Below are 57,671 nucleotides of genomic sequence, written 5' to 3' on the forward strand. Positions count from 1 at the left end.
ACGGGCAAATTCGCTCGCCAGTTCACGGGCGGTATCCAGTGGTGCCTTCCGGGCGTTGAGTAAGCTGACAGTCACAGCGGGTCACCTCTTCCTTGTGTTGGTTTGAATTCGGAGCGATGGCGCTCCTCGGCGTTTCTGACGCACACATCTCTGTGGGCGCGAATGAATTCGCTGCCACAGGTCCATGGCAACCCTGGAGCAGGCTATTTCGCCGTGATCACCGACAACTTGGTAATGCCCGCCTTCTCGATCGAAGCCATGGCCCGTGCTACCTCGCCGTAATTCACGCCGTTGTCTGCCTGCAACTGCACGCGCACATCGGCGTTCTTTTCCCTGGCCGAACGCAGGTTGGTTTCCAGCAGGTCCGGCTGGATCTCGTCCTTGTTGATGAACAGCTTGCCCTTGTCATCGATGCTTACCACCAGCGGGTCTTTCTGTTCCACCGGCGCGACCGCTTCGGTTTTCGGCAGGTTGATCGGGATCGAGTTGGTCAGCAGCGGCGCAGTGACGATGAACACCACCAACAACACCAGCATCACGTCCACCAGTGGCGTGACGTTGATTTCGCTCAGCACTTCGTCGCTGTCTTGTGTGGAAAAAGCCATCTCAGGACGCCTCCTTCACTTTCTGTCCAGCGACCGTAGCGCCGGATTTGTTCAGCACCGGATGCAGCAACACACGGAACGAATGCTTCTGCGCCAGGCTGTAGAAGTCATGGGCAAAATCATCGAGGTCCGCTGCGGTGAGCTTCAGGCGCCGCAGGTAGTAGTTGTAAACCAGCACCGCGGGCACCGCGACGGCAATACCGACCCCGGTGGCGACCAGTGCTGCACCAATGGGACCTGCCACCGTTTCCAGGCTGGCCGAACCCGCGGCGCTGATGCCCTTGAGCGCCGACATGATCCCCCACACGGTCCCGAACAACCCGATGAAGGGCGAGGTGCTGCCGATACTGGCCAGAATCGCCAGGCCGGTTTCCAGCGAGCGGCGCTCACGGACGATCTGCTGACGCAGGGCTCGCTCCAGGCGATCCTGGTGGTTGATCGCCTGGCTCAGGTCAGCGGCCTGACCGCCCTCCGGGACCTGGATTGCGGCATAACCTGCCAGTGCCACGCGGGCAGCAGCGCCCGGTTGGGTCTGCGCCAGTTCAGCGGCAGAGTCCAGGCTCGACGCGGCCCAGAATTGCTTGTGGAATTTCTTGTCCTGACCCTTGAGCCGGGCGAACTGCACACCCTTGAGCAGGGCCAGGCCCCAGGTGGCGACGGAAAAGACGATCAGCAGCCAGATGACGGCGCCTTCAATGGACGCGAATGGGGATGCGATGACGTTCATGTGGTTCTCCAAAAGGCCGGAAATCGTTGCAGCGACGCGCCTTTTGTCAGGTGGCCCGCAGTGTCACGAATAGGTTGAGTGAGTGGTTTTGAAAATTATCGGATCTTGAAATCGATGGGCACGCTGACCCAGCCGTCGACCGGGTCGTTGCCCTGCTTGGCCGGCACGAAGCTCCAGCGCTTGACGGCGGCTTGTGCCGCTTCGTCCAGCTGTTCGTGGCCGCTGCTTTTCTGGATCTGAATCTCGCTCGGCTTGCCGGTGCCCAGCACGTGTACACGCAGCAATACCGTGCCTTCCCAGTTGCGCCGCATGGCCAGCGCCGGGTATTCCGGGGCGGGGTTATGCAGGTAACCGGCATTGGCCGAGGCCGGGGTAATCGGTGCTGGCGCGGGCGGTGCAGGTGGTGCCGGGGCTGCCACCGGTTGCGGTGGCGCAGGCGGCGCGGGTGGTTGTTCCACCGGTTTGGCGACCGGTTTGGGCACTGGTTTCACGACCGGCTTGGGCTTGGGAATCGGCTTGGGCGGTGGCGGTTTCACGGCCAGTTCGTCTTCCACGGGCGGCGGTGGCTCGACCACGGGCTGCGCAATCGGCTCGGGCGGCGGTGGCGGAGTTTGGACCACGGGCGGCGCAGGCTGGGAAAACTCGATGGTCATCGGCGGGATTTCCGGCTGCACCACGGGCAAGGCCGGCGTTGGCGAGCTGTTGACCCAGTAGATCACCGCGCCGTGCAGCACCAGGGCGACGACGCCGAGCAGTACGGCTTCGCGGCGACTGAGGATGCGCCGGGGCATGGTCTGCAGGCGTGACAGCGCCAAAGGGCCGCGATAGGCCCGGCCCAGGTCGAGCAGTTCGGCGCCCGGTGCCTGACGCCAGAGCACATCCCGTGCATTGGCGGTTTGGGCATTGGCCATTGATTTACTCCTGGCTATTAGACAAAACGGAACTCAAGACAAAACGCGAATTGACGTGCCGTGTGCATCGCTCATGCAACAGACTTCACTGGGCCGCGTACATGAGACGTACATTGCCAGAGCAAGAGCCATACCAATTGCCGATTGCCTGCAAAACAAGCTGTTTAATAGGTGAATAACAGTGCGCAGTTGTAGGCTGCGAATTTTTTTGTCAATCCGCTGTTGCCCCGCGAACAGTGAGTGTTATGAGCGCATGTGATTTAGTTATATGAAAGGGTTCTGATTCATCCCCTTGAATCATTCCTCGTTTGAAAACATGCGCGAGCAGGGGCGAGCAAATTCTTTTTCAACTAACGCCTGATGAGCACCTTGGAAAGAAATAGGATGCCTCATCGGTTAATGGCTTGCACAGTCAAAATTTTTCTATCGCGACCCACTGTTGGCAAAACGACAGCGTCACAACAAAGTGTCGGTGAGCAAATCCCGATTTTGGTCTTTATTCCGCTAAAACGGGTGAAAACCACGTGGCACGAACCCTGCTAAGTGGGTCTGGAGCGCGACTATACGAATAGATGCTCCAACTGATGTTCAACTTTCAGGAGCAGGGATTTGATACGGCAACGGTTTGATAGGCGCGCTCGGCGCCTCGACGCATTGGCCACGGCATCGAGCCTGGGCATCTTGTTGATGTTGGTCCACGCTGCTTCCTTTGCCGCGCAGGCGTCCACCGAACAGAGTGCTCAAGACCCGAAACTGGCGACGGTCACCGTGAATGGCACGGCGGCCAGCGAAGCGCAAAAAGCCGAAAAGCAACTGGCCAAAGTACCCGGCAAGACGGCGGTTATCGATAACCACGAAGTCGAAAAAGGTCGAGCCTCCAATGCCGAGGACGTGCTGGCTTTACAGCCGGGTGTGTTCGCCCAGGCCACCAGCGGTTCGGCGGCCAACAAAATCTCGATCCGTGGCTCGGGCCTGAACACCTTCTATCAAGGTTACGTGTTGGGCATCAAGTTTCTATTCGACGGCCTGCCGCTGACAGGCCCCGGCGGCACTCAGGAAGATATGCTCGACATGGCCGGTGTCGACCACACGGAAGTGCTGTACGGCGCCAATGCCTTTAATTATTCGGCTTTATCGTTGGGTGGGGCTATTAACTTCGTCAGCAAGACCGGTCGTACCGATCCCGGTAATTACGCGCGCTTCGAAGCGGGCAGCTACGGCTATCGCAAACAGGTACTGAGTACCGGTGGCATTGAGGGCAACGCTGACTACTATGTCAGTCTGCAACACAATGAACGCGATGGTTATCAAGACAATACCGCTAATAAAGGTCAGGGGATCGTTGCCAACTTTGGCTATGTATTCAACCTGAAACTGGAGACGCGTTTCTTTCTGCGGTATCGCGAAGAAACTCTGAGCCAGGGCAACACGCTGACCAAATACCAGATCAAGCATGACCCAACCAGCAATCTTGTACCCTTCGGGCGCAAGAAAGACGGTACAACGCTGCTGGGCAGTAAAACCACCTACACCTTTGATGACAACGCCAAACTGGAAGTCGGTCTGGGCTACAACGATTACCCCCTGTACAACGGCTGGCGTTACTCGGCCACGCCCCAAAACTGGCGCTCCAAGGACGTCAACCTGACCCTGCGTTATCTGCGCACCGGCGATTCCTTTCTCGGTTTCAATAGCGACAGTACCGCGACCTTCAGCACCACCCGCGCTTACCTGGCCGACGTGAAATCCCATAGCAGGGCGACCAGGGTCAAGCAACAGGAAGCCAACTTCACCGGCTCCCGCGACACCGTGTTCTCCTTGGGCAATGAGCTGCAACTGACCGACAACCTGTGGCTGTCCACCGGCCTTTCATTCATCGACATCAAGCGCAAGGCTGACATCGAATACACCACCGCCGTCAACACCACTGCGTTTCCCAACGGTGTGGAGTATGAGGAGCACGACACCGCCCCACGCATCGGCCTGCGCTACCAGCTCACGCCGGAATTCGAACTGTTCGGCAATGTCAGTCGCTCCATTGACCCGCCTGTCACCTGGCAACTGGGCAGCACCGGTACGCCTTATATCCGCGACGTTCGCCCGCAAAAGGCCAATACGGTGGAGTTCGGTATCCGCGGCGGCCACGGCATCTTCGATGGCAGCCTGACGGTGTATCGTTCGTGGGTTCAGAAGGAGCTGCTGTCGGTGGTGGTGCGTCAGGCCACGGCCACTCAGGATCAACTGGTCGCGACGTCCAATGGCAGCCCGACCCTCCACCAAGGCATCGAGGCAGGGCTGAACGCGCAGGTGTGGCAAGGGCAGGGCGGCGATACGGTCACCCTGCGTCAGGCCTACACCTACAACGACTTTCACTATCGCCATGACGCCACCTTCGGTGACAACCAGTTGCCCGGCCTGCCACGTCAGGTCTATCAGGCCGAGCTTGAGTATCGGCAGCCGAGCGGCTTCTACGCGCAGTTGAATGCGCGCGTTGCGTCCAGCTATTACGTGGACTTCGCCAACTCCCTCGGTGCGCCGTCCTACACACTGTGGGGGGCGAAAGTCGGGTATGAAGCGCCGAACAGGAAGTGGGAAGTGTTCGTCGATGCGCGCAACCTGACCAATCAGCGCTATGCGACGGCGTCCAACACTGCCTACGATGCAAAAGGCGAGGACTCTGCCAACTTCTATCCGGGCGATCCGATCAACGTGACTACCGGTGTTTCTTACCGGTTCTGATCTGATTGGGTGGGTGGCTCTGACGGCAGACTGAGCTCCGCAGACCTTATTGTCAGGAGACACCTCATGCGTTTGTACGTCGTACGTCACGGCCAGACTCAGGCCAACGCCGAGCACCGCTATCTGGGGTCGCTTGACCCCGAGTTGACAGAAACAGGACGCGAGCAAGCTGTCGCCCTGAGCCTTGAACTGCCCGACTCAATCGACAGCATCGTCGTCTCGCCCTTGCTGCGTGCCAGGCAGACGGCCGAGATCTTGAACTACAGCTTCAACCTGCCGGTCCAGGTGCTCGACGGCTTTCGGGAAAGGAGTGTCGGTGTCTACGAAGGGCTGACTCAGGCCGAGGCACAACAATTTCTCCCCGCCCTGTGGCAGCGGAACATTACCCGTCAGTGGGCCGTTGGCCCACCGGAAGGGGAGTCGATTGTTGAGGTGGTGCAGCGCTAGCCCGCGCATTGGTCAGGCAGGATTTCTCGGACTTTTTTGACTGGCAATTGGCAATTGGCAATTGGGAAATGGGCACTGGCTGATGCTGGAAAATGTTGAACGGATTCAGCAGTACGAATTACCGGTGCAGAATCCTTTGCCAAGAGCGCCGGGGCTCGCTGGTGCTTTGGGTTTTGCGCAACTTTCTTGAGGCTTCCATGCAGCGTGTGATGATCATTGGCCAGCCTGGGTCAGGAAAAAGTACCTTGGCTCGGGAGATGGGCAAGCGCACCGGGCTGCCAGTGATCCACATCGACATGATCCATTGGCAGCCCGGATGGATCGAGCGAAGTGCCGATGAAAAGACACGCCTTTGTCTTGAGGTCGAGGCGCGTGATCGGTGGATCTTCGAAGGCGGGCATTCGGCGACCTGGGACAGCCGTATTGCCCGGGCCGATCTGCTGGTATGGATTGATCGCTCGTCGGCGCTGAGGTTCTGGCGTGTGCTTCTTAGAACCTCGCTTCGGCGAGGTCGCTCACGTCCGGATCTTCCAGAGGGCTGCCCCGAGCAGTTAGGGAATCTCCCGGAGTTTTTCCGCTTCATGTGGGTCACCCGTAAATCGTCGCGGACCAGGATGAGGCATCTGGTAGCAGCGGCACCGTCGGCCTGTAGAGTCGTCCACCTGCGCAGTAACCGACAGACCCGGCTATTTTTCTCGAGTATCGGGGAGGCGGCGTTTATGGCGTCGCCGCAACCACAGCAGCAACCGACTAGCTCGGAACGCGGTTAGGCCATGGTAGGCGAGTGATCACAGGTTGATCGTTTCCACGCTCTGCGTGCGCGATCTTATATAGCTGAGCCGCGCTTGGTGGCTCTGCCTGGCGGCAGAGCTGTTTCGCCTTCGGCGAGTTACTTGGAAAAGCCCCAAGTAACCAAGGGCGTTTGCTCCCGGTTGGGCCCGACTGCGCCGGGTTCCCTCACGCAGGCGACGCTCCGTGGGCCCGCCGCCATCGGCCATTCATGGCCGGGGGCGGCTCTCGCGGCATCCATGCCGCTCGGCCCACTGCGCATCGCCTGCGTTCGGCCTGCACCCAAGTTGCGATGTGCGGTGTCTGCGCTGGCGTGGACAAAGAGCAAAATCAAAAGCGTCGCAAAATCAGCGCGGGTCGCTGTCACCGATTTCCGCCAGCCGAGGTAGCAGTAGGTTTGCCACGTGGTTGGCTTCATCGATCAGTGGCCAGCCGGAAAGGATCAAGGCCGACAAACCGCTGCGCTGATGATAAAGCTCCACATTTCGGGCGATGCCGTCCGGGCTTCCCACCAGATACGCAGCGGACGAGCCGGTGCCGAAAATATCCAGCGACGACCAAGCTGTCATACCCGCATATAGATTGTGCTCCAGGCGCAGCGAGTCGAGAGGCGGTAAGCGATTCTGTCGCAAGTGGTTCACCCACTCCAGGCGCTGCGGGTCGGCAGGGGTATAGGTTGCCAGCGTGTGCTCGCCTTTGGTCCGGCGGGTGATCACTGCTTCCAGCTTGGCCTTGATCAGCTCAACGCCGGTGTGTTCGAAGATCCGGTAAAAATGCTTAAGCGCCTCAGCTTCAGTAGGACGGACAGTGACGCTTGCCAGCGCGCCGAGATCGTCGAAGCGTCTTCCCTGGGTGCTGGCTGAAGCCACGGCCTGACTGAACTTCTCGCTCATGGCGTTAACCTCGCGCAGCATCAGCAGATAGACATCCACCACTTTGCCGGCATGCTCGACGCCTGCGGCGGATTCGCCTGTGCCCCACAGCGGCACGCCACGTGGTTGTTGCGGCTCGAGGGAGAAGCGTGTGTTAGGGAACAGCGACGGATTGCCCGCCAGGTACGCGGCCTGGAACTCACGCCAGTATTCCTCGCCTAGCTGATAACGATCATCGGCGCCGGTAGTGATCGCATAGGTCCGGGCACGCTCGTCGCGACCGTTGATGTGGTTAAACATCAGGCGGTCGCCAAAATACGCCTCGAAGGTCAGCGCCTGCTCCGCCAGCAACTTGGGCGGCGTCATGGCCGCATACTCTGCCACCAGGAATTTCATGCGTTGTGTTGCACCGGCAACGGCGGTTGCCGACACCAGCGGATCGTTGGGCCAGGTAGCTACCAGCGCGCCGTAGAAACCGCCCTGGTCGATGGTTTGCGCCAGTTGCCGGTAGCGCTGAAGATCGACGCCGAAGAAACCGTCCGCCATCCAGGGGTAGTTTCCATCGGCCATGCTCAGGTACCAAAGGGCCTTGATCGCCATGTGTTGTTACTCCTCAGAAAACGAAAACAAAACATAAAGGGTCTGCTTCAGGACGCCACTGTGACCAATGGCAGCGCAGGGTCGGCGCTCCATTCAACCAGCGAGCCGTCATAAATCGCTACATCCTGTCTGCCTGCCACGCTCAGTGCCAAAGCGCTTCCGGCGGCGGTGATCCCACTGCCGCAGTAGACGATGATCGGGCTGCGTGCATTCAGGCGTGCGAAACGCGAGCGCAGGGTCTCAGCCGGAAGCAGGCGCGCACTTTCAGGCGCCAGCAGCGTGCCGTATGGCACATGCTGACTGCCCGGAATGTGGCCAGGGCGCTGATAGCGCAGCTCTTCGCCTGTGAACACCGGTCGGCGCAATACGTTGAGCAGTTGTCCGGTACGTGACCCTTCGACGATGGCCTGCACGTCTTGGCGATCAACGAAATAACCTGCTCGTTCCGGACCGGCAGTGAAGTTTCCAAACCGGGCAGGGGCAGCCCCTTGTTCTAACGGCAACCCTGCAGCGCGCCATGCTTTAAGGCCGCCATCGAGTACTTGCACCGAATCATGACCATACGCACGAAACAGCCACCACAAGCGGGCCGCCCAGATACCCTCGCCACGGTCGTAGATCAGCAGGCGGCAAGCCGTGTCGACGCCGGCTTTCCGGGCCGCTTGCGTAAAGCGTTCAGCGCCGGGTCGTTGATAGGGCCAGGGGGAGGCGGGGTCGGAGAAATCGCCGGCGAGGTCGGCGAACACCGCTCCAGGAATATGGCCCTGGGCATACACGTGCCGCTGCAGTGCGACCTCACGTTCCTGGCCATCGACCTTCCTGGCGCCTGCTTCAAGGATCAGATACTGCTCACGAGCCTTTGCCAGGCCTGTTACGGATACCAGTGGGTCAGCGGGGCGCGACATGATTCAGCTTTCCAGTTCGATGCTATCAATCCGTGCGTGCTGCGCGATCTGTTCTGCGTCCACAGCATCGAGCGCGTCGACAAATGCCGGCATGAAACTCCCGGGACCTTTGGCCACGGTTTGTGCCTGTTCCGCCGCCAGGGCGAAATGCACATGAGCGGTGATCAGCGCAAGCACGGGGCTGGCAGCGACGGCGGTGTACGCCGCCACCAGCGCCCCGAGCGAGCAACCGGTGGCAGTCACTCGAGGCAGTAATGCGCTGCCCCCGGCGATGCGGAACAGCCGAATCTGCCCCTCATGCGTACCTACCACGTGGTCAACAGGGCCTGACGCCGACACTGCAGCACTGTGAGCGAGCAGTTCACGTGCAGCCGCCACTGCGTCGGCCGGGTCGTTGGAACTGTCGAAACCACGGCTGGAGCTCCCGAGTCCTGCGAGCCCGATGATCTCCGAGGCGTTGCCGCGGATCACGGTGGGTCTATAAGCCAGAAGCTCGGCCGCCACTGCGCCACGCCAGGACAACCCCCCGGCGCCGATCGGGTCAAGCACCCATGGCCGGCCGACACTGTGGGCGGCTTTGACGGCCAGTCGCATCGCCTCCACCTGGGCGGCGGTCGGCGTGCCCAGGTTGACCAGAACAGCGCTGGCGACCTGAACGAAGGCTGCCGCTTCTTCCGGGTTATCCACCATCGCGGGTGCAGCACCCGCCGCCAGCAGAACGTTGGCCATGAAGTTGCTGGACACGGCATTGGTCAAGCATTGCACCAGCGGCTTTTGAGTACGCAGCGCAGCATGGGTAGCGATAACTGCATCGATCAGTTGTTTAACGGGCTCATTCATTGCGCAAGTCCTCAAGGGGGGGCGGGCTATTCGAGGTGGACAGTAGTCGGCTGACATCGGGGCGAACGCCGCACCGGTATGGCATGGCCTAGCCATTTTCTGTGTCCTCGCTGACAAGTACGAGTGCCAGTGAATCAGCGGTTTCAGCAGGCTGCGCGAGGAAGCGTAACGATCAAGGGCTTATATCCGAAATACCGTTAAGGCATAGCTAAATATGCGTAATCGACAACTGCTTATATTCATCTCGCAGGTAATTATTCTGTGCAGATATAAGCGCTTTAAATTTCCCGTCAGTTATTTCATTGCTTCAAAGGCACCGGGCGGTGCGGGTATGCTCACACTCTCTCTTGTTTTGTATTTGTAACGCCGATGAAAGTGCTTTGGTACCTGAGTTTCGCCGATGGGAACTATCCGTGGTGTGCGGATGGTTTGCTGCCCATCGACAGTGAACGTTATCTGCATCTGGCACAGGCCATTGAGGATGCCGGGTTCTATGGGGCCATGATTGCAACCTGGCCTAATGACCCGCTGGTCAGTGCCGCTTACGTTGCCAGTCATACCCGGCGCATTAAGTTGCTGGTGGCTTGCTATGCACGCATGACTCCGCCAAAGCTGCTGGCACAGCAGATGCTGACGTTTGACAAACTCAGTAGCGGGCGCCTGTTAGTCAACTTGATCAACGGTCGCGACAACATCATGCGCGCTTACGGGATCACCACGGCCCACGCCGAACGCTACTCGCTGGGTATCGATTACTGGCGCAAGTTCTGCTTCTCCTACAAACAAGGCGCACAGTCCTGGTTTCCCAACACGCCCTTGGTACTCGAGCCGGTATCTCCGGGCGGCGTGCAGTTATGGGGCACCGGTGATTCTCCCGCGGGCCTCGCCCACACCGCGGAGTTGGCCGATGTGTACCTCACGATGATGCGCGAAGCCAAAGTGATAGGCCCCAAATTCGCACTCGCCAGCGCTGCGGCCGCCGCCCACGGTCGCCAGTTCACGGACCTGGGTGTTCTGGCGAGTGTGCTGGTCAGAGAAACCCAGGCCCAGGCACTGGATGCCTTCTATGCCATGTTCGAAATCACGGGTGCCCAAGACCTCGCCGCGAAGGTGAATGAAACCATCGTCCGGCGCACGGCGGGACGACAGGATTTAAGCACTTTCGAGGCGCCAGATGCGCAGCGGCACGGCTGGCTGGACCGGTTACGCCACGGCCAGTTGCCAAGCCTTGAGTCATTGCGTCTTGAGGGCCATCTCTTTGCAGGCATCACCGCCTGGTCGACGCTGGACGTCTTCGGTACCGGCTCTTCTGCCGCTTACTTTGTGGGTGATGGATCGCAGATCGCGGAGCAGATTCGAGGCTATCAGAGCGCTTTCAACTTGAGTGCACTGGTGCTGTCAGCGTGGCCATTGATAGAAGAGGCAAAGAATACCGCGCGTTGGTTGTTGCCCTACCTGGGTGCGGCCAACGAGTGACTGGCCGGGATGCTACTGTGGTTGCCTGAGTATCGAGCGAGCTACAGCAAATCATCAGTTGCGTCGATTTTCAGCTGCCATTGTCGGCTCAATACCGTACTCGGCAGCTTGCACGGGCGGACGTACATGTCGGCATGGATGCTGCATCATCTGGGATCCACCTGTTGATCGGTGCCGCCTCAGCGCACGATTCGCGTAACCCCGGAAATCAGCTCCCATGACGGAAACCTCTCACATCTCATCCTTGGCTTTCAGGCCTGTCGATCTGGATGCCCATCTCGATGTCTGTCAGCGCTTCAGAATCGACGCCTTGATCTGCACCTTCGGCTCGGCAGAACTTTTTTACCAAAGCGACGGTGGACCGCAGGGTTACGAAGTCTGGCTGTGCGAGCGTGTAGCGAAGTTGCCAGGCTGCCAGTGCAGACGCTGGTGGATGCCCGGGTTTCAGGGCGGCATGGCGTGTGCGACACCGTGGTTTATCAGCGGGAGGCCAGATGACGCGTGCCCTTAAATTCAGGGCAGTTGCCGGGCGCTTTGCCCTCGACTGTTCTACACCGGCCGATGCACAAGGCCAGCTCCGCTCAATGCATGCCAGGCGCTAACTTAATGCCGATCATCGACAGCCGTTTGCACATTCCCGGTGAGTTCGTCATCCATGAGACAGAGCACTGGGTCATCAATCACCACTTGGTCAATGCGCTACCCGGGTATCTGATTCTGGGTTCCAGAGCACCTGCGGATTCCCTTGCCGATCTGCCCACCGCTGCACTTCACGAGTTTGGTGAGCTGCTGGCCCGTGCGCAGTCGATCCTGCAAAACACCATGACCCCCGAACGTCTTTACGTGAGCCGCTATGGTCATTCTTCGGGCTATCCGATTCACTTCCACCTGATTCCGGTCTACGCCTGGGTCGAGCGGTTGTTCTGGGAAGACCCTCGCTATCGCCTGCTTGAGACATTTGCCAATCCGCAGAAAGTCGAAACGCGTACCGATGGGGCGGAGCTGACGCTGTTCATCTGGCGCGAGTTCGGGGAAAGCGCCCAGCCGCCGATGGTGGAAGGCCCGTCAATTGCGGAAGTCATAGAAACACTTCGCGCGGCTTTTGCAGGCTCTTCATCCCGCTGAACAGCAGTGGGGCAGAAGTCGAAAAAGCGAGTTCGTCATTTCTATCGCACGATCAATAACCGCGGCGCCCAGAGTCGGGGTATTCGCTACGACGGGCAACCGCTGGATCGGCTCAATGGCAGAGCCTTGCGCCCCTTGGCGCCGCAAGATGCAGGTGGTATTTCAGGATCCTTATGGCAGCCTGAGCCCACGTATGAGCGTGCAGCAGATTCTGGAAGAGGGTTTGCACGTCCACACCGGTCTCGATGCCGGGCAACGAGAGGCCGAAGTCATCGCGGCGCTGCACGAAGTGGGCCTGGACCCGCAAACCCGGCACCGTTACCCGCACGAATTCTCGGGCGGCCAGCGACAGCGGATCGCTATCGCCAGGGCATTGGTGCTCAAGCCCGAACTGATTCTGCTCGATGAACCGACGTCAGCGCTGGACAGGACTGTGCAAAAACAGGTGGTCAGCCTGTTGCGACGTTTGCAGGACGAGCATGGCTTCACCTACCTGTTCATCAGCCACGATCTGGCAGTGGTCCGCGCACTGGCCCACGACCTGATGGTGATCAAGGATGGCATCGTCGTGGAAACGGGCGCTACCGAGCAACTGTTCGCATCGCCGCAGCATCCATATACCCGGGATCTGCTGGTGGCATCGTTCGTTGAGTCCCCTGCGCCCAAGGCAGGCGGCATAGGCTGATGAGGTAGGTTGGCCGGCGGCGCATACGCTACATACGCATGGCCTGCTGTCTGCAGCGCAGCGATCGCTATATAGTCCTCATCACAGCGCGAGGCGAATGAAACGCTCGTGGCTGGCTCACAGATCACTTTCAGGACAGACGATGAATCAATCTCCAACATCTGCGGTGCTGCTGTTTTCCTACGGCACCTTGCAGGACAAAAACGTGCAGTTGGCTCAATTTGGCAGGGAACTGGCCGGTGACGCTGACCGGATGACAGGCTACAAACAATCCTGGGTGGAAATTACCGACCCTGAAGTACTCAGCGTCAGCGGCAAGACGCATCACCCGATTGTCAGTCCCAGTGCCGACGCGGCGGACAGCGTGGCAGGCACGGTCTTTCAGATCACCGAGCAGCAATTGGCGGCAGCGGATGCCTACGAGGTATCGGATTACAAGCGGATCAGCGTCGCACTGGCCTCAGGTCTGAATGCCTGGGTTTACGTAAAGTCTTAAGACCCATGTTGGCGTGAAGCGGACGCCGAGCGCGGCCCGGCATCCCTTCAGGGTTAAGGACGCTTGCCGAATTCCTCTGTCGCCACAGTCCAGGCCAGTGCCTGCTCGCTCAGGGTGAAACCCAGGCCTGGCCGGTTCGGTACCTGCATGCGTCCGTTCTTCAGGACCAGGCGTTCATTGAACATCGGTTCCAGCCACTCGAAATGCTCAAGCCAGGGTTCCTGCGGGAACGCAGCGGCCAGATGCAGGTGGATTTCCATTGCAAAGTGCGGCGCCAGATTGACGCCCTGGAAGCTGGCCTGCTGCATGATCTGCAAAAAAGGTGTGATGCCGCCTACCCGCGGCGCATCAGGCTGGATGAAGTCGCAGGACTTATTGTTCAGCAACTGAGCGTGCTCACCGAAACTGGTGAGCATTTCACCGGTGGCGATGGCCGTGTCCAGCGAAGCAGCGAGTGCCGCGTGCCCTTCGATGTCATAGGCGTCGAGGGGTTCTTCGATCCAGGTCAGGTCGAACTGCTCCAGCGAGCGACCGAAGCGCTGTGCCGTGATGCGATCCCACTGCTGGTTGGCATCGACCATCAGCGGAAATCCTTCTCCAAGCCGTTCGCGCACTGCCTTGACCCGCTTGAAGTCAATGCCGGTGTCGGGCTGGCCGACCTTGATCTTGATCCCGCCGATGCCGTTTTCGCGTGAGCTATCGACGTTCTCCAGCACATGCTCCAAGGGCGTCGATAAGTAACCGCCGGAGGTGTTGTAGCACTGCACTGAGTCGCGATGCGCGCCCAGCAGCTTGGCCAGCGGCAGCCGGGCACGCTTGGCTTTGAGGTCCCACAAGGCGATGTCGAAGGGTGCGATAGCCTGGGTGGTCATGCCACTGCGGCCCATGGAGGCTCCCGCCCACAGCAGCTTGTTGAAGATTTTCGCGATATCGTTGGGATCTTCCCCCAGCAGCACCGGTGCAATTTCCTTGGCATGGGCATACATGCCAGGACCGCCAGCCCGTTTCGAGTAGCCGAAACCGATGCCTTCGTGGCCTTCGCGGGTGCGGATTTCGGCAAAGATAAAGGCGATTTCGGTCAGCGGTTTTTGGCGTCCGGTGAGCACTTTGGCGTCACTGATGGGCGCGGCCAGCGGCAGAATCGTCAGTGAAACCTTTACCCATTCGATGGCGTCAGTGGTCGCTTCGCCGGCTTGCATCGAGGCGATTTTCGGGTCGATGTACAGGTTGCTTTCAATCATCGTAATCTCCAGCTTAACGGGCAGTAGAGGGCTTGATCAGGTCGCAAAGGTGCAGGCGTTGAATCTTTCCGACGATGAAGAGGTAGGAAAACGCAGCAAGCAGACCGTGAGCACCGACGTAGATCAGCGCGCTGTTGAATGAGCCGCTCGAATGCAGCAGGTAACCGATGACCACCGGCGTGACGATCCCGGCGATGTTGCCCATGGCATTGAACACTCCGCCGGTCATGCCGACCATTTCCCGGGGCGCGGTATCGGCCACCACGCTGAATCCCAGATTGCCGAAACCCTTGCCGAAAAACGCAAGACTCATGACCGCGATGACCAGTACCTGGGAGTCGACGTAGTTGCACAGAATCATTGTCGAGCTGAGCAGCACGCCAGCGATGATCGGAGTCTTGCGGGCGATGCTCAGCGACTGCGTGCGCCGCACCAGATAATCGGAGAAAAACCCCGACGATACCGCGCCGATCAATCCGCACAACGCCGGGATCGAGGCGACGAGGCCCGCCTGCAGGATGTCGAAACCACGTTCCTTGACCAGATAAATCGGGAACCAGGTCACGTAGAACCAGGTGATTGCGCTGACGCAATATTGACTGAGGAACATGCCCGCGAGCATCCGGCTTTTGAACAGCAGGGCCACTTCGGCCAGTGACGACAGACCGCTCCCGGTGGCGACAGGATCGGTCTTGCGACCTTCCAGGTCCACCAGTCCTTCGCCTGCGCGAATGTACTCAAGCTCGGCAGCGTTCATCTTCGGGTGCTTGACCGGAAGGTAGTAGACCTTCCACCAGATGCCGGCGATGCACAGGCCGATCAGGCCCATGATGATGAACACGTACTCCCAGCCGAAGCGATAACACAGCCAGCCCATCAGCGGCGTGAAGAAGGCCAGGGATATGTACTGCGCACTGTTGAAGATCGCCCCGGCCATGCCACGTTCCGATGATGGAAACCACGACGCGATGACGCGGGTGCAGCCGGGACCGACGGGGGATTCGGCGATACCCAGCAAGAAACGCAGACCCAGCAGCAACGGCACGACCATGCCGATAAAGTGCACCATGCCCATACCAATGGTGAGCACCGACCAGATGGCAATGGCCGCCGTCAGGGTCTTTTTTGAACCCAGGCGGTCAGTCAGCCATCCAGAGGGAATCAAGAAGACGACATAGGCCCAACTGAACGCAGAAAACAGATAACCCATTTCCACCGAGCTGATCCCCAGCTCCTTGCCCATGTCCGAGCCGGCAACCGAAATCGCCGCACGATCGCCACTGCTCAGGGCCAGGACAATGGTGATCATGGCCAGAATGAGGAAGCGATAGCGGCTCCTTCTTAAGGTTGCGACGGTCGCACGGGATCTGACCGAATGAGCCGAGGAGGGCGCAGGGACAGGCGCGGAACCCTCCAGCGCATAACGCTCGTGGTTGTTCATGTGTGCCTCGTCTCATTATTGTTGTGGAGTGCCGAAGCAATGGCGGTCATTCACCGCCCATGCCTCTACTTGCATCAAATGGTCTGTGTATCGGCCTCCGTATAATCGACGGCTGCCCACTCGAAGTATTTTTTCAGCTCGGTGATGAGTGCGACATGCGCCGGGTGAGGCAGGTAGCGATTGACCGCCTCGGCATCATCGAAGCTGGTTTCCAGCACGTAGTCCCAGCAGATCGGACGATCCAGTTCATTGGCCGAGAGCTTCCAGCTACGCGCGAAGTCGATGTCCTGATGCAGGTTTTTCATCCACTGAACCAGGTGGTTTTCCAACTCCACATCCTTGGGCAGCGAAGGCAGGCGGCGAAACATCACGATATGTTTCATCATGGTTGGCATTCTCCTTTGCCCTGTTCCGAGTGAGGCGTTTGCTTGCCAGTGCCCGATTGCTCATTGGCCTTTGTAATAATGCTCGCGATGGCAGGACGTCCCGAAGCGACCCAGGCGTGGTAATCGGAAATGGCGGCCGGACTCGGTGGGTATACGCCCCACAGTGCCTCACCTGCTGCGATGCGCATCGCCAGGTAACCTTCCAGGTCGTCCTGAACCAGACAGTAGTCCGCCAACGCTTCGGCCACATGCGCCGGAACCACCGTCAGGCCATCGCCGTCCCCCACGATCACGTCACCGGGATAAACGGCAACGCCCGCGCAGCCAATCGGCACTTGCAGATCAGCGACGTGGTGATAGGAGATGCGGGTGGTGGCGGTCACTTCGCGAGCGTAAGCAGGAAGCGGCAGCGCGGCGATTTCACTGCCGTCACGCAAGGCGCCGTCGGTGACGATCGCATGGGCGCCCCGGGCCAGCAGGCGTGTGACCAGAATATTGCCCGCTGACGCGGCGCGGGGATCGTTCTGACTGTCGATCACCAGCACGTCCCCCGGCTGAATCCGCTCCACGCCTTGCCATTGCAGATTGTCCTGGTTGGGTTGGGTGGTCATGGTGCCGTAGGTGTCGATGTCTTCCCGCGCCGGGATAAAGCGCATGGTGAAGGCGCGACCGGCAAAGGGCTTGATGTCTTTGTTCAATGCGCGTAACCCGACCAGCGCCGGCTGACGAAAGCCCAGCTTGAACAGTTGGGTGGTCAGCGATCCGCTGCTGCAACGCGACAGGCGCTCCAGCACCTCGTCACTGACGGTGATATGACGTTCGGGAGCTCCGGTCAGGGTGTCTGCGTATTGATGGATCTGCGTCATTCTTGTTCTCCAGGCTGATGAGCGTTGCCAGTGCTTCGTTCCCGTCCTGTGGGAGAAGTTTTGCCGGGGGCCACTGGATCTTTTTCGATCCTAGAGAATTGTCGGCAGGCGCAATACCGCTGTTGTGACTGCGAGCTGTCGAAGTTCCAGTCCGTGGGATTATGCATCGAGCCTGTCGATAGCGCAGGCGGGCTTGGAAAATGCTTGAACCTACCTGATTGGGCGGGATGGCTCAGGCAGTCAGGCAGCGCGTGGTCACTGCCTGGAAGCGGTTATGTGGGCTCAGCGGCAAAGGAGGGGGTAGCGTGTGACCTCAGGTGTCCGCTACCTGACGTCTGCCCGCTCGATCTCGCTGCATGAAGTCCGGGGTAACGGCTGCCTCCTGTTCGAGCGGGCATGATTCGTAAGGGGCGGCTCAGTCGAGCAGCCAGTGCGGTGCATCCTGCAGCGCAACCGGGCGAAGAAAGCGCTGAAGCGCGGCAAAGCCCACCGAGGTGCTTTCAGGTCGTGTCGAGGCCGGCCAAGGGCCGCCGTGCTCCTGCGCGTGGCACACCGCAACCCCGGTTGGCACTCCGGCGAACAGTACGTGACCCGCTATCTGGCGAGCGGCGCGAATCAGCGTGCGGTTGTCCTCGCTGTCCTCATTCATGCCCCAGAGGGTCGCGGTCAGGCTGCCACCAATGGCGTCGAATACTTGCACCGCCTGCGCCACCGAATGCACCTTGAGTACCACTGCGGCCGGTCCGAATATCGCCCCGGCCCCAACGGTTGCTGCACCCGGCTCATGGCAGGGCGGCCTGCGGGTGGGGCGCCCGCCACCGCTGGGTCGTCGATACGCAGATAGGGCGCGCCAGTACGCACTTCGGTGGCAAAACCGCGCAGCTGGAACGCCGTACGGGCGATCTCGCCGGTCAGGCGAGCGCTGCCCAGATGGGTCTCCAGATCGGCCAGGGCGATCAGGTCCGACTGATTATGTTCCAGCGCATTGGCCAGCGCGTCGAGCAAGCCTGCGCGAACCGTCGCGTCGGACTCTGCCCATTGACGCGATACGGTATGCGCCGTGGCGACGGCCTGATCGATGGCCAGGATGTCCGGTGCGCTCATGACTGGCGCTCCGTCGCGGGTTCGAGATGGTAGCCGCGGCCGCTATAGTCGAAAGCCACCAGTTCATTGATGGCCACGCCCTTGTCCGCAGGGGAGGCGTAATAAGCGCGAATTTCCTTGATCAGCCCGCTCTTCTCATCGAACACATACCATTCATCCCCCCGCAGCGCCGTCCCGGGGATGCTCTTCCAGTGCGTCCACTCGATGACTGCCTCATGACTGTCGTGGCTGACGAGGATCTTTTCGATGGTCCACTGCGAACCCAGGTTCTCGACGCACCAGACCCATTTGTCAGCAATGGTCTGCGCGGTACGCCAGGGAATGTCCGGCAGGCCCGCGGGAAAGTAATGCACCGCATCGGGGGTGAAGCAGGCCAGCAGTCCGGCATGGTCGGCGCCATTGCAGGCGGCAAAATAGCGGCGGATCAGTGCAGCGTATTTGGCCTGGTCGATATCAGCCATCAGAGGTCTCCCTTGTGCATGTTGTTTTCCTTCATCGGGGGAAGGCAGCCATCATTGGAGGCGCTGCCGGAGGTAGGCCCGATCCTACGGACGGGGTATGCCGATGGGAACACGCGTTTCGGTGAGGGGCGCTGTGCGTTCCAGATAGTGAGAAAACCGGGGGTGATGGGGCGATTTCAAACAGCGCCGACCCGGTCGAGGACGTCCCTGGCATTTCCGTCAGCCGGCGTCGATACCCGCCTTGATCGTCACGGCCGAATCTCACCATGTGGAACAAATGCCGGCGTTCGCAGCAAACCCGGTAACCGTCGCTTTTTTCTCTACGTCTGATCTGCAATATTCAGCGCCAGATACGTTCTGAGGCACGAAGTCACGTTGCCCCCGATAGAACGTCGTTCCCACAAAAACAAAACGGTCGAAGTCCCTTCGACCCACGTTCCACTTTTCGCGCACCGTTCGGCTTCAGGCTTGCGGGGCGCAGAGGAGATAGCCTTGCCTACCTATATTGCGCAGAACGCTGGCTTGACCATCGCCCGGCAGTTCATACGTCTGGACGCGGATGACAATCTGGTCATCGCCCGGGTTGATATCGTTGCAGGCACCCCGCTGCAAACCGAGCCCATCATGACCCGGGAGGCCATCGCCGCTGGGCAAAAACTGGCGGCAGTCGACATTGCCGCTGGCAGCCCCTTGGTCAAGCACGGTCAACCGATTGGCATCGCCGTGCGTGATATTCGTGCAGGCGAGCAGATTCGCAATGCTGATTTCAAGCTCGACCATGAGGTGCACCATCCGCTGCCCGCCGCGAAGGCCGAGGCGCCAATGGCTGCCGAAGCGAGAGCAACCTTCCAGGGCTACGTGCGCGCCGATGGCCGGGTCGCCACGCGCAATTATCTGGGGGTGTTCGTGGTCGGCAATTGCGCGGCGACAGCGGCGCGGCGGGTGGCGGACTGGTTTACCCCGGAGCGACTGGCAGACTGGCCGAACGTCGATGGCGTGATCCCGTTCATTCACGAACTCGGCTGCGGCATGGAAATGACCGGCGAGCCAATGGATCTGCTGCGCCGAACCATGAGCGGCAGCATCCGCAATCCCAATATCGCCGGCGCGCTGGTCATGGCGCTGGGTTGCGAGCGGAACAACATCTACGGCTTTCTCGAGCAGGAAAAACTTGCCGCTGCAGCAAATTTCCAGACCCTGGTGCTGCAAGAGGTGGGCGGCACGGCCAACGCCATCGAGCAGGGCATCGCGGCCATTGAGCGCATGCTGCCCGCCGCCAACGCCACTCGCCGTCAGACCGTATCCGCCGAGCATTTGAGCATTGGTCTGCAGTCGGCAGCACTGGACGGTTTCTGCGCGGTGTCGGCCAACCCGGCGCTGGGCGCGGCGATGGACTTGATGGTGCGCAACGGCGCTACGGTAATGCTCTGCGACACCAGCGATCTGGTCGCCCTTGGCGATGATGTGCTGCCGCGCTCGGCAAACCCTGAGGTCGCGGCCCAACTGCACGCGACCCTTGAACAATGGCGAACGTATCAGGCGGGACGTGATACGCGACTCAATCGCCGCATCCTGGGTGATCGTGAAGCCAAGGGGCTGTCGACTATCCGTGAGCGCGCACTGACCGGGCTGAGCCGGGGTGGCAGCACAGCCATTCAGGGTGTGTTCGGTTATGCCCATAAAGTCACCGGCAAAGGCCTGGTGTTCATGGACGGACCGAGCTACGAGGCGGTGTCCGCGACCGGTCAGGTGGCCAGCGGCGCCACCTTGATCTGCCTGACCACAGGCGCCGGTTCCGGCTTCGGGGCGGCGCTGGCGCCGACGGTCAAGCTGGCCAGCACGACCAAGGTTTTCCGCCACTTCGTGGACGATCTGGATGTGGACTGCGGGCCGGTACTCGACGGCCAGTTGAGCATCGGGCAGATGGGGCAGCGCATCTTCGAGCGGCTGCTGGCTCACGCCTCCGGCGAGCAGACCCGCAGCGAAGAGCTTGGCGGTGGAGAAAACGAATTCGTGCCATGGCCCAAGGGCGTACTGGCGTAAGGATGGAGCAGACAACAATGACAACAACAGACCTGAACAAGGCCGTCGAAAGTGACAGGGCGCCCGCCAGAAGCCCCTTCATTCGCCTGGACCCCAAGGACAACGTGGTGGTTGCGCGCATGGAAGTGCAAGCCGGTACAGCGGTGCCGAGCGAGGGCCTGACGACCCTGCAGAAAGTCCCCGCCGGGCACAAGATCGCCACCCGGTTTCTGGGCAAGGGCGAGCCGGTGCTCAAATACAACACGGTGATCGGCTTCGCCTCCGAGGACATCCTCCCTGGCACGTGGATGCACAGCCACAACATAGCCTTCGACGAAGTGGTGAAGGACTACCGCCATGGCCTCGATTACTCCCCGAGCCAGCGCGTTCCTCCCGAGCAGCAGGCCACCTTTGAGGGCATCGTGCGCGAGGACGGCCGGGTCGCTACACGCAATTACATCGGCGTGTTCACGGTCGGTCACAGCGGCGCCACGGTGGCACGGAAAATCTGTGCCTGGTTCACCCCGGAGCGCTTGGCCGCTTACCCGAACATCGACGGCGTGGTGCCCTATATCCACGAACAGGGTTCGGGCATGGAGCGCAGCGGTGAGCCGATGGATCTGCTGCGTCGCACCCTCGGCGGGTATATCAAGCATCCCAATACCGCTGCGGGGCTGTTGATCGCACTGGGCGAAGAGCACAACGAGTTGGAGTCGTTCCTGCAGGTGCAGCAGCTTGAGCTCAGCACGCGGTTCGCGACGCTGGTGATGCACGAACTGGGCGGCTCGCGCCGGACCATCGCGGCCGGCATCGCGGCCATTGAAGGCATGCTTGCGGCGGCCAATACCGTGCAACGTGAAACCGTATCGGCCGAGCACATCATGATCGGTTTGCAATGCGGCGGCTCGGACGGCTTCTCGGGGCTGTCGGCCAACCCGGCGCTGGGTGCCGCGATGGAGTTGCTGATTGCCCATGGCGGTACCGCGATTCTCTCCGAGACCTCGGAAATCTTCGGTGTAGAACACACCCTGACGGCGCGCGCCCGTACCCCTGAGGTCGGCCACAAACTGGTGGCGCGGATCGATTGGTGGCTCAAGTACAACGAAGGCCGGGACACCCAGATCAACGGCCGGGTCAGCCCCGGCAACAATGCCGGCGGACTGGCCAATGTGCTGGAAAAAAGCCTTGGTGGAGCGAAGAAGGGCGGTAATGCGCCGCTGATGGACGTTTATGAATACGCCGAACCCGTCACCCGGCACGGCCTGGTGTTCATGGACACTCCCGGTTATGACCCGGTCTCCGCCACCGGCCAGATTGCCGGAGGCGCCAACCTGATCTGCTTCACCACCGGGCGTGGCTCCTGCTTTGGCTCGGTGCCTGCGCCCACCATGAAACTGGCCAGCAACACGCCGATGTACACGCGCATGACTGCCGACATGGACATCAACTGCGGCCTGGTGATTGACGGGGATGCGACCATCGCCCAGATGGGCGAGCGGATCTTCCGCCAGATCCTGCGTCACGCTTGCGGGGAACCGACCAAAAGCGAAGGGCTGGGCATGGGCCTGAACGAATTCGTCCCCTGGCCGATCGGCGTAGTGGACTGATTCCTTAGACATCGCGGGGCTGATGCCGCAAATGCTCAGCCCGTTCATTCAACCATCAACGATGTTCGGCGTTTGCTGCCGAGGGTACCCGGCTGCGCCCAAATCAGCCCGGATACCCATGACTGTCTGCGCCGTACCTGCCTATCACAATAATTATTCGAGGCTGACCCGATGAACGAACCCCATACATTTGAAGTGTCTGCACCCCCCAGTGTTTCCACCCGGTCCAGGGCGGGGGCCGGTGTGCTGCAGGCGACCCACTCGCGCTACGCCATTCTGGCCTTGATCACCGTTGTGCTGGCATTGAGCACTGGCGACCGCGCCGCGTTGTCGGTGGCTGGTGGCGACATGTCCAGAGAGCTGGGAGTCACTTCCGTTGAACTGGGCTACCTGTTTTCCGCATTCAGCTGGGCATACGTGATCTTCCTGATCCCTTCAGGCTGGCTCGCTGACCGCATCGGCTCGAAAAAGGCCATGATGCTGGCGGTAACGCTGTGGTCGGTGTTCACCGTGTGCATGGGCCTGGTGCACTTCATCGGGCTGGTGGTGCCGCTATTGCTGGCCCTGCGGTTTCTGCTCGGAGCGTCCGAATCTCCGGTCGGGCCCGCTGCGGGCCGAGTCATCGCCGCCTGGTTTCCATCCTCTGAACGCGGCATGGCCGGAGCGATTTTCAACAGCGCGCAATACCTGTCCCTTGCCCTGTTCACACCTTTCATGGGCTGGCTCTGCCACCGGTTCGGTTGGGAGTACGTGTTCATCATCATGGGCATCGTGGGATTGATGATCGGCGGCATCTGGTGGCGTCATTACTATCTGCCGATCCACCACCCGAAAATGAACGCCACCGAGTTGGAATACATTCGCGCCGGTGGAGGTCTGGTGGACCTTGAGCAGCGTCCGTCCAACAAGCAGGCCGGGGCAGCCAAACGCAGTCAGATGGCTGACATCGGACGCTTGTTCAAAAGCCGGATGATGGTCGGGATCTTCCTGGGCCAGTACTGCATCACTGCAATCACCTGGTTCTACATGAGCTGGTTCCCGATCTATCTGGTCAAGGAGCGTGGCTTCGATATCCTGCAAGCCGGCTTCGTAGCCGCGATCCCTGCGCTGTGCGGGCTGATTGGCGGAGTGTCCAGCGGGTTCGTCTCCGACGCCATTCTGAAAAAGACCGGCAACCTGAGCCTTGCGCGCAAGACACCGATCACCCTCGGTCTGCTGCTGAGCGCCAGCATCATGCTGTGCAACGTCGTCAGCAACGAAACGCTGGTGATCGCCTTGATGAGCCTGGCGTTCTTCGGCAAAGGTTTTGGTTCGCTGGGCTGGACAGTGGTGGCCGACACCGCGCCGAAGGAATTGATAGGTACCACCGGCGGCGTCTTCAACGCCATCGGTAATATGTCCGGCATCGTCACACCGGTGGTCATCGGTTATTTGTTGCAATCGAGCGGCTCATTCGCCAGCGCATTGATCTACGTCGGCGCCCACGGCCTGATCGCGGTGTTCAGCTACTGGATCATCGTCGGTCGGATCCAGCGCATGGAACTGACCAAGGTAGGCTGAAGCCTGCCTGCCCACCCTCAGGTCGGCCAGCTTGTCCCACATTGGGGCAGGCTGGCGCGGTAGAGGCTTATGCCGGATCGAGTCCGGCCATAAAAAACGCCGCGTCGGCATTGTTTGCCGACGCGGCGTTGTTTTGGGCAGGGCTTAAGCGACGGCGGTAAGACCAGCCTTTTGCTGCAACGCCCGGGCTTTTTCCTTGGCGATGCCTTCCCACAGGCCCTGCAAATACATGATGCCCAGTGCGCGGTCGTACAGGCCGTAGCCCGGCACGCCGGTTTCGCCCCAGATCATGCGACCGTGGTCAGGGCGGGCATAGCCTGTGAAGTTGGCGTCATGCAGCGCCTTGAGAATCTCGGCCATGTCCAGCGAACCGCAGGGCGTGGGGTGTGCGCTTTCGTAGAAGTCGCCGTTGTCGAACACCTTCACGTTGCGCAGGTGCACGTAGTGCACTCGCTGGCGCGCGGCGAACTCGTTGATGAACGAGGGCACATCGTTACGCAGGTCCGAACCCAGGGTTCCGCTGCACAGGGTCAGGCCGTTGGCCGGGGAGTCCACAATGCTCAGCACGCGGCGATGGTCTTCGAGGTTCTTGATGATCCGTGGCAGGCCGAATACCGGACGGGGGGGATCGTCTGCGTGCAGTGCCAGTTTCAGACCCAGCTGTTCGGCCACCGGCACCAGTTTGCCGAGAAAATATTCCAGGTTGCTCCACATCTGCTCGGTGCTGACGTCCTTGTATTGCTCAAGCATGGCTTGAAGTTTTTCCGGCGGGTATTTGGTGCCGATGCCCGGCAGCGGGATGATGCCTTTGGAGACGTCGAGCCGATCCACTGCGGCGGCTTCGAATGACAGGGTGTTGGAGCCGTCGGGCAGTTGATATTCCATCTGCGTGCGGGTCCAGTCGAAGACCGGCATGAAGTTGTAGCAGACGACCTTCACCCCGGCTGCAGCGAGGTTTTTCAAGGTTTCGATGTACTGCGGAATCAGCGCCTGGCGACCGGGCTTGCCGAGCTTGATTTCTTCGTGCACGCGAAAGCTGTCGACCACGTCCATCTTCAGGTTGTAGGCCGCCGCGGCATCGCGTAATGCAGTAATGCGCTCCACCGGCCAGATTTCTCCGAGCGGCGTGTCGTACAGCGATGAGACGATGCCGTAGAGCCCCGGTATCTGGTTGATGTATTGCAGGCTGATGGGGTCCTTGGGACCGTGCCAGCGGAAAATCATTTTCATTGTTATGACCTCATTGTGCAGTGTTGCGAAAAGGATGATTCAGTCCTGGAGGTGTTGAATGCAGCGCGTACGCGGCCTGCCGGTGAGCGTTGGCGGTGACAGGGTCCGGCGAATAACTCGACCGATATTCCCACCGGTTGGGAAAATTTCCGGAAATAAGCCTGTGATGTGCGTCGATCCTAGAGGTCGGTTGACGACGATGAAACGGCGTTTATGATCGGTTGCTCAAAGCGTTCCAGATGGTGGGAATCAAACATGAGTGCAGCAGACGGAACCGGCGCCCTTGAAAAGGCCATGGACGTACTTGAGGCCGTTGGTTCGGCGCCGAAGGGCTTGAGCCAGGCAGAACTCGCCACTCGTGTGGCACTGCCGCGTACAACGCTTTACCGAATCGTCGCCAGCCTGGTCGAGCGCGGAATGATCCGCCGCGATCCACTGCACAAGGTCTACCGCCTCGGGTTCCGGTATCTGGAACTGGTACGCAACGCGTATCTGATGCCGGACCTGGTGGCTGCGGCCAGCTTCGAATTGCGTGCGTTGCGCGACCTGACCGGCGAAACGTCTTACCTGGCAGTGCTCGATGGCAATCAGGTGATGTCGCTGGAGCGCTGTGATGGCGCCCACACCACGCGTTCCTCCGCCGCACTGGGGCGTAGCAAGCCGGTGTATTGCACGGGGCAGGGCAAGGCGATTCTTGCAGCCATGGACGAAGCGTCGCGTGAGGCCATCATCAAAGGCCTGACCCTGACCCCGCTCACTGAACTGACCATCACCGACCGCCGCCGGTTGAACACCGAGCTGCAGATCACCCGTGCCAGAGGGTATGCCATCGACGACGAAGAAATCGTCATGGGGGTGCGCTGCGTTGCGGCGGCCATTCGCGACAACGCCGGTAAGGTACGCGGGGCGTTGAGCGTCGCCGGACCGGCCTATCGCCTGACCCTGGAGCGCCTTGAATTGCTGGGGCCGGAACTGGCCGACGCAGCGCGGCGGGTCGGCGCGCAGTTAAACGAGGTGCACGTGGCGGTCGCTGACAGCGAGGTGGAAGTCGTCGATTCGCCGTGGGCGTTCAATGGCGCGTTTCCACGCTGGTCCGAAGCCCAACAGTGCCTGTTCTGGGTCGACACCCTGGCACCCACCGTTCGCCAGCTGGACGCTTCGGGCGAGCGGGTGTTCGCGCGTCTGGACTCCCCGGTTTGCGCCATGGAGCTGCATCACGAAGGCTTGTTGATTGCGCATACCCAAGGCTGGTTGCTGCTGGACCGGGAGGGACAACAGCACCCTTTGTCCGGATGGCCGGGTAAAGCGCTGGTCGGACTTTGCAGTCATCCGGGCGCAAGCCTCTGGGCGTGCCTGGCTTCCCATGGCGGCTGCCGCGTCGGCGAACTGAGCGCTGAGGGAGAACTGCGCTCGTCCTGGCAGTTTCAGGAGCGCATCAGCGCACTGTGCTGGGACGCACGTGGAGAGTCGTTGTACGCCGTCGCCCCGGAGTCCGGCAGCCTCTATGTGATGTCGCCCGGTGTCGCCAACGTGCGGCGTTTTGCGACGCTGCCCAAGGGCTCGGGACGCTTGAGCGGGCTGGCGCTGGACAGCGAAGGCGGGGTCTGGACGACATTGCGCGACGGCTGGAGCCTGGTGCGCTTCAGCGAAGATGGCGGCATCGACCGCATGATCGGGCTGCCAGTGCCCAGCCCTGTCGACCTGGCGTTTGGCGGGCCTGCACATGAGGTGCTGCACATCACCAGTGCCCGGCACGATGTGCCTCTGGATACGCTGGCCAATGCGCCGGCCTCTGGAAACATGTTCCGTATCGGGGTCCACGCCGCTGGTATGCCAGCGCACACGACGCGCTGGGGCATGGTCTAGTCGTCGTGTTTCTTGATATCAGTGGCAGCGGATCAGGCCAAAGTAAGCAGGTGGCTTTCCGCACCGGGGACACTTTGGTTATGGCCGCCCAGCCAAATCAGGGTTTCCCGGCATCAACCGCCCCCCGAATGGCCTTCAATAGCATGAGGCAAGCCGGGTTGTCGTTGTCCGAACGCCAGATCAGATGCAGCTCGCTTTGCACGCCTTCGCCCAGATCGATGTCCCGGAACACCACGTTCTTGAACACCACATTGGCCGCGCAACGGGGCACCAGCGCCAAGCCCATCCCGGCATTGACCAGTGCCAGAATCGTTAGCGACGAACCCAGCCACTGCACGTATTGCGGCGCAACCCGCGCGGAGCGCAACGTACCGGTGAGCAGCTCGTTGAAAGGCGGGTAGGCCGAGTGCGAATACATGAGGAACGGCTGCGCGTCGAGGTCCTGCACGCGGACCTCATCGGCAGTCGCCAACGGATGATTGCCCGGCACCGCCAGCACGAAGGGCTCGCGCACCAGGCACTCGGCCTCGTAGCCAGTCTGCAACAGTGGCGCACGCACGATACCCAGATCGATGCGTCTGGCCCGCAGCGCTTCATGTTGGGAATAGGTGTTCATCTCGGTCAGCGAAATCTTCACGTGGGGCTGGCTGACTCGGGCTTCGGTGATGACCCTGGGCAGAAACTCATACACGGCACTGCCGACGAAGCTGATGGTCACCGACCCGATATCCCCGTCGGCAAAACGGCGGGCGGCGAGGGAGGCTTGCTGCGCACGTTCCAGCAGGTTCTGCGCTTCAATGAAAAACGCCCGACCCGCCGCAGTCAGTGCCACGCTGCGGGTGCTGCGGGTGAGTAACTCGACACCCAGATGGTGTTCCAGCAACTGAATCTGCCGGCTCAAAGGCGGTTGGGTCATGTTCAGGCGTTCCGCCGCGCGCCGGAAGTTGAGTTCGGTCGCCACGGTAACGAAGCTGCGTAATTGGGCAAGCTCAAACATTGATATATTCCGGGTATCAATCAACAGTCAATCTAGATTAGACGGGATCAATCGCAGCGTCCATCATCGGCTCATCCCCAAAAAAACAATGAATGGGAGTTGCCTCTTGAATACTGTCCATGCCCCCGAGGACGTCTCGGTGCTCGCCCGTGCGGCCTCCAAGGTGAAGCGTCACGTCTTGCCGCTGTTCGTCATCATGTTCATCGTCAACTACATCGACCGGGTCAATATCGGCTTCGTCCGTAGCCACATGGAAACCGACCTGGGCATCGGCGCTGCGGCGTACGGCCTGGGCGCCGGGCTGTTTTTCATCGGCTACGCACTGTTTGAAGTCCCCTCCAACATGCTTCTGCAGCGCTTCGGCGCCCGTGCCTGGTTAACCCGGATCATGCTGACCTGGGGCGCGGCGGCGATGGCCATGGCCTTCGTGCGTGGCGAAACCAGCTTCTATGTCCTGCGCTTCATCCTTGGCGCTGCGGAGGCGGGGTTCTTCCCGGGCATCATTTACTACTTCACCCAATGGTTACCGTCCAGCGAACGCGGCAGGGCCATGGCGATCTTCCTCAGCGGTTCGGCAGTCGCTTCGGTGATTTCGGGGCCAGTGTCCGGCGCACTGCTGGGCATCGACGGCTTGAGCCTGCACGGCTGGCAGTGGATGTTCCTGATCGAAGGCTTTGCCTCCATCGTCCTGTGCGGGTTCGTGTGGTTCTGGCTGCAGTCCCACCCCAGCCAGGCCAAGTGGCTGAGCGACGACGAGAAGGGCGCATTGATCGGCGCCATCGCACAAGAGCAGCGCGCCCGCGAAGCGGCGCAGGTGGCCAGGCCATCGATGTTCAAATTGCTGGCTGACCGACAGATCCTGCTCTTCTGCTTCATCTACTTTTCGGTGGCGCTGACCATTTATGGCGCAACGTTCTGGCTACCGAGCATGATCAAGAAAATGGGCAACATGAGCGACTTCGATGTCGGCTTGTTCAACTCGATCCCGTGGATCATTTCCATCGTCGCCATGTACGGCTTCGCAGCGTTGGCCGCACGCTTCAAGCATCAGCAGGCGTGGGTAGCGGTCACGTTGGTGATCGCCGCCTGCGGCATGTTCATGTCGACCATCGGCGGGCCGGTATTCGCGTTTGTCGCCATCTGTTTTGCCGCCATCGGTTTCAAGGCGGCGTCCGCGCTGTTCTGGCCGATTCCACAAGGCTATCTGGATGCGCGGATTGCGGCAGCGGTTATCGCGCTGATCAACTCGGTCGGCAACCTCGGCGGTTTCGTTGCCCCGACCGCCTTCGGCTTTCTCGAGCAGACCACCGGCTCGATACAGGGCGGCATGTATGGCCTGGCCATCACCTCGTTGGTGGCGGCTGGGGTGATCTTCTTCGCTCGCACCACGCCCAAGGGCGAACCTGGTAACACGACCAAGCGCGATCAGCGCCGTGCGCCGGTTGAAAAGCCAGCCTCGCTGCGTACCGCCACCGCTTTGAGCTCCACTGCCAGCCTCACACCCTGATTGACCGGGAGAAGTCTTTTGAAAATCACGCGTGTCACCGTCACCCCGATTGCCTTTCGTGATCCGCCCCTGCTCAATGCCAGTGGCATTCATGAGCCCTTTGCCTTACGTTCGATCATCGAGATTGAAAGCGACAACGGCTACATCGGCCTGGGCGAGAGCTACGGCGACGCACCGGCGCTGGCCATCCAGCAGCAGTTGCAAAGCCAGTTGATAGGGATGGACCCGTTCAACCTCAACCATTTGCGCCAGGTGGTGAAAGCCACGGTCGCGGCAAACAAGCCAGCCAGCATCGCTGGTGCCGAACTGGCGCCCGGTTCGCATGCCAGCAAAGCGGTGAGCAATGCCTATTCGGCGTTTGAAGTGGCGTTTCTCGACTTGCAAGCGCGCTCGATGAACCTGCCGCTGGTGGACCTGCTCGGTGGCGCGGTTCGGGACCAAGTGCCATTCAGCGCCTACCTGTTCTTCAAATACGCACAGCACGCCGACTCGCCTTACGCGCCGGACAGCTGGGGCGAGGCGTTGAGCGAGGAACAGATCGTCGCCCAGGCCCGACGCATGATCCAGGCCTATGGCTTCAAGAGCATCAAGCTCAAGGCCGGCGCGCTGGACCCTGCGCATGAAGTGTCGTGCATCAAGGCGCTGAAAAAAGCCTTTCCCGGCCATCCTTTGCGTATTGATCCCAACGGCAACTGGTCGCTGGAAACCGCGATTCGCATGGCCGAATTGCTGGGTGACGACTTGCAGTATTACGAGGATCCGACGCCGGGTCTGGACGGCATGTCCGAATTGCACAAGCGCACCGGACTGCCGTTGGCGACCAATATGGTGGTCACCGATTTCGACGAGTTCCGGCGCAGCGTGGCGCTCAACAGCGTGCAGATCGTCCTTGCAGATCACCATTACTGGGGGGGGCTGCGCGACACCCAGGCGCTGGCGAAAATGTGCGAGACCTTCGGCCTTGGTGTTTCGATGCACTCCAACTCACATCTGGGCATCAGCCTGATGGCGATGACCCACGTAGCGGCCGCCGTGCCCAATCTGGATTTCGCCTGCGACACCCATTATCCCTGGCAAGAACCGGACGAAGAGGTGATCAAGGGCGGCAAACTGCCGATCGTGGATGGCTGCGTGACAATCACCCGCGACCCCGGCCTCGGCCTTGAACTGGACTACGACCAGTTGGGCAAACTCAACGACCAGTACCTCAGCTGCGGCATTCGCCAGCGGGACGATGTGAAGCAGATGCAGAAGTACAAGCCCGAGTGGAAGGCAGTCAAGCCACGTTACTGAGCACCCTACGTGCAGTTTCGGTCGGATGGTCCTCCGTTCCGTCCGACCGAACGGCTACCGGTACACTCAGCCGGACGTCGGATTGCCTTGGCCGATCTGCCAGACATAAGGCGGCTCGGTGCCGTTGATGCTCCAGTCGCCGACGATTTTCGCTTTGTAGATAAGCGGATTATGCGAAGCCACAGTGCGCGCGTTACGCCAGTGACGGTCCAGCGCCTTGCTGACACTGACACCCGACGCTCCCAGCGCATTGAACAGGTCCGTAGCGGCACGCAGGATCAGGTCGGAGACGATCACCTGCGCCTGGGCGGTCTCGATCTCGGCGGCGATGTTGGCGGCGCGCTCTTCATCGGGATTGCCTGAGAAACGCGCCTCGTACGCTCGTTGCAACGGCCGGGCCGCTCGAAGCGTGGTGGCCTGTGCGGCATAAACCTGCGCCGATATCTGACCCACCACTTGCTGAATCTGCACGTCTGCGCTGGCGCTTGTTGCATTGCCGTGGCTGTACACACGGGTGCGTTCGCGAATCTGTCGGGTGATATCACGTTCGATGGCGCGACCCGTGCCGGCCAATACCGCAAGCAGTACCAACTGGTAAAAGGCAGTCTGGTATTTGAAACGGTTTTCGAACGCAATGATGTGTTCGGCGGGAACCGGGACATTCTCGAACACCGAGGTTCCGCTGCCGGTGGTGCGCTGGCCGAATCCGTCCCAGTCATCGCTTTGATGAACGCCAGCATGATGGGCATCGACCACCGCAATCACATCGGCGCCATTGTCCGAACGCTGGGCGTAGACATCGATCCAGTCGGCGAAGATGCTGCCGGTGCTGTAGTACTTCTTGCCGCTGAGAAGAAACCGGTCGCCATCAGGCCTCGCCTTGGTGATGACCTCGCCGAGTTTCACGCTGCCGACTTCCGTCCAGCCATTGCCGACCAACTCGCCCTCGACGAAGCGTTGAAACCATCTGTCGCGCTCGTCACTGGGCGGTGCATTCAGACGATCTTCCACGAACGCAAAATGTCCGCGCAGCGACTGGGGAATATTCGAATCGGCCTCGGCCAGTTCAATCAGCAATTCGAACAACTGCTCTACGGATGCCCCGGCACCGCCGTATTCTGTGGGCACGCGTATGGCGCCGAAACCGGCTTGCTTCAGCCATCTGATCGGCTCGTAAGGCAGGGTGTGGGATTGCTCACGCTCAAGGGTCCCGGCTGAAATTTGCTGGAACAAAGGACGGAAACGATTGGCAAGCGTTTCATAGTCAGTACCCAGGGACAGGGGGTTTTTCGACGTTGCAGGCATGGAGGAACTCCCGTGATTTGGATCTGGATTAGCCGCGCAGTGCGTGCGGCGTTATCAACGTCCGGGTGCACACTCCATGCCGGGATCAAAGTCGCTGATTATGGGGGGCGGACACCCCTGTCCATAGAAGCCAGTGTTGCGCAGCCAACACTATTGCTGTTTGGCTGAAGGGTGAGGCACAGCCTGGACGCGAGCAGCAGAGATACCGATGTACGCCTGGCAACACCGGTTCAACAATAAGGTCCGGTTGCTTGAGCTGTTCAACCGCAGTAGAGCGGCAACCACTTGAATTAAAAGAGAATTATCGGTTGGCACAGTTACTGCTTTTTCAGTGGAAGGAAGGTGAACACTCCGCCCTTGGCGACCACGCCGGGCGGCCCCCTTACTGTCATCGGAGATCAGCAGATGAGTCACACACCAATCAAGTTTGCGTACTGGGTACCTAACGTCAGCGGCGGTTTGATCGTCAGCAAGATAGAGCAGCGCACCGACTGGGGTATCGACTACAACCGCAAGCTGGCGCAGATTGCTGAAAAGGCCGGCTTCGAATACGGGCTAACCCAGATCCGCTTCACGGCTGGCTATGGCGCCGATAACCAGCACGAGTCGGTTGCGTTCAGCCATGCGCTGTTGGCCGCGACCGAAAAACTCAAGGTCATCGCGGCTATCTTGCCAGGGCCCTGGACACCCGCAGTGGTCGCCAAGCAGCTGGCGACCATCGATCAACTGACCGCCGGGCGTATTGCAATCAACATCGTCAGCGGCTGGTTCAAGGGCGAGTTTCGCGCCATTGGTGAGCCATGGCTCGAACATGACGAGCGCTATCGTCGCTCAGAGGAATTCATCCAGGCGCTCAAAGGCATCTGGACCACAGACAACTTCACATTCAAAGGCGATTTCTATCGCTTCCACGCGTACACGCTTCGTCCAAAGCCGATTCAGCAACCCCATCCGGAAATCTTTCAGGGCGGCAGCTCGCGGGCGGCTCGCGACATGGCCGCACGCGTCTCCGACTGGTACTTCACCAATGGCAACACGGTAGAAGGGATCAAGGCACAGGTGGACGATATACGGGCCAAGGCCGCCGCCGCGGGGCACTCGGTGAAGATTGGCGTCAACGCGTTCATCATCGCCCGTGAAACCGAGGAGCAGGCGCGCGCCGTGCTTCAGGACATCATCGACCAAGCTGACCCGCAGGCCGTGAACGCATTCGGCGATGCTGCAAAACAGGCGGGTAGGGCCAGTCCCGAAGGCGACGGTAATTGGGCCAAATCCACGTTCGAGGATCTGGTGCAGTACAACGACGGCTTCAAGACCAACCTGATCGGCACCCCGAAGCAGATCGCCGAGCGAATCGTCGCGCTGAAAGCAGTCGGCGTCGACCTGGTGCTGTCGGCGTTTCTGCACTTTCAGGAAGAAGTCGCCTATTTCGGTGAGCATGTCCTGCCGCTGGTGCGCGAACTTGAAGCTTCAACCCATCCGGTCTCGGTGACGCAAAGTGCTTAAGCCGCCGTTTTGGCAGTGACCAACGCACCACTGCAGGTTTAGCTCCTGCGTTCAAATGGCCTGCTGTAGCAGAGATCGCCACAGCACTTTCATGCCGAGCAAGAAATGTTCCGAGCTGAGTGCATCACCGTCGAACCGGACTAAAGAGGGCATGGAAACGGTCAGGGCGATGGCCCCCGTGACGTTGTAGAAAAACAGCTCGGGATCAACGTTCTTGAGAAAACCGTCTGCGATTGCCCACTCTACAGTGGGCAACAAGACGTCCTGCGCGGGCCTGATCAGGCGCTCATAGACGTAGTGAAATCGCTCATCGCGCTGGGCGATTTCCTTTATGACAAACATCGCCATTTCCGGCGATTGCGCGGAGAAATCGATCATCTGGTTGATCGCCAGTTGAAGTCGGTCAATAGACGTAGCGCCAGCCACTTCGGCGTGACTCGGTGTACGACTCAGTTCCAGAACGAACTTACGGGCGATGTCATCGACCACTGCCTTCCACAGGTCCAGCTTTGCGCCATGGCGATGCGCGATCAACGCCACATCGACATTTGCCGAGGTGGCGATGCGACGCAGACTGGCGCCTTCGAAACCGTGGGTGGCGAAGCATTTCAGGGCCGCCTGGAGGATGGCGTCGGGTTTGACCTCTTCGGCTTTGGGCGGCCTGCCTCGGCGTTTGGTGGGCTCATTGGGCATGCGTGAGATACACCTGGTCTAGAGAACGCGGGCAGAAGCTGGCCAACATGCAAATCCAGACGCTGACAGCCCAGCGTGATGAAGCGGCTGTGCAGCACCAGCAGGCAATCAATACCGAGCTGGGCGTCAAGGCACAGGTGATGGTGCGTCGCAGTGACAAACTGGCTGCCGAGGCGCTGGTCGCACAGCGGGAAAGCGAACTGGATGCGATGAAGCGCGGCCTGAAACGCACCGAAATGCTGTCCCGTGAGGGAGCACTGTCGGCCCAGCAATACGATGACGACCGGTCCAACGTGCGCAGCGCCGAGGCGACGCTTAAGGCGGCTCAGGCTCAGGTGGCGGCCGCTCAGGCCAATATCGAGGCTACCCAGGCTCAGGTCGTGGGCGCGCAATCGGCTGTGACTGCGAGCCTGGCCACGATTGCCCGGGTAGAGGCCGATATCAGCGACAGCCAGTTGGTGGCGCCACGCGCCGGACGCGTTCAGTACCGTGTCGCCCAGCCTGGCGAAGTGCTGGCGGCAGGCGGCATGGTGCTTAACCTGGTGGATCTTTCCGATGTCTACCTGACGTTTTTTCTCCCGGAAAGCGTGGCCGGGCGCGTCGCGCTGGGCAGTGTTATCCGCATCATTCTCGATGCGGCTCCCCAGTACGTCATTCCGGCAAAGGTCTCGTTCGTGGCCAGCGTTGCGCAATTCACGCCAAAGACCGTTGAAACTGCCAGCGAACGCCAGAAGCTGATGTTCCGGGTCAAGGCGCAGATAGACCGCGACCTTTTGCTGCGCAACCTTACACAGATCAAGACCGGGCTGCCCGGCGTGGCGTGGGTCAAGCTAGACCCGCAAACGCAATGGCCGGCTAAGCTGGCTGTGAAAGTCTCCAAATGATTGACCAGGCCCAAGGCGAATCTCTGCCAGGCGTCGCCAGCGTCAAGGACGTGGTGCTGACCTATGGAAAGATCCAGGCACTGGCCGGCGTAACGCTGGAGATCCCCGCGGGCAGGATGGTCGGGCTGATCGGCCCGGACGGTGTGGGCAAATCCAGCCTGCTGTCGCTTCTGGCCGGTGCCAGAGCGATACAGCAAGGGCAGGTGAGCGTGCTGGGCGGCGATATGCGTCAGGTGAGCCATCGCAATCGGGTCTGCCCACGAATTGCCTACATGCCGCAAGGCTTGGGCAAGAATCTGTACCCGACCCTTTCGGTCGAAGAAAACCTGCAGTTCTTCGCCCGGCTGTTTGGCCATGACGCTGCCGAGCGCCGCCGTCGTATCGATGATCTAACCCGCAGCACCGGGCTGTTCTCGTTTCTGACCCGGCCGGCCGGCAAGTTGTCCGGCGGCATGAAACAGAAACCGGGCCTGTGCTGTGCGTTGATTCATGACCCTGACCTGCTGATCCTGGACGAGCCCACCACTGGCGTGGATCCTTTGGCGCGGGCCCAGTTCTGGGACCTGATCGGCAGCATAAGGCAGCAACGGACAGGCATGAGTGTCATCGTTGCCACCGCCTACATGGAGAACTTGCCGAGCGCTTCAATCTTGCCGACGTGCTGGACAGTCTTCCGGAAAGCCTGCCGCTGGGGATCCGCCAGCGTCTGTCCCTGGCGGTGGCGACGGTTCACCGCCCCGAGTTGCTGATCCTCGATGAGCCAACCTCGGGTGTCGATCCCATTGCCCGTGATGGCTTCTGGAACCTGTTGATCGAGCTGTCGCGGCGTGATCGCGTGACCATCTTTATCTCCACCCACTTCATGAATGAAGCTGAGCGCTGCGACCGCATTTCGCTGATGCACGCAGGCAAGGTCTTGGTCAGCGACACCCCCGCACATATCGTCGAGCAGCGGGGCGCCAGTTCGCTGGAACAGGCCTTCATCGCTTACCTGCAAGAGGCGGCCGGCCAGCCGACGAAGCACCGAGGGAGGTGCCTGCACCCGCAATCAGGCCCAAGCCTTCCAGTTCTGCGGGCGAACCGAGGTTCAGCTTCAATCGCATGTTCAGTTACTTGTGGCGCGAAGCGCTGGAACTGCAGCGTGATCCGGTGCGTGCCACGCTGGCGCTGATCGGTTCACTGGTGTTGATGCTGGTGATGGGTTTTGGTCTGAGCATGGACGTGGAAAACCTCAGCTACGCGGTGCTGGACCACGACCAGACAGAGCTGAGCCGCAACGCAGCACTGATTCGCGAGCGAGAACACGGCACCATCGAACACCTGTTGGTGATGCCGGTGACCCCGCGGGAAATCATGCTGGCCAAGGTCTGGTCCATGGGGCTTGTGGTACTGACTGCCGCTGCGCTGTCGCTGGTATTCATCGTCCAGGGCCTGCTGCATGTGCCGGTCGAGGGATCTATCCTGCTGTTTCTGGCCGGGGCTGCGCTGCATCTGTTCGCCACCACGTCCATGGGAATATTTCTGGCGACGCTGGCGCGCAGCATGCCGCAGTTCGGCATGTTGATGATTCTGGTGCTGCTGCCGCTCCAGATGCTCTCGGGCGGCAGCACGCCGCGTGAAAGCATGCCGGAGCTGGTGCAGAACATCATGCTGGTGGCGCCGACCACCCACTTCGTGGAGCTCAGTCAGGCGATTCTCTATCGCGGGGCAGGGTTGACGGTGGTGTGGCCGACATTCCTGACGTTGCTCATCATCGGCTCGGTCCTGTTTGCGATTTCGCTCTCGCGCTTTCGTAAAACGATCAGCCAGATGGCGTGATCGCTTGCGCGACCCAAGCCTGGCCGGAGCCTCTTTGATTTATTCAACGCACGATGATTTAATCGGTCCGGCTTCCAATCTGCCGGGCAAAAAACGAAGGTGCTGCCACCTGGTCACCGGTCCGGCGCCTGCATTCCTAACTGATCTCCCATCGGATAAGGAAACACCTCATGAAAGCCCTCGTCTATCAAGGCCCCGGTGTAAAAGTCTGGACCGACAAGCCTGCCCCCCTCATCGACAAACCTACCGACGCCGTTATTCGCCTGCTGCATACCACGATATGCGGCACGGACCTGCACATCCTCAAGGGCGATGTCCCTGCGGTAACACCGGGCCGTACCCTGGGACATGAAGGGGTCGGCATCGTCGAAACGGTCGGTTCGGCGGTACGCAATTTCAAGCCTGGGGATCATGTGTTGATCTCCTGCGTCACGTCCTGCGGCAGCTGTGCCAATTGTCGCCGGCAGATGTATTCCCACTGCGCTGACGGCGGCTGGATTTTGGGCCATCTGATCGACGGCACTCAGGCTGAATACGTGCGCATTCCGCATGCTGACAACAGCCTGTATCCGATTCCGGCCGGAGCGGATGAAGAAGCGCTGGTGATGCTCAGCGATATCCTGCCGACCGGGTTTGAAATCGGCGTGCTCGCTGGCAAGGTCAAGCCGGGCGACAGCGTGGTCATCGTCGGCGCGGGACCTGTCGGCATGGCTGCACTGCTGACGGCCCAGTTCTATTCACCGGCTACGCTGATCGTGGTCGACGGTGACAGCAATCGCCTTGAAGTCGCCAAGCGCTTTGGTGCAACGGATGTGATCGACATCAAGACCGAGAACGCTGTCGAGCGTATCTTTGAGCTGACCGATGGTGTAGGAGTGGACGTTGCCATCGAGGCGGTGGGTATTCCGGCATCGTTCGATACCTGCCAGGCGGTGATCGCGCCCGGTGGCAACATTGCCAACGTCGGGGTGCATGGCAAGAGTGTTGAGCTGCACTTGGAGAAGTTGTGGATTCAAAACATCAACATCTCCACCGGGCTGGTCAACACCAATACCACGCCGATGCTGATCAAGACCGTGCAGGCCGGCAAGATCGACGCACGTCAGTTGATCACTCATCGCTTTGCCCTTGATGACATCCTCCAGGCGTACGAGATTTTCGGCAATGCAGCTCAGGAGAAAGCAATGAAGGTGATCCTCAGCCAGTAAGACGTGAGCCAACAAGCGTGCCCACCCCGGATTCCAGGAGCTGTGAATGGCAACCCCGACTTCACCCGCCCAGATCAACGGTTCGTTATTGGTGCTCAACGCGGGTTCCTCAAGCCTGAAATTCTCGCTGTATCACGCTGTCGCCATTGAACGGGGTGAGCCAGTGGCGCAGGGGCAGGGCAGCGTGGAATGGCGGGCAGGGCAGTCGGTCCTGGCGTTTACCGACGCACAGGGCCAGGTTATTGAGGAGCACTGGCCGCTTGCGGCGGAAGACGGCGCCGCCCTGGCGCATTTGCTGCCGTGGATCGAGGCGCACACCGGGGGCCCGCTGGTCGCTGCCGGACACCGCGTGGTGCATGGGGGCTCGCGTCGTGACATTGCCGCTCGGGTCGATGAGGCCCTGCTGGCCGAACTGCAAGCGCTGACGCCTATCGCGCCGCTGCACCAGCCGCTGTGCCTGGCGCCGATTCGCTTTCTGGCCTCCAGGCACCCCGGATTACCCCAGGTGGCCTGTTTCGACACCGCTTTTCATCACACGCTCAACCCCCTTGAAACCCTGTATGGCCTGCCTCGCCAAATGACCGAGGACGGCGTGCGTCGTTACGGTTTTCATGGGCTTTCCTACGAGTACATCGCTGGCGTGCTGGGCCAATACGACCCTGCCGCTGCAGCGGGACGAACCATCGTCGCGCACCTGGGTAACGGCGCCAGCCTGTGCGCCTTGCACAACGGGCGCAGTCGCGCCACCAGCATGGGCTTCACGACGCTGGACGGGTTGCTGATGGGCAGCCGCCCCGGCCATCTTGATCCTGGCATCCTGCTCTACCTGATGCGCGAGCGCGGGATGTCCGCGCAAGCGCTGGAACACTTGCTGTATCACGAGTGTGGTTTGCTGGGTGTATCAGGCGGCATTTCCAGCGACATGCGCACCTTGTTGGCCAGCGATCACGCAGCGGCCCATGAAGCGGTGTCGCTGTATGTTCACAACGTGGTGCGGGAGATAGGCAGCTTCGCCGCCGTGCTGGGTGGCCTGGATGCTCTGGTGTTCACCGGCGGCATTGGTGAGCACGCGGCCCCCGTGCGCGAAGCGATCATGCGCGGTTGCGCCTGGCTGGGGCTGGAATTTGACGAAGCGTCCAATCAGGCATCCGCTTCGCGTCTTTCGTCGGCGACCAGCCCGGTCAGGGCCTGGATGATCCCGACCGATGAAGACCGGGTCATTGCACGACACACCTTCACGCTACTAACGCCACCCTTGCTCGACAGTCACCCCGATTGACCGTGAATTCCCGGCCTGTGCCGGGGCCTTTCCATCGTCACCTTTTCGTGGAGTCGCTATGTACACTTTCAATCCCGCGTTTTCCAGCGCCGATGAGTCAAGCCATGTCAGCCCGCAAACGCCCGTGGCGGACGGCCCGTTGTCGACCGAATTGCTCGACCGCATGCACCGGTATTGGCAAGCCGCCAACTATCTGTGTGTCGGGCAGATTTACCTCAAGGCCAACCCGCTGTTGCGCGAGCCTCTGCAAGCCGAGCACATCAAGCCGCGGCTGCTGGGGCACTGGGGAACGTCGGCAGGGCAGAACTTTATCTATGTGCACCTGAACCGGCTGATCAGCGAACAGCGGGTATCCATGGTTTACATCTCGGGGCCGGGCCACGGCGGGCCGACGCTCAACGCCTGCGCGTGGCTGGAAGGGACCTACAGCGATGTTCATCCGGACACCACCCCGGACGAGGCCGGCATGCTGCGCTTCTTCCGCAGTTTCTCCACACCTGGCGGAATACCCAGCCATTGCGGTCCGCATACGCCCAACTCGCTGCATGAGGGCGGCGAACTGGGCTATTCGCTGGTGCATGCGTTCGGCGCAGTCTTCGACAATCCCGACCTGTGGGTGGCGTGCGTGATTGGCGATGGAGAGGCCGAAACCTGTCCTCTGGAAGGCAGCTGGAAAAGCATACGCTTCCTCGACCCGCGTCGCGACGGAGCGGTGCTGCCGATCCTGCACCTCAACGGCTACAAGATCTCCGGCCCCACGGTTGAGGCGCGGACCACCGATGCCGACCTGATTGATCTCTACCGTGGGCGCGGGTATGAGCCGCTGATTGTCGCCGGGGATGATGTGCCTGGCATGCATCAGCGCTTTGCCGCAGCCCTCGACGCGGCGTATGCAAAGGGCCGGCAGATCCAACAGCAGGCCCGCGAGCAGGGCGATACTTCTGCCCAACGCTGGCCGATGATCATCCTGCGCAGCCCCAAAGGCTGGACCGGGCCCAAGGTGGTCGATGGCCTGCCGGTGGAAGGCACCTTCCGCGCGCATCAGGTGCCCTTGGCTAACGTTGTGCAGAATCCCGATCACTTGGCGCAGCTGGAAGCATGGATGCGCAGCTACCAGCCGGATACCCTGTTTGACGACAAGGGCAGCCTGGTCGCTGAACTGCAGGCCTTGACGCCACCTGCGAAGCTACGTCTCGGTGCGGTGCCGTACGTCAATGGCGGTCGACTGCTCACGGCGCTGGACCTGCCCAATTTCGCCGACTACGGCCTGCACGTGCCGGGCCCTGGCGAAGTGATTGCCGAGGCACCGCGCAAGCTGGGCGAGTATTTGCGCGATGTGATTCGCGCCAACCCGCATAATTTCCGGCTGTTCGGCCCCGACGAAACCAATTCCAACCGACTCAATGCCGTGTTCGAAGCCACGCAGCGAACCGCTGCGGGCCCATTGCTGGACATCGACGATCATCTGGCCCGCGACGGCCGGGTCATGGAAGTGCTCAGTGAACACCTGTGCGAAGGCTGGCTGGAAGGTTATTTGCTGACGGGCCGCCACGGTATGTGGTCCACGTACGAAGCCTTTGCGCAAGTGGTCGATTCCATGGTCACGCAGCACGCCAAGTGGCTGCAGCAGTGCCGCGATTTCGCGTGGCGGCGGCCGTTGGCCTCGCTCAACATCCTCTTGACCAGTCATGCATGGCGCAATGACCACAACGGGTTCAGCCATCAATCGACCGGTTTCGTCGACAACGTGCTGCAACGCCGCTCCGACGTCGTGCGCGTGTATTACCCGCCGGATTCCAATTGCCTGGTCAACGTGTTCGATCATTGTTTGCGCAGTCGCAATTACGTGAACGTGGTCACCTGTGGCAAGCAGCCGGATTTCCAGTGGCTGAATTTCGATCAGGCGCTCCAGCATTGCTCGCAGGGCGCATCGGTCTGGGATTTCGCCACCAATGACGGCGGGGCGGAACCGGATATCGTCCTGGCCTGCGCCGGAGATGTGCCGACCACCGAAGCGGTCGCGGCCTCCTGGTTGCTGCAAAAACACGTACCCGGTATTCGCGTTCGCCTGGTTAACGTGGTGGATTTAAGCATCCTGGCCAGTCCCGACGACCGGCCTCACGGCATGGACCACGTGTCGTTCGAAGCGCTGTTCACCCGCGAGGTGCCGGTGATGTTTGCCTTCCATGGTTCCACCTGGGTGATTCATTCCATGGTGCATGGGCGCGCGAACGAAGCGCGCTTTCACGTACGCGGTTTCTCTGATCGCGGGACCACGACCACGCCGTTCGACATGGTCGTGCTGAACAACATGAGCCGTTATCAGCTCGCCATCGATGCGTTGTCGCACGTGCCTCGATTACGCTCCAGCAGCCTGGACGCGATGAGCTATTTCGAAGACCAATTGCGCCAGCACCACACGTACATCCGCGAGCACTTCGAAGACATGCCGCAGATCCGCAACTGGCACTGGACCGCCGACTTCACGCAACCGCAGTCGCCACCGCCGTTGGCCAAGGGTCAGGCGCGCGGGCAGACGTTCACGGATGCCTGAATTACAGGTTTTCCTTTAACCCACGCGTTTGCCCAGCCGCTACTCGTTGATACAGGTTCATACGGATCCCACACCGGAGCTGCACATGGCAAGACACACACCGGCGAACGAGGGCGGTTATCAGCGAGGCGAGGACACGCGCACAGCCATTCTCATGGCTGCCGTCGCGGTGTTCGGTAAACGGGGCTACGAGGGCGCGTCCACACGGGACATCGCCAGAACGGCGGGGGTCAACGCCCCTGCCATTCACTATTATTTCGACGGCAAGGAAGGCGTGTACCTGCAGTGCATCGAGCTGTTGATTAAGTTGCTTTGGCAAAAGGTGGGAGCTGCGGTGCAAGCTGCCGAAAACGCCGCTGCTGATGAGCACAGTAATGACGGCCTGCTGATAGAGGCTGCCCTTGGGATTCTGGCAGCCGTGCTCTCCACGGCCCAAGACACACCGCAGATCAAGGCGTGGCGGGCTTTTTTTGATCGTCACCAGGCGGGCTCCTGCCCCCAGAGCGCAACCGCGGCCTTCGAGCAGCGTTTCAAAGCGCGCATCGAGGCGGTGATGCGGCTTCTGATCGGGCGTCTATCCGGACTCGATCCGCAGGATGATCGCGCAGTCATTCACGCCATGGCATTGCTGACGCAAGGACTGGCGTTTCGCGCGCACAAAGCCGGACTGCTGGCCGCAATGAACTGGACGGAAGTCAATCACCCGCAAATGGAGCAGGTGAAGGACGTTGTCCTGACTCAGGCCCGTTTCACGCTGGAAGGGCTGGCATTACAGAGGGCGACGACCTTCCATTGAAACTCACCACCAGACAGCGCCCGGCATCGGACCGAATCAGGTTGCTGTGCAGCTGAGTTCGCGCGTCACTCAAGAGCAGAGGGCAACAGCACCCCGTGGATCATCTTGGTGTGCAGCCCCACCGTGGCGGCCAGCGAAGGATTGTGGCCAGGGCTGTGCCAGCTGCTGATTTCATTAAGCATCGCCAGCATGCACGGCACCATCGTGTCCACCGGCACCCTGACGAAACGCGCCTGGTCCATGCCCGCTTGCAGGATCGCAGTGAGTCGGCTGGCAACCTGATCCCGAACCCTCTGCACGTGACGCTGTTGCTCGGCGGTCAGGCAGCGGAACTCCAGACGAGCAAGCAGCCAGCGTTGACGGTGTTCCGAGGTGAACAGGACATGGCTTCGAATGAACGCGTTAAGGGCCTTGAGCGGATCACCCACCACAAGGCGCTTTCCCGGCAGTGCCAGCAGCAGGTCGTTTTCGTACTGCTCGATCAATTCGAACAGCAGCGCATCCTTGCTCTCGATGTGGTTGTACAACGAGCCGGCCTGCATGCCGACCGCCGTTGCCAGTTGACGCAGGCTGACTGACTGAAAGCCTTGCGCGACGAACAACTGCAGGGCGATTGCGCGGATCTGTTCGTGGGGTGAAGGTGGCGCATCGGTTTGCATGACATCAAGTGCTGCGAGAGCCTGCATGGGTTTCACCTCGAAAGAGAGCCGGGAATAGGCGCGCCAGTCGGCCTGTGTCGCAGGTTGACTGGCGCGGCATGCATTACAGCTGGGTCACACGAATCCGCGCCGGTTGCACCTGGATCACACCGCCGCTTTGTTCCGCGGTCCCTTTGCCATGCCATTGCTCCAGCAATCCGGCCAGCCGCTGCCGCGCATGGCTCAGGAAGCGCTCCCGCACCGGTCCGTAACCGCGCACGGCATCAGGCAGTTCGGCTAGGGCAACGGCCAGGGCGAGGTTATCGGCATTCAAACGGCTCAACAGTTCGTAGAGCACCGCCTCGTAATCGGCCAACCACTGCAGCTCGACTTTGCGCTCATGGGTGCGCCCAAACGGGTCGAGCCAGGTATTGCGCAGGAACCTGAGCCCCATGAGCACCTTGAATCCCTTGAGCATCCAGGGTCCATAGCTGCTCTTGCGCGGTGCGACCCCGGCAACAGCCTTGTGCAGCAGCGGTGGGGCCAGGTGAAAGCGCAGGCTGTACTCGCCTTCGAATCCTGCCTCGACCTTTTTCAGGAAATCGCCGTTGCTGTACAGGCGTGCGACTTCATATTCGTCCTTGATCGCCAGAACCTTGAAGTAATAGCGGGCCACGGCTTCGGTCAAAGCGCCGGGCTGGCCTGCGAGGGCGGTTTCGGCCTTCATGAAGCGCTCCACTTGCTCAAGATAGCGCGACGCGTACGCGGCATTCTGATACGCGGTCAGGTACACCACACGTCGCTCAATGCGCTGCTCCAGCGTTTCGGCCAACTGGCGGTCAGTACCCTGAACCTTCAGCGCCTTGAGCCGCGATTCCAGGCGCGGCTTGTCGACAGCGGCCCGACGGCCCCAGAGAAATGCCGTACGGTTGAATTCCACCGCTGTGCCGTTGAGTTCGATGGCCTGCATCAGCGACTGCTCACCCACGGGCAACCAGCCTTTCTGGAAGGCGAAGCCAAGCATGAAGGTGTTGGTGGCGATGGAATCGCCCATCAAGGCCGTGGCCATCTGGCTGGCATCGATGAACAGCGCCTGCTCCGGGCCCACAGCGTCACTGATCTGCTGCGACATGCCCCCGGTGCGGAATACCGGGTCGGGATGGCTGAGCAGATCGCCGCTTTCTGCCTGCCTGGCAAAACTGCGTACGAACGCGCTGGTGATGCTCTGCTCAGAGTTGATCACCGCGTGGGTCACACCCTGGCGTAGCTTGACCAGCGTTTCAGCGTTGGCACTGACCACCAGGTCGCAACCCAGCAACAGGTCGACTTCGCCCTCGGCAATGCGCGGCGCATACAGCTGTTCCTGGCACTCGGCAATACGAATGTGCGACCACACTGCACCGCCTTTTTGCGCCATGCCGGCCATGTCCAGATTCAGCACGCCTTTGCCTTCGATGAACGCCGCCATGCCGAGCAAGGCACCGATGGTCACCACGCCGGTGCCGCCCACTCCGGTGACCAGAATGCTGTAGGGCTGGTCCAGCGCCAGGGGCTGCGGCTCAGGGAGTTCCCAGTGGTCTTCGGCGTTATGAGCCAGCGCAGCAGGCTTGCGCGGCTTGCCGCCTTCCACGGTGACGAAACTTGGACAGAAGCCTGACAGGCAGGTGAAGTCCTTGTTACAAGACGACTGGTCTATTTCCCGCTTGCGACCGAACTCGGTCTCTACCGGCACCACCGACATGCAGTTGGACTGGCTGCTGCAATCGCCACAGCCTTCGCACACCGATTCGTTGATGACCACTCGACGGGCCGGGTCGGCGAACTTGCCGCGCTTGCGACGACGACGTTTTTCAGCGGCGCAGGTCTGGTCGTAGATCAGCGCTGACACATCGGCGTATTCGCGCAGCTGTTGCTGCACCTCTTCCATGTGCTCGCGGTGATACACCGGCACGTCCGGCGCCAGGTCAGTGATGGCTTCATAGCGCTCCGGCTCGTCGGTGACCACGACGATTCGCTTCACCCCTTCGGCGGCCAGTTGACGGCTGATCTGCGACACGCTTAGCGTGCCATCCACCGGCTGACCTCCGGTCATGGCCACCGCGTCGTTGTAGAGAATCTTGTAGGTGATCGCGACTTTCGCCGCGACCGAGGCGCGAATGGCCAGCAAGCCGGAGTGGAAGTAGGTGCCATCGCCCAGGTTGGCGAACACGTGCCGGGTCTGGGTGAAGGGCGCCTGACCGATCCACGCCACGCCTTCGCCGCCCATCTGGCTGAACGTCTGGGTTTGCGGATAGATCCAGGCGGCCATGTAGTGACAGCCGATACCGGCCAGCGCGCGACTGCCTTCAGGGACCTTGGTCGAGGTGTTATGCGGGCAGCCGGAGCAGTAATGCGGCACCCGCTCCATCAGGTTGGCCGCCGGCGCTGCACAGGTCGCCAATTGCGCGTCGAGCACGGCCAGACGCACTTGCAGCGGGCCGCTTTGATGCACACGCAGAATACGCCGGGCCAACGCCCGGGCAATCTGCGCCGGGGTCAGTTCACCCACGGCCGGTAGCAGCCAGCCGGTGTGCGGCAGGCTCCATTCGCCTTTGTCATCGAACTTGCCGACGATGCGCGGGCGCACGTCTTCGCGCCAGTTGTACAGTTCTTCCTTGAGCTGGTACTCGAGCAGGTGGCGTTTCTCCTCGACCACGATGATCTCTTCCAGCCCTTCAGCGAACTGCCGGACACCTTCGGCGTCCAGGGGCCAGATCATGCCCACTTTGTAGACCCGCAGGCCAATCTGCTGCGCGAGTTCATCGTCAATCCCAAGCATCTTCAGCGCCTGACAGACATCCAGGTACGATTTGCCCGAGGTGATGATGCCGATCCGTGCGCCGGGCGAGTCCTGTACCACTCGGTCGAGTTTGTTCGCTCGGGCGTAGGCCAGCGCCGCATACAGCTTGTGCTCGATGAGGCGTTTTTCCTGGGCAAGCGGCGGGTCCGGCCAGCGAATATTAAGGCCGCCTTCGGGTAAGGAAATGTCGGGGATCACCGGCAGCGCGCGCTGCGGATCAAGATCGACGATGGCTGCGCTTTCCACGGTATCGGCCACCGCCTTCATCGCAACCCAGCAGCCGGAGTAGCGCGACATGGCCCAACCATGCAGGCCGTAATCGAGGTATTCCTGCACCCCCGACGGCGCCAGCACCGGGATCATCACTGCCTTGAAAATATGCTCGGTCTGGTGCGGAAGCGACGAGCTGCGTGCGCCGTGGTCGTCACCGGCCACCACCAGGACCCCACCGAATTGGGATGTGCCCGCAGCATTGGCGTGGCGGAACACATCGCCGCAGCGGTCGACGCCCGGCCCTTTGCCGTACCACATGCCGAACACGCCATCGTAGGTCGCGCCTTCGAACAGGCTGACCTGTTGCGTGCCCCAGACCGAGGTCGCGGCCAGGTCTTCGTTGACGCCGGGATTGAAGACCGTGTGATGCGCCTTGAGATGGTCGCGCGCCTTCCATAACGCCTGATCGAAACCGCCCAGCGGCGAGCCTCGATAACCGGAGATGAACCCAGCGGTATTCAGGCCGTTGGCGAGGTCGCGCTGGCGCTGCATCAAGGGCAGGCGAACCAGCGCCTGCACGCCGGTGAGCAAGACTTTACCGGTGAGCTGGACGTATTTGTCTTCCAGCGACGGGGTGGCGGACATGGCGGGTTCTCCAGGCGTGTTGTATGCGCGCCTGAGCGATGGCACCCGGCGCAGCTGTTATGGCGCCGAGTCTAGGGAGGCTGCTGCGCATCGTAAAATCACAAATAACGCAGGGTGGTATTGGCAAAACCGATACCTGGACGCACTGATCTGCGGCGTTGGTGTTTCGTCGATAGCACCCGGTAGTTGAGCGATAGCCTCATGCGTTGTCAGCCCTTGGGATGTGCCGTCTACTGCATAGCGTCATCCAGCGCCCTGAGCGCCTGAGCTGGCAGTCGGCAAACAATAAAAACAATCGGCATGACGGAGAACGCACGATGCGTAAGTCCACAAGGGAGAGGCTCAACGAGGCGCTGCGAATGGCGACTTTGTTGATCATCGCAGGTGAGGCCCAGGCCGCCGAATACGACTTGGGCAACCCGGACTACAACCTGCGCTGGGACAACACCTTGCGTTACAACATCGGCGTGCGGGCTCAGGATCGTGACCGCGCGCTGGCCCGCAATGCCACCTATGACGAGTCCGACTCCAAGTTCGACCGTGGCGATGTGGTGACCAATCGCATGGACCTGATGAGCGAGTTGGAGCTGACCTACAAGCAGTACCAGGGCTTTCGCATCAGCGGTTCGGCCTGGTACGACCAGGCCTACGCCGACACTGACGACGAAACCGCCAGCGGCAACGTCTACTATGCCGGGGCACCTGCCGGCCCCAGTACCCCCAGTTATCGCGATGGTCATTACTCCAGCCAGACCCGGCGCTACCACCGGGGTTTCAGTGGCGAGTTGCTGGACGCCTTCGCCTTCACCCGTTTCGATCTGGGCGAGGTGCCGGTCAGCCTGCGCGCTGGTCGCCATACGGTGTATTGGGGTAACGGCCTGCTGATCGCCGGTCACGCCATGTCCTACTCACAGGCGCCCATCGACGGGCGCAAGGCCCTGGCCAACCCCGGTACTGAAACCCGGGAGATTTTTCTGCCGCTGACCCAGGTCTCGGCTCAGGCGCAGGTCACCGACAAGCTGTCGCTGGCGGCGCAGTATTTCCTGGAGTGGGACACCACCCGGGCGCCGGAAGGTGGCACTTACCTTGCGGCTGCCGACGTGGCGCTGCAGGGCCCGAATCAACTGCCGGTCGCCCCTGGTTATGCCTATCCCATCATTGATCCCAAGACTCCGAAAAACGCCGGTAACTGGGGTGTGATGGCCACCTACAGTCTGGACTTCATGCACTCGGACCTGTCGCTGGCTTACCGCCAGTTCGATGATTACAACCCGTGGGGCCTGCAGGTTGGGTCCAACTTTGCGCGCTATGTGTATGCCGAGAACGTAAGGCAATACAGCCTGGGCTGGTCAGCGGGGCCGGTTCTGGGCGGGGCCTCGGTAGGCGTTGACGTGTCGTACCGACAGAACGCCGCGCTGCTGTCCAGCCGCTTCGGCCTGGACGATGACCAAGGCGCCCGTGGCGACACCTGGCACGTGGTCGCTAACAGTTTATGGCTGTTGCCGCAGACGCGGTTTTTCGACACCGGCAACCTGATTACTGAAGTCGCCTACAGCCACTTGCAGCAGGTCACCAAAAACGCCGACCAGTTTCGCGGCGAAGGCTACGGCGGCTGCGTCGGCCAGAACAGGAACTGGGGCTGCGCGACGCGCAACTATGTCGGTATGGCGGTCAACTTCACGCCGCAGTGGTTGAGCGTGTTTCCCGGCTGGAACCTCTCGGCGCCGATCAGTGTGGACTACGGCATTTCCGGCAATGCCGCCACCGGCGGCGGGGCTCAGGGCAAATACAGCTACAAGGTCGGGATCAAGGGCGTACTCGACAGCCGTTACGAGGTCACCCTGGCCTACATCGGCTACGGCAGCGACACCATCAGACGCAACATTCCAGGTGTCGGCACTACCGTGGTGGGTGGTCGTGGCGATCTCGGCCTGACCGACCGCGACTGGGTCTCACTGACCCTGAGTACCGCTTTCTGACCCTTGTTACCTCTGTCAAAACACTCACGGGAGATCTCCATGATGTCGATCCGCAACGGTTTGTTGGCGGGCGTACTGACGCCTCTGCTCATTGCCCCCTGCTTCGCCGATCCCAACAGCACTGCATCCGACCTCGGCCATCAATTGACCCGCTTTGGCGCCGTCGCTGCCGGCAACGCGGCGGGCACCATCCCGGCCTATGACGGCGGCCTGAAAGTCCCGGCGGGCATGGTGCCCGGCGACGGCAACTGGCCCAACCCTTTTGCCAATGAAAAGCCCAGGCTGCGCATCACCGCCGCCAATGCCGATCAGTACGCCGACCAGATCGGCGCCGGCCAGATGCAGTTGCTCAAACGCAATCCCACCACTTACTACCTTGAGGTGTACCCGACCCACCGCACTGCGGCCTATCCGGAAAACTTTCTCGCCGCCACCCAGCGCAACGCCAGCAACCCCGACTGCAAGACGCTGAACGGCGGCCTGTCGATGGCCGAGGCCTGTCGTGGCGGTTTGCCGTTTCCTCTGCCCAAGGATGGCATGCAGGTGATGTGGAACTACTTGCTCAATTACCAGGGCGTCAATGGCTGGGACTGGAACCACAGTGCCTGGGTGGTCAACCAAGGACGACCGACACTGACCAACACCAATCGCTCGACGGGTGAAAAACCCTTCTATCAAGTCGAGGTCCCGGCGCGCGACCCGAAAATCGGCTCGCGTATCTGGTCACGTACGATTGCCCCTGCGCGCAATGCCGGCGAGGCATCCGGTTACTGGGACTATCTTGATCCGGTCGCCGAGCCGCGTTATGCCTGGAACTACACGACCGGCCAGCGGCGGGTACGCAAGGCCCCCGAATTCTCCTACGACACACCCAACTCGGCGTTCGGCGGAGTGGCTTTTTTTGACGAGATTTTCCTGTTTTCCGGAAAGATGGACCGCTTCGACTGGAAACTGCTGGGGAGCAAGGAAATGTTCATTCCCTACAGCAACTACGACTTGAAGTGGAAATGCGATATGGACACCAAACTGATGCCCAAGCACATCAATCCGGCCTGCGAGCGTTGGGAGCTGCACCGGGTCTGGGTGGTCGAGGCCACGCGTAAGGACGGCATGCGCCACGCGCAGAAAAAGCGCCGTTACTACATCGATGAAGACACCTTCGGCGCAGCGATTTATGACGCCTGGGATGACAGCGGCGCGCTGTTCCGCACCGGCGAGCAATACAACATTCAGGCGTATGGCATCCCCAACGCCCCGCAGGAAGACGCCTACTCACTGTATGACTTCACCCGCGATCAGTACGGCATGTTCGGCAATGGGCCCACACGCTATCGCCAGCAGCCAATCGCTGAACGTGAAGCCAATCCGCAGACCATCGCTGGCGGACAGACCCGCTGAATCGGCAGAGGAAGTTCGAGCCATGAATCGTCTTCAAGGAAAAGTCGCGGTGATCACCGGCGCCGGCAGCGGCATCGGCAAGGCCTCTGCGCAATTGTTCGCGGCGCAGGGGGCACGGGTGCTGGTGACGGACCTGTTCTCCCACAGCGCCCAAGCCGTGGCGCAGTCGATCAACGATGCCGGTGGCCAGGCACAGTGGCTGCAGGTGGATGTGGGTGAGGAAAGCCAGCTCAGGGCGATGGTCGATGCAGCAATCGAACACTTCGGGCGCCTGGACGTGCTGTACAACAACGCCGTGAGCAAGAACCCGCAGACCGCCCGCGATGTGGACTTCATCGACTTCAACGAGGCGCTGTTCCACACCAACATGCGGGTCAATGTGCTCGGCGGGGTGCTGGCCTGTAAGTGGGCATTGCCGTTCATGCTGGAGCAGGGCAGCGGTTCGATCATCTTCACCTCGTCCACCAGTTCCATTGCCGGTGAGGTGGCGCAGTTCAGCTACGGCGCCTCCAAGGCGGCGGTGAACTGGTACGTGCAGACCATCGCCGCCACCTTCGGCAAACGCGGCATCCGCTGCAACGGCATCTTGCCGGGGGTGATCCGCACGCCCGCGCTGCAGGGCTGGGCCAACGAGGCCATGACCCAGGCCTTTCTCGACATTCAGAACGTCCCGCGCCTGGGCGAGCCGCAAGACATCGCGCAGATGGCGCTGTTTCTGGCCAGCGACGAGTCGGCCTACATCAACGGCGCGCTGATGCGGGTCGACGGCGGCATGAGCTGTGCCACGCCGATGGTGCCGGTGGTCCGCGCGCTGCTGTGAGCAGCGGATAAGCATTCACTCAACACGACTTCATTCAGAGGGCTTCGATCATGGGATTGAAACAGGAACAGCGCGTCCGCGATTTCTGTCAGGCGTGGGGCGACGGGACGGCAGGCTCACGGCCTGCGGTGGAGGACATTCTTGCGATGCTCAGCGAGGACGCGGTGTGGCAATTGTGGGTGCCGGGCGGTCCGGTGATTCGCGGTCGCGAGGCCCTGCGTCAGGAGATCCTGAGGCAGATGAGTTACGTGACCCACAACCTGTGCACGATCAAACACATCGTCTCTTCGGACAGCGTCGTCATGACCGAACGTGATGACTACGCAGTATCAGGCGGCAAACCGATGCCGCACTCGATGGTCGCGGTGTTCGAACTCGATGAACAGGGGTTGATCTGCGCCTGGCGCGAATACCTGGACACCGCAGACCTTGCACAAAAAAAAGGAGTGCCACTGGAGCAGGTCGGCGGACCTGCGCTGGCCTGAGCACCGACTGAACACTGGGGCAGAGCACATGGGAACGCCGGACATGGAAACATCACAGGCAACGGACAACGCCGATCAGGCAGTAGAGAGCAAGCTGCGGCGCTGCGTGGAGCAGGTCGTGGGCGGCAAGGTCACCGCCATGCAGCGATTGATTCGCTGGCGCCCGGCGTGGAATGTCGAGGTAGTGCGCGACGGCAAGGTCATGGGTGTGCATATTCGCGGTGAACGCGGCGGCGATGTCAGCCCGTTTCCCGACCTGCGACGCGAAGCGCAGATTCTCACGCTGTTGCATGAACAGGGCATTCCGGTGCCGCGTATCTTCGGTTTTTGCGAGGATCCGCAGGCCATCATCATGGAGCTGGTGGCGGGCACCCGGGACGTCAAAGCCGCCAGCGACGATGCGCAGCGCAGCTCGGTCGCCCGGCAATGGGTGCGCGCCATGGCCGCGATGCACCAGTTGCCGTTGCAGCCGTTTGAGCAATTGGGCATCCAGACGCAAACCAGCGCCGAGGAAATCGCTCTGGCCGGACTTGAGGCCTATTACCCGCTGTATCAGCGCAACAAGACCCGTCCGCAGCCGCTGGCCGAGTTCGCTCTGGGCTGGCTGCGCCGCAACGTGCCGCAGCACCGCACCCGTGCCGCGTTCGTGCAATACGACTCCGGGCAGTTCCTGTTTGCAGACGGCCAGGTCAACGCGCTGTATGACTTCGAGTTCGCACTGATCGGTGACCCTCTGGCAGACCTGGCTTCGGCACGGATGCGCGACAACTATGAGCCGCTCGGCGAGTCCTTCAGCGAGTTGTACCGCTATTACCAACAGATCACTGGCGAGCCGGCAGAGCCCGACGTGGTGCGCTATCACACCGTGCTGTTCGCCACGGTCAGCACCTTGCAGTTTTCCTCGACAGTGGCCACGCCGCAGCCCGGTGACCCGCACGATACCTACCTTGAGTTCGATCTGGCCTTGCGCAGGGTGGTGGTACACGCGCTGGCCGAGGCCATGGGGGCGCCGATCACTGCGCCGCAGCAGACGTTGCAAAGCCAAGGGCCGAACCAGGGGCTATTGACCATGCTCAGCGACGCCTTGGCGCAAATTTCCATTGACGATCCGTTCCAGCAGTCCAGGCTCGCGTCGGTCACCAAACTGGTGGAGTACCTGAGCCGCGCCGACGCCATGGCGCTGACCCTGCAAGCGCAGGATCGGCAAGAGGCCCAGGGCTTGCTCGGCCATGGCCCTGAACACGGGCAGTCCCTCGACGCCGCGCTGGAGACATTCGTCGCCCAGGCCGGTCCGGAACACGACCGGGCGCTGCTGACGCTGTTCATGTCGCAGATCGAGCGCCGGGTGCAGGTATTTGGCAAGACCGCCATTGGCGGCTCGGCCAGTCACATCGACCTTCCTCCCCTCTGAACCTTGCGCTGCCAATAGGAGTTTTTGCATGCCCGAGCAACCCCCTTTCAACCGGCAATACGGGCCATGGGCCCTGATCGCCGGAGCGTCCCACGGTGTCGGCGCAGCCTTCGCCCGTGCCTTGGCCAGTCAGGGTCTTAATTGCGTGCTGGTTGCCCGGCGCGAACCTGCCTTGCAGGCGCTGCGTCAGGAGCTGGTCGATACCTACGCGGTGGAGGTGCTGGTGATTGCCGCAGACCTCAGCCAGGCAGGCATCGCCGAGCGCATCCAGGCGCGTATCGCCGAGCGCGAAATCGGCCTGCTGATCTATAACGCCGGGGGCGATCCCTTCCTCACGCGTTTTCTCGCAAGTTCCATAGAGCAATGGTCGTCGCTGCTGCGTCTTAACAGCCAGACGGTCATGGAAAGTTGCCACCTGTTCGGCCAGCCCATGCTCGAACGTCAGCGCGGCGGCGTGATCCTGGTGGGTTCACAGGCGGCACTCGGCGGCATCCGCAAGCTGGCCATGTACTGCGCAACCAAGGCGTTCATGCTCAATCTGGGCGAAGCGTTATGGGCCGAATGGAAGGATCGCGGCGTGCACGTGCTCAACCTGCTGATCGGCACCGTGGACACGCCGACCATGCGCGACGCCATGGTCCGGCTGGGCGTAACCGATGCCCTGACGATGGCCTTGCCCAGCGCCGAAGACATCGTTGCCGACGCCTTGCGCCAGTTGCCTCATGGCCCGACGTTCATACACCCCGAAGACACCCGCGACGGCGCACAGGCCGGGCAGGCGCGACGTGCGCATGTGCTGGAAAAAACCGCTGAAGCCGCGGTGTTCATCGGTACCGATTGAGCCCTTTTCACTGCCCGAGTAGCCGTTATGAAGACCTTCGATTCCACCGAGTTCAAACAGGGCTGGCGCATTCTGCTGCTGGCGCTGGTGGGGGTTGCCACCAGCTCAAGCTCGCTGTTGTTGTACAGCTTCAGTTCCATGGTGGTGCCGCTTGAGCAGAGTCTGGGCTGGCCGCGCAGCGAACTGCAGGCGGCCATCACCGCCTTGTCGCTGGGCACCATTGTGGCCTCGCAACTGGCCGGTTGGTTGAACCTGCGTTACGGCTTGCGACGGGTGACCGTGTGCTCGCTGGTAGTCCTGACGCTGAGCCTGCTAACGCTGACCCGCTTCGGTGAGTCGATCTGGTGGCTGTACCTGGGGTTCTTTCTGGTGCCGCTGGCCGGTCTGGGTACGTTGCAGATCACCTGGTCGCATCTGGTCAACCTGTGGTTCGAAGAAAATCGCGGCCTGGCCCTGGCAGTTATCCTCAGTGGCTCGGGCCTGGCGGCCATCGGGCTGCCGTTGCTGACCACCTGGGCGGTGACGCGCTGGAATTGGCAAACCGGCTTCATCGCGCTGGCGGCCTTGCCCGTGCTGCTGGCCTTGCCGCTGGCGTTGCGCTGGCTGATGCCGCAGCACAGGGCGACGGCAGTGGCGTCGCCCCCCGAGCGCACCACCCACCGCTCGGGCCTGTTGCTGGCACAAGCGTTGCGGTCCTGGCGGTTCTGGGTCTGCAACCTGTCGATGACCCTGGTGGTGTCCTGCGTGGTCGGTCTTGTGACCAACATCGTGCCCTTGTTACAGGACCGCGGCCTGAGTGCCATGGCCGCAGGGCAGGTGTTTAGCACCTTCGGTATTTCCCTGATTCTGGGTCGATTGCTGGTGGGTTACCTGATCGACCGCCTGTGGGCGCCGGGCGTGGCCGCGCTGGCGTTGCTGATGCCCGCGTTCGCCTGTGTGATTTTCGCCGTCGTAGCGCCAGACCCGCGCTGGTACATCCTTGCCACGCTGTTGGTGGGCGTCGGTGCGGGGGCCGAATTCGACATTGCTGCGTTCCTGATCGCCCGTTACTTCGGCATGCGTGATTACGGCCGGCTGTTCGGCGCGCATCTGGGCCTGATCACCGCCGGCGCGGCCATTTCTCCCTTGCTGTTCGGCGCGTTGTTCAAATCGACAGGCAGTTATCAGCTGATGCTGATGGCCTGTTGCGCCTGTTTCGTTGTGGGCCCGCTGCTGCTTCTGAGCCTGGGCGGCTACCCGATCTTCGCCGACAGTTCGAACCTGCACAGTCAACCCGCGCAATAAATATGGAACAGATTTTCAATATCTGTTCTATTATTCCGCTCATTCGTTTGCTGACCACAATAATTACAAGGAGTCCGCCATGCGTGCCGCTGTCATTCACGAACGCAACGCCCCACCTGTCGTTGAAGAATTCCGCGAACCCCAACCCCTTGAAGGCTCGGTGCTGATCAACGTCGACACTGCGGGTCTGGGCGGCTGGGACGTGCTCGGTGCTTACCGGCTGGGCGTCAGTTATCCCTGCGTGATCCGCGGCGAAGGGGTAGGGCACACGGCGCAAGGGCGTCGGGTGTACTTCGGCGAGCGCTCGGTGCAGCCCTTCGGTGCCTGGGCCGAGCGCACCCTGGTGCCCCGCGAAGAGGTGTGGGAAGTCCCCGACGATGTGGACGATCGCACGGCCATCAGCATGGGGATTGCCGCCACTGGTGCTGTGGTGCCGCTGGAGCTGGCGAAGATTCAAAAGGGTGAAAAGGTCCTGATCCTCGGTGCCACCGGCACCCTGGGGCTGATCGCCTTGCAGTTGGCACGCTCGCTGGGCGCCGGTCGGGTGGTCGGTGCGGCGCGCTCCGCACAGGCATTGGCCGGACTCAAATCCCGTGGCTTTGCCGATGAAGTGGTGGCGCTGGGTGGCGAAGATGACACGGCAGCGCTCAAGGATGCCGCCGACGGCGGATTCGACGTGGTGCTGGATCTGGTCTGTGGCCAGCCACTGCTGTCTTCGCTGAAGGCCACCAACTGGGGTGCGCGGATCATGACCATCGGCACGGGTGCCGGGCGCAAGATCGACCTGGACATTGCCGACCTGCTGTTCCGCAATCTGTCGTGCATCGGCACGGGCCAGCGTCCGCCTGCCGACCGTGAGCAGATCTGGCTGCGCCTGCTGCGCATCGCCCGTGAACAGCAGATCCAGGTGGACTACGCCGACTACAGCCTTGATCAGGCAGCGGATGCCTGGGCGGCGCAGGTTGCCGGGCCGCACGCCAAGATCGTGGCGAAGATCGCCCGCTGAGCCTCGGCGCTCAGCGCAACAGACGAAATTGCTCCGGGGTCAGGCCCGTCTCCTTGCGAAACGCCGCTGTGAACGCAGCGGCATTCTGGAAACCGCTTTGATAGGCCACCTGTTTCACCAGCCAGCGCGGATCGCTGAGCAAAGCCTTGGCCCTGTTGATACGCGCCTGGGCGGCATATCGGCGCAGGGTCAGCCCGGTGGTGTTTTTGAAGCATTGCGAAAGGCGCCTAACCGACAACTCGCAGAGCTGCGCCATGTCGTGCAACGAGGGCTGTTGCAGGACAGCAGCGTTGAGCACTTCAGTGATACGGCGCAGTTGCAGAGGCGACAGCTTGCCGTCGCAACGCGTAGCCACCTGCCGCCCGAGGTATTCGCGGCGCAGGTCCAGCGCGATGCCGGTGAGCAGGTACTCGCTGTGCAGCTCACTGGCAAAACCGGGCGCGGACACCTCTTCGGCAAGGCGCTGCAAGGAGGCCCGCATAAAAGGGTTCTGCACGTTGAGCATGCTGTCGTGAATGCAGGCGTCCCAGTCCCAGCGCCAGGCCGCCAGCGGGCCGAGTGTGGCAGGGTTGAACAGGCAGATCAGCGCTTTTTGTCGGCGCGCATCGTGGGCCAGGTGAAAGGAGGTGTCGGGGGGAATGAACAGCAGCGACCCGAGGGGCTTGAAGTGTTCGCCGTTGCGCCCGCCGAAACTGCCGCGGTTGCTCACCGGTCGCGGACGTTGAGGCTCATCGGTAAGCAGCAGGCGGATCAGGCAACTGCCGTGGGTTTCGACCAGGGCCATGCCGTCGGCGGGCCAGGTGGCCTGTTCCAGACGGATGTCGAAGTCCTTCTGAACCAGTGAAGCCTCGGTGTTGAAGTCACCACAGAGGGTGTTGTCGCAGGCGATGTAGTCGATGGCGTTCATGTTCTACCCTCAGCGGTTTTTATTGTGGGTGCTGAATGAGGTCGATGCGTGCAAAACCTGTCGCCGCTGAAGTGTATCCAGTGAAAGCAATCCGGTAATTCATAAAAACAAGACTCAGGTATTGGAAAAACCAATGGCCAAAGGCAACGACATTTCATTGCGCCAGTTGCGCTACTTCGTGGCAGCGGCCGATGCCGGGCAGTTTTCGCAGGCCGCATTGCGGGTGCATGTTTCGCAGTCGGCCGTGACCGCCGCGGTGTTGCAGCTCGAAGAAGTGCTGGGCGCCAGCCTGTTCGACCGCCTGCCTTACGGCGTCGCGCTGACGGCCGAAGGGCACAAGTTCGAGCAGTACGCGCGGCACATC

General features: G+C 61.1%; 49 protein-coding genes and 2 pseudogenes (2 of these 51 only partly in view). 30 read left to right on the forward strand and 21 right to left on the reverse strand.

The features are described from left to right. From EC915_RS03365 to EC915_RS03380, 4 genes are all read right to left on the reverse strand, one after another. A protein-coding gene (locus EC915_RS03365; protein ID WP_133749089.1) for an acyl-CoA dehydrogenase family protein crosses the window boundary here: on the reverse strand, positions 1 to 75 show its beginning. Its footprint begins 1,113 nt before the window's first position; the window shows 75 of its 1,188 coding nt (coding positions 1–75); it begins with the start codon at positions 73 to 75; the stop codon falls past the left edge of the window. A 128-nt stretch (positions 76 to 203) separates the two neighbouring features. Then, positions 204 to 605, reverse strand: coding sequence for a biopolymer transporter ExbD (locus EC915_RS03370; protein WP_133749090.1), 402 nt, complete (start codon positions 603 to 605; stop codon positions 204 to 206). Position 606: 1 nt separating this feature from the next. After that, on the reverse strand, positions 607 to 1,332 hold the full coding sequence (locus EC915_RS03375) for a MotA/TolQ/ExbB proton channel family protein (protein WP_133749091.1): 726 nt from the start codon (positions 1,330 to 1,332) through the stop codon (positions 607 to 609). A gap of 95 nt (positions 1,333 to 1,427) precedes the next feature. Beyond that, on the reverse strand, positions 1,428 to 2,243 hold the full coding sequence (locus tag EC915_RS03380) for an energy transducer TonB (RefSeq protein ID WP_133749092.1): 816 nt from the start codon (positions 2,241 to 2,243) through the stop codon (positions 1,428 to 1,430). 612 nt (positions 2,244 to 2,855) lie between these two features. On the opposite strand from EC915_RS03380, the gene EC915_RS03385 reads away from it, so the two are divergent. From EC915_RS03385 to EC915_RS03395, 3 genes are all read left to right on the forward strand, one after another. Further along, positions 2,856 to 4,982 carry a TonB-dependent receptor gene (locus tag EC915_RS03385; RefSeq protein WP_133749415.1) on the forward strand — a complete coding sequence of 709 codons (2,127 nt, stop codon included), beginning with the start codon at positions 2,856 to 2,858 and terminating at the stop codon, positions 4,980 to 4,982. A gap of 66 nt (positions 4,983 to 5,048) precedes the next feature. Then, entirely contained in the window at positions 5,049 to 5,429 is a 381-nt protein-coding gene (locus EC915_RS03390; RefSeq protein ID WP_256658636.1) for a histidine phosphatase family protein, read from the forward strand. A gap of 197 nt (positions 5,430 to 5,626) precedes the next feature. Beyond that, the gene (locus EC915_RS03395) at positions 5,627 to 6,199 is read left to right on the forward strand and encodes an AAA family ATPase (RefSeq protein ID WP_133749093.1); all 573 of its coding nucleotides are present in this window, start codon (positions 5,627 to 5,629) and stop codon (positions 6,197 to 6,199) included. Positions 6,200 to 6,565: 366 nt separating this feature from the next. Here EC915_RS03395 and EC915_RS03400 read toward each other — a convergent pair whose 3' ends face one another. The 3 genes from EC915_RS03400 to thiM are packed head-to-tail and all read right to left on the reverse strand — an operon-like array spanning position 6,566 to position 9,435. Further along, positions 6,566 to 7,690 carry an LLM class flavin-dependent oxidoreductase gene (locus EC915_RS03400; protein ID WP_133749094.1) on the reverse strand — a complete coding sequence of 375 codons (1,125 nt, stop codon included), beginning with the start codon at positions 7,688 to 7,690 and terminating at the stop codon, positions 6,566 to 6,568. 47 nt (positions 7,691 to 7,737) lie between these two features. Continuing rightward, the gene (locus EC915_RS03405) at positions 7,738 to 8,595 is read right to left on the reverse strand and encodes a sulfurtransferase (protein WP_133749095.1); all 858 of its coding nucleotides are present in this window, start codon (positions 8,593 to 8,595) and stop codon (positions 7,738 to 7,740) included. A gap of 3 nt (positions 8,596 to 8,598) precedes the next feature. Further along, positions 8,599 to 9,435 (reverse strand): hydroxyethylthiazole kinase, encoded by an 837-nt coding sequence (gene thiM, locus EC915_RS03410; protein ID WP_133749096.1) that lies wholly within the window; start codon positions 9,433 to 9,435, stop codon positions 8,599 to 8,601. Positions 9,436 to 9,804: 369 nt separating this feature from the next. Here thiM and EC915_RS03415 point away from each other — a divergent pair, with 369 nt between their 5' ends. The 4 genes and pseudogenes from EC915_RS03415 to EC915_RS03430 all read left to right on the forward strand — a co-directional run bounded on the left by EC915_RS03415 (position 9,805) and on the right by EC915_RS03430 (position 13,217). After that, positions 9,805 to 10,911 carry an LLM class flavin-dependent oxidoreductase gene (locus tag EC915_RS03415; protein ID WP_133749097.1) on the forward strand — a complete coding sequence of 369 codons (1,107 nt, stop codon included), beginning with the start codon at positions 9,805 to 9,807 and terminating at the stop codon, positions 10,909 to 10,911. A gap of 627 nt (positions 10,912 to 11,538) precedes the next feature. Beyond that, on the forward strand, positions 11,539 to 12,036 hold the full coding sequence (locus tag EC915_RS03420; protein ID WP_133749416.1) for an HIT family protein: 498 nt from the start codon (positions 11,539 to 11,541) through the stop codon (positions 12,034 to 12,036). Between the two features lie 78 nt (positions 12,037 to 12,114). Then, positions 12,115 to 12,721, forward strand: a pseudogene (locus EC915_RS03425) (ATP-binding cassette domain-containing protein); the annotation flags it as partial. Between the two features lie 142 nt (positions 12,722 to 12,863). After that, a complete protein-coding gene (locus tag EC915_RS03430) occupies positions 12,864 to 13,217 on the forward strand; it encodes a gamma-glutamylcyclotransferase family protein (protein WP_133749098.1) in 354 nt (117 codons plus the stop codon). A gap of 53 nt (positions 13,218 to 13,270) precedes the next feature. Here EC915_RS03430 and EC915_RS03435 read toward each other — a convergent pair whose 3' ends face one another. The 7 genes from EC915_RS03435 to EC915_RS03460 all read right to left on the reverse strand — a co-directional run bounded on the left by EC915_RS03435 (position 13,271) and on the right by EC915_RS03460 (position 18,716). Continuing rightward, positions 13,271 to 14,458 (reverse strand): mandelate racemase/muconate lactonizing enzyme family protein, encoded by a 1,188-nt coding sequence (locus EC915_RS03435; RefSeq protein WP_133749099.1) that lies wholly within the window; start codon positions 14,456 to 14,458, stop codon positions 13,271 to 13,273. Positions 14,459 to 14,471: 13 nt separating this feature from the next. Next, positions 14,472 to 15,767: an MFS transporter gene (locus tag EC915_RS03440; protein ID WP_256658660.1), complete on the reverse strand. Its 1,296-nt coding sequence runs from the start codon at positions 15,765 to 15,767 to the stop codon at positions 14,472 to 14,474. A gap of 206 nt (positions 15,768 to 15,973) precedes the next feature. Beyond that, a complete protein-coding gene (locus EC915_RS03445; protein WP_133749101.1) occupies positions 15,974 to 16,285 on the reverse strand; it encodes a Dabb family protein in 312 nt (103 codons plus the stop codon). Continuing rightward, entirely contained in the window at positions 16,282 to 17,151 is an 870-nt protein-coding gene (locus tag EC915_RS03450; RefSeq protein ID WP_133749102.1) for a ribonuclease activity regulator RraA, read from the reverse strand. Before EC915_RS03450 ends, EC915_RS03445 begins: the two co-directional genes overlap by 4 nt. A 415-nt stretch (positions 17,152 to 17,566) precedes the next feature. After that, the gene (locus EC915_RS25090) at positions 17,567 to 17,851 is read right to left on the reverse strand and encodes a hypothetical protein (RefSeq protein ID WP_256658637.1); all 285 of its coding nucleotides are present in this window, start codon (positions 17,849 to 17,851) and stop codon (positions 17,567 to 17,569) included. Further along, positions 17,818 to 18,255, reverse strand: coding sequence for an aldehyde dehydrogenase family protein (locus tag EC915_RS25095; RefSeq protein ID WP_256658638.1), 438 nt, complete (start codon positions 18,253 to 18,255; stop codon positions 17,818 to 17,820). Before EC915_RS25095 ends, EC915_RS25090 begins: the two co-directional genes overlap by 34 nt. Next, positions 18,252 to 18,716 (reverse strand): nuclear transport factor 2 family protein, encoded by a 465-nt coding sequence (locus tag EC915_RS03460; protein ID WP_133749103.1) that lies wholly within the window; start codon positions 18,714 to 18,716, stop codon positions 18,252 to 18,254. Before EC915_RS03460 ends, EC915_RS25095 begins: the two co-directional genes overlap by 4 nt. Before the next feature lie 492 nt (positions 18,717 to 19,208). Between EC915_RS03460 and EC915_RS03465 the strand changes: the two genes are divergently transcribed. The 3 genes from EC915_RS03465 to EC915_RS03475 all read left to right on the forward strand — a co-directional run bounded on the left by EC915_RS03465 (position 19,209) and on the right by EC915_RS03475 (position 23,905). Beyond that, entirely contained in the window at positions 19,209 to 20,759 is a 1,551-nt protein-coding gene (locus tag EC915_RS03465; protein WP_256658639.1) for an altronate dehydratase, read from the forward strand. A gap of 119 nt (positions 20,760 to 20,878) precedes the next feature. After that, positions 20,879 to 22,345, forward strand: coding sequence for a UxaA family hydrolase (locus EC915_RS03470; protein ID WP_372237849.1), 1,467 nt, complete (start codon positions 20,879 to 20,881; stop codon positions 22,343 to 22,345). Between the two features lie 171 nt (positions 22,346 to 22,516). Then, positions 22,517 to 23,905 carry an MFS transporter gene (locus EC915_RS03475; protein ID WP_133749105.1) on the forward strand — a complete coding sequence of 463 codons (1,389 nt, stop codon included), beginning with the start codon at positions 22,517 to 22,519 and terminating at the stop codon, positions 23,903 to 23,905. Between the two features lie 144 nt (positions 23,906 to 24,049). On the opposite strand, the gene EC915_RS03480 is transcribed toward EC915_RS03475, so the two are convergent. Continuing rightward, on the reverse strand, positions 24,050 to 25,135 hold the full coding sequence (locus EC915_RS03480) for a mannonate dehydratase (RefSeq protein WP_133749106.1): 1,086 nt from the start codon (positions 25,133 to 25,135) through the stop codon (positions 24,050 to 24,052). 255 nt (positions 25,136 to 25,390) lie between these two features. Between EC915_RS03480 and EC915_RS03485 the strand changes: the two genes are divergently transcribed. Further along, entirely contained in the window at positions 25,391 to 27,001 is a 1,611-nt protein-coding gene (locus EC915_RS03485; RefSeq protein WP_133749107.1) for an IclR family transcriptional regulator C-terminal domain-containing protein, read from the forward strand. A 97-nt stretch (positions 27,002 to 27,098) separates the two neighbouring features. On the opposite strand, the gene EC915_RS03490 is transcribed toward EC915_RS03485, so the two are convergent. Next, positions 27,099 to 27,998, reverse strand: coding sequence for a LysR substrate-binding domain-containing protein (locus EC915_RS03490; protein WP_133749108.1), 900 nt, complete (start codon positions 27,996 to 27,998; stop codon positions 27,099 to 27,101). 139 nt (positions 27,999 to 28,137) lie between these two features. Between EC915_RS03490 and EC915_RS03495 the strand changes: the two genes are divergently transcribed. Beyond that, positions 28,138 to 29,505 (forward strand): MFS transporter, encoded by a 1,368-nt coding sequence (locus EC915_RS03495; protein ID WP_256658661.1) that lies wholly within the window; start codon positions 28,138 to 28,140, stop codon positions 29,503 to 29,505. Between the two features lie 18 nt (positions 29,506 to 29,523). Then, positions 29,524 to 30,798 carry a glucarate dehydratase family protein gene (locus tag EC915_RS03500; protein ID WP_133749110.1) on the forward strand — a complete coding sequence of 425 codons (1,275 nt, stop codon included), beginning with the start codon at positions 29,524 to 29,526 and terminating at the stop codon, positions 30,796 to 30,798. A gap of 66 nt (positions 30,799 to 30,864) precedes the next feature. Here the strand turns inward: EC915_RS03500 and EC915_RS03505 are convergent, their stop codons facing one another. Then, positions 30,865 to 32,103, reverse strand: coding sequence for an acyl-CoA dehydrogenase family protein (locus EC915_RS03505; RefSeq protein WP_133749111.1), 1,239 nt, complete (start codon positions 32,101 to 32,103; stop codon positions 30,865 to 30,867). 405 nt (positions 32,104 to 32,508) lie between these two features. Here EC915_RS03505 and sfnG point away from each other — a divergent pair, with 405 nt between their 5' ends. Next, complete coding sequence (gene sfnG, locus EC915_RS03510) at positions 32,509 to 33,609, forward strand: dimethylsulfone monooxygenase SfnG (RefSeq protein WP_133749112.1); 1,101 nt, start codon at positions 32,509 to 32,511, stop codon at positions 33,607 to 33,609. Between the two features lie 51 nt (positions 33,610 to 33,660). Here the strand turns inward: sfnG and EC915_RS03515 are convergent, their stop codons facing one another. Further along, entirely contained in the window at positions 33,661 to 34,302 is a 642-nt protein-coding gene (locus EC915_RS03515; protein ID WP_133749113.1) for a TetR/AcrR family transcriptional regulator, read from the reverse strand. A 47-nt stretch (positions 34,303 to 34,349) separates the two neighbouring features. Between EC915_RS03515 and EC915_RS03520 the strand changes: the two genes are divergently transcribed. The 7 genes and pseudogenes from EC915_RS03520 to EC915_RS03545 all read left to right on the forward strand — a co-directional run bounded on the left by EC915_RS03520 (position 34,350) and on the right by EC915_RS03545 (position 42,841). After that, positions 34,350 to 35,186 (forward strand): HlyD family secretion protein, encoded by an 837-nt coding sequence (locus EC915_RS03520; RefSeq protein ID WP_133749114.1) that lies wholly within the window; start codon positions 34,350 to 34,352, stop codon positions 35,184 to 35,186. Next, a pseudogene (locus EC915_RS25100) lies at positions 35,183 to 36,335 on the forward strand (ATP-binding cassette domain-containing protein); the annotation flags it as partial. The gene EC915_RS03520 and the pseudogene EC915_RS25100, both read left to right, overlap by 4 nt. Then, positions 36,336 to 37,004, forward strand: coding sequence for an ABC transporter permease (locus EC915_RS25110; protein WP_372237850.1), 669 nt, complete (start codon positions 36,336 to 36,338; stop codon positions 37,002 to 37,004). A 170-nt stretch (positions 37,005 to 37,174) separates the two neighbouring features. Next, entirely contained in the window at positions 37,175 to 38,212 is a 1,038-nt protein-coding gene (locus EC915_RS03530) for a zinc-dependent alcohol dehydrogenase family protein (protein ID WP_133749115.1), read from the forward strand. 46 nt (positions 38,213 to 38,258) lie between these two features. Further along, complete coding sequence (locus tag EC915_RS03535) at positions 38,259 to 39,491, forward strand: acetate/propionate family kinase (protein WP_177413348.1); 1,233 nt, start codon at positions 38,259 to 38,261, stop codon at positions 39,489 to 39,491. A gap of 58 nt (positions 39,492 to 39,549) precedes the next feature. After that, entirely contained in the window at positions 39,550 to 42,045 is a 2,496-nt protein-coding gene (locus tag EC915_RS03540) for a phosphoketolase (protein ID WP_133749116.1), read from the forward strand. A 154-nt stretch (positions 42,046 to 42,199) separates the two neighbouring features. Beyond that, entirely contained in the window at positions 42,200 to 42,841 is a 642-nt protein-coding gene (locus EC915_RS03545; protein ID WP_256658643.1) for a CerR family C-terminal domain-containing protein, read from the forward strand. A 65-nt stretch (positions 42,842 to 42,906) separates the two neighbouring features. On the opposite strand, the gene EC915_RS03550 is transcribed toward EC915_RS03545, so the two are convergent. Together EC915_RS03550 and EC915_RS03555 are read right to left on the reverse strand one after the other, a co-directional pair. Next, a complete protein-coding gene (locus tag EC915_RS03550; protein WP_133749118.1) occupies positions 42,907 to 43,527 on the reverse strand; it encodes a TetR/AcrR family transcriptional regulator in 621 nt (206 codons plus the stop codon). A 76-nt stretch (positions 43,528 to 43,603) separates the two neighbouring features. After that, on the reverse strand, positions 43,604 to 47,176 hold the full coding sequence (locus tag EC915_RS03555; protein ID WP_133749119.1) for an indolepyruvate ferredoxin oxidoreductase family protein: 3,573 nt from the start codon (positions 47,174 to 47,176) through the stop codon (positions 43,604 to 43,606). Positions 47,177 to 47,535: 359 nt separating this feature from the next. Here EC915_RS03555 and EC915_RS03560 point away from each other — a divergent pair, with 359 nt between their 5' ends. The 8 genes from EC915_RS03560 (at position 47,536) to EC915_RS03595 (ending at position 56,400) form a co-directional block, all read left to right on the forward strand. Further along, on the forward strand, positions 47,536 to 49,155 hold the full coding sequence (locus tag EC915_RS03560; RefSeq protein ID WP_305955374.1) for a DUF1302 domain-containing protein: 1,620 nt from the start codon (positions 47,536 to 47,538) through the stop codon (positions 49,153 to 49,155). Between the two features lie 39 nt (positions 49,156 to 49,194). Beyond that, positions 49,195 to 50,553, forward strand: coding sequence for a DUF1329 domain-containing protein (locus tag EC915_RS03565; RefSeq protein WP_256658644.1), 1,359 nt, complete (start codon positions 49,195 to 49,197; stop codon positions 50,551 to 50,553). Between the two features lie 22 nt (positions 50,554 to 50,575). Continuing rightward, the gene (locus tag EC915_RS03570) at positions 50,576 to 51,373 is read left to right on the forward strand and encodes an SDR family NAD(P)-dependent oxidoreductase (protein WP_133749121.1); all 798 of its coding nucleotides are present in this window, start codon (positions 50,576 to 50,578) and stop codon (positions 51,371 to 51,373) included. A gap of 50 nt (positions 51,374 to 51,423) precedes the next feature. After that, positions 51,424 to 51,858, forward strand: coding sequence for a nuclear transport factor 2 family protein (locus tag EC915_RS03575; protein WP_133749122.1), 435 nt, complete (start codon positions 51,424 to 51,426; stop codon positions 51,856 to 51,858). A gap of 43 nt (positions 51,859 to 51,901) precedes the next feature. Continuing rightward, complete coding sequence (locus EC915_RS03580) at positions 51,902 to 53,269, forward strand: phosphotransferase family protein (protein WP_133749123.1); 1,368 nt, start codon at positions 51,902 to 51,904, stop codon at positions 53,267 to 53,269. Positions 53,270 to 53,297: 28 nt separating this feature from the next. Further along, positions 53,298 to 54,110: an SDR family oxidoreductase gene (locus tag EC915_RS03585; RefSeq protein WP_133749124.1), complete on the forward strand. Its 813-nt coding sequence runs from the start codon at positions 53,298 to 53,300 to the stop codon at positions 54,108 to 54,110. A 27-nt stretch (positions 54,111 to 54,137) separates the two neighbouring features. Continuing rightward, positions 54,138 to 55,394, forward strand: coding sequence for an MFS transporter (locus EC915_RS03590; protein ID WP_133749125.1), 1,257 nt, complete (start codon positions 54,138 to 54,140; stop codon positions 55,392 to 55,394). Between the two features lie 79 nt (positions 55,395 to 55,473). After that, a complete protein-coding gene (locus EC915_RS03595) occupies positions 55,474 to 56,400 on the forward strand; it encodes a zinc-binding dehydrogenase (protein WP_133749126.1) in 927 nt (308 codons plus the stop codon). Between the two features lie 10 nt (positions 56,401 to 56,410). Here EC915_RS03595 and EC915_RS03600 read toward each other — a convergent pair whose 3' ends face one another. Then, on the reverse strand, positions 56,411 to 57,307 hold the full coding sequence (locus EC915_RS03600; RefSeq protein ID WP_133749127.1) for an AraC family transcriptional regulator: 897 nt from the start codon (positions 57,305 to 57,307) through the stop codon (positions 56,411 to 56,413). 133 nt (positions 57,308 to 57,440) lie between these two features. On the opposite strand from EC915_RS03600, the gene EC915_RS03605 reads away from it, so the two are divergent. Next, positions 57,441 to 57,671 carry the beginning of a LysR family transcriptional regulator gene (locus EC915_RS03605; RefSeq protein ID WP_133749128.1) on the forward strand. It continues 681 nt past the right edge of the window, so only the first 231 of its 912 coding nucleotides appear in the window; the start codon lies at positions 57,441 to 57,443; its stop codon lies beyond the right edge, outside the window.

It is taken from the genome of Pseudomonas sp. LP_7_YM (assembly GCF_004364435.1).
Classification (GTDB): Bacteria; Pseudomonadota; Gammaproteobacteria; order Pseudomonadales; family Pseudomonadaceae; genus Aquipseudomonas.

Bases quoted from the DNA above. Each gene is read 5' to 3' on its own strand.
- EC915_RS03470 (WP_372237849.1), top strand. From the start codon at position 20,879: ATGGAAGTGCAAGCCGGTACAGCGGTGCCGAGCGAGGGCCTGACGACC.
- EC915_RS03590 (WP_133749125.1), top strand. From the start codon at position 54,138: ATGAAGACCTTCGATTCCACCGAGTTCAAACAGGGCTGGCGCATTCTG.
- EC915_RS03575 (WP_133749122.1), top strand. From the start codon at position 51,424: ATGGGATTGAAACAGGAACAGCGCGTCCGCGATTTCTGTCAGGCGTGG.
- EC915_RS03555 (WP_133749119.1), bottom strand. From the start codon at position 47,176: ATGTCCGCCACCCCGTCGCTGGAAGACAAATACGTCCAGCTCACCGGT.
- EC915_RS03505 (WP_133749111.1), bottom strand. From the start codon at position 32,103: ATGCCTGCAACGTCGAAAAACCCCCTGTCCCTGGGTACTGACTATGAA.
- EC915_RS03530 (WP_133749115.1), top strand. From the start codon at position 37,175: ATGAAAGCCCTCGTCTATCAAGGCCCCGGTGTAAAAGTCTGGACCGAC.
- EC915_RS03485 (WP_133749107.1), top strand. From the start codon at position 25,391: ATGAGTGCAGCAGACGGAACCGGCGCCCTTGAAAAGGCCATGGACGTA.
- EC915_RS03580 (WP_133749123.1), top strand. From the start codon at position 51,902: ATGGAAACATCACAGGCAACGGACAACGCCGATCAGGCAGTAGAGAGC.
- EC915_RS03400 (WP_133749094.1), bottom strand. From the start codon at position 7,690: ATGGCGATCAAGGCCCTTTGGTACCTGAGCATGGCCGATGGAAACTAC.
- EC915_RS03535 (WP_177413348.1), top strand. From the start codon at position 38,259: ATGGCAACCCCGACTTCACCCGCCCAGATCAACGGTTCGTTATTGGTG.
- EC915_RS03595 (WP_133749126.1), top strand. From the start codon at position 55,474: ATGCGTGCCGCTGTCATTCACGAACGCAACGCCCCACCTGTCGTTGAA.
- EC915_RS03515 (WP_133749113.1), bottom strand. From the start codon at position 34,302: ATGCCCAATGAGCCCACCAAACGCCGAGGCAGGCCGCCCAAAGCCGAA.
- EC915_RS03550 (WP_133749118.1), bottom strand. From the start codon at position 43,527: ATGCAGGCTCTCGCAGCACTTGATGTCATGCAAACCGATGCGCCACCT.
- EC915_RS03570 (WP_133749121.1), top strand. From the start codon at position 50,576: ATGAATCGTCTTCAAGGAAAAGTCGCGGTGATCACCGGCGCCGGCAGC.
- thiM (WP_133749096.1), bottom strand. From the start codon at position 9,435: ATGAATGAGCCCGTTAAACAACTGATCGATGCAGTTATCGCTACCCAT.
- EC915_RS03460 (WP_133749103.1), bottom strand. From the start codon at position 18,716: ATGGCTGATATCGACCAGGCCAAATACGCTGCACTGATCCGCCGCTAT.
- EC915_RS03475 (WP_133749105.1), top strand. From the start codon at position 22,517: ATGAACGAACCCCATACATTTGAAGTGTCTGCACCCCCCAGTGTTTCC.
- EC915_RS25095 (WP_256658638.1), bottom strand. From the start codon at position 18,255: ATGAGCGCACCGGACATCCTGGCCATCGATCAGGCCGTCGCCACGGCG.
- sfnG (WP_133749112.1), top strand. From the start codon at position 32,509: ATGAGTCACACACCAATCAAGTTTGCGTACTGGGTACCTAACGTCAGC.
- EC915_RS03415 (WP_133749097.1), top strand. From the start codon at position 9,805: ATGAAAGTGCTTTGGTACCTGAGTTTCGCCGATGGGAACTATCCGTGG.
- EC915_RS03520 (WP_133749114.1), top strand. From the start codon at position 34,350: ATGCAAATCCAGACGCTGACAGCCCAGCGTGATGAAGCGGCTGTGCAG.
- EC915_RS03380 (WP_133749092.1), bottom strand. From the start codon at position 2,243: ATGGCCAATGCCCAAACCGCCAATGCACGGGATGTGCTCTGGCGTCAG.
- EC915_RS03585 (WP_133749124.1), top strand. From the start codon at position 53,298: ATGCCCGAGCAACCCCCTTTCAACCGGCAATACGGGCCATGGGCCCTG.
- EC915_RS03375 (WP_133749091.1), bottom strand. From the start codon at position 1,332: ATGAACGTCATCGCATCCCCATTCGCGTCCATTGAAGGCGCCGTCATC.
- EC915_RS03540 (WP_133749116.1), top strand. From the start codon at position 39,550: ATGTACACTTTCAATCCCGCGTTTTCCAGCGCCGATGAGTCAAGCCAT.
- EC915_RS03395 (WP_133749093.1), top strand. From the start codon at position 5,627: ATGCAGCGTGTGATGATCATTGGCCAGCCTGGGTCAGGAAAAAGTACC.
- EC915_RS03545 (WP_256658643.1), top strand. From the start codon at position 42,200: ATGGCTGCCGTCGCGGTGTTCGGTAAACGGGGCTACGAGGGCGCGTCC.
- EC915_RS03435 (WP_133749099.1), bottom strand. From the start codon at position 14,458: ATGATTGAAAGCAACCTGTACATCGACCCGAAAATCGCCTCGATGCAA.
- EC915_RS03600 (WP_133749127.1), bottom strand. From the start codon at position 57,307: ATGAACGCCATCGACTACATCGCCTGCGACAACACCCTCTGTGGTGAC.
- EC915_RS03390 (WP_256658636.1), top strand. From the start codon at position 5,049: ATGCGTTTGTACGTCGTACGTCACGGCCAGACTCAGGCCAACGCCGAG.
- EC915_RS03440 (WP_256658660.1), bottom strand. From the start codon at position 15,767: ATGATCACCATTGTCCTGGCCCTGAGCAGTGGCGATCGTGCGGCGATT.
- EC915_RS03445 (WP_133749101.1), bottom strand. From the start codon at position 16,285: ATGATGAAACATATCGTGATGTTTCGCCGCCTGCCTTCGCTGCCCAAG.
- EC915_RS03370 (WP_133749090.1), bottom strand. From the start codon at position 605: ATGGCTTTTTCCACACAAGACAGCGACGAAGTGCTGAGCGAAATCAAC.
- EC915_RS03430 (WP_133749098.1), top strand. From the start codon at position 12,864: ATGAATCAATCTCCAACATCTGCGGTGCTGCTGTTTTCCTACGGCACC.
- EC915_RS03490 (WP_133749108.1), bottom strand. From the start codon at position 27,998: ATGTTTGAGCTTGCCCAATTACGCAGCTTCGTTACCGTGGCGACCGAA.
- EC915_RS03560 (WP_305955374.1), top strand. From the start codon at position 47,536: ATGGCGACTTTGTTGATCATCGCAGGTGAGGCCCAGGCCGCCGAATAC.
- EC915_RS03480 (WP_133749106.1), bottom strand. From the start codon at position 25,135: ATGAAAATGATTTTCCGCTGGCACGGTCCCAAGGACCCCATCAGCCTG.
- EC915_RS03405 (WP_133749095.1), bottom strand. From the start codon at position 8,595: ATGTCGCGCCCCGCTGACCCACTGGTATCCGTAACAGGCCTGGCAAAG.
- EC915_RS03450 (WP_133749102.1), bottom strand. From the start codon at position 17,151: ATGACGCAGATCCATCAATACGCAGACACCCTGACCGGAGCTCCCGAA.
- EC915_RS03565 (WP_256658644.1), top strand. From the start codon at position 49,195: ATGATGTCGATCCGCAACGGTTTGTTGGCGGGCGTACTGACGCCTCTG.